Genomic DNA, 56028 nt, shown 5'->3' on the forward strand with positions numbered 1-56028 from the left:
TTCCTGCGGATCCGTGGCGGCGAGGACCCGCTGGACTCCTCCAGCGTGCACCCCGAGGCGTACCCGGTGGTGCGGCGCATGGTGAAGACCGCCGGGCAGGAGGTCGGTTCCCTCATCGGCAACACGGGTGTGCTGCGCTCGCTGCGGCCGCAGGACTACGTGGACGAGACGTTCGGTCTGCCGACCGTGACCGACATCCTCAAGGAGCTGGAGAAGCCGGGGCGTGACCCTCGGCCCGCCTTCAAGACGGCGACCTTCAAGGACGGCGTCGAGAAGATCTCCGACCTCGTCTCCGGGATGGTGCTGGAGGGTGTCGTGACGAATGTGGCGGCGTTCGGGGCGTTCATCGACGTCGGTGTCCACCAGGACGGTCTGGCGCATGTTTCCGCGCTGTCGAAGACGTTCGTCAAGGATCCCCGGGATGTGGTGAAGCCCGGTGACATCGTCAAGGTGAAGGTGCTCGAGGTCGACATTCCGCGGAAGCGGATCTCCCTGACACTGCGGCTGGACGACGAGGCGCAGGCGAAGCCGTCCGGTGGGGAACGGCGTCAGCCGCAGCGGGGTGGACGGCCGCCTCAGCAGCGGCAGCAGCAGCGGCAGGCCGCGCCCGCTCCGGCCAACAGTGCGATGGCTGACGCCTTGCGCAAGGCGGGGCTGCTCGAATCCAAGAAAAAGGGGCGGTAGCGGTTGTGGGGAACTGCCGGCCGGTTGTGGCTGGTCGCGCAGTTCCCCCCGCGCCCCTTCAGGGCGCTTCAGTCACCTTGCCCGATGAGACCTCCAGGCGACGGTTCACCCTCACCGCGTCCAGCATTCTGCGGTCGTGTGTGACCAATAGCAGCGTGCCTTCGTAGACGTCGAGGGCGGACTCCAGCTGTTCGATCGCCGGTAGGTCGAGGTGGTTGGTGGGCTCGTCCAGGACCAGCAGGTTCACTCCTCGACCTTGCAGCAACGCCAGCGCCGCTCTGGTCCGCTCACCCGGCGACAGCGTCGCCGCCGAGCGCAGGACGTGGTCGGCCTTCAGGCCGAACTTGGCCAGGAGGGTGCGGACCTCCGCCGGTTCCGTGTCGGGGACCGCCGCGCAGAAGGCGTCCAGCAGGGCCTCCTCGCCGTGGAAGAGCTTGCGGGCCTGGTCGACCTCGCCGATCAGGACGCCGGAGCCCAGGGAGGACTGTCCGTCGGTCAGCGGCACCCGGCCGAGCAGGGCGCCGAGCAACGTGGACTTGCCGGCGCCGTTCGCGCCGGTGACCGCCACTCGGTCCGCCCAGTCGATCTGGAGGGACACCGGGCCGAGGACGAAGTCGCCGTGGCGGACCTCGGCGTCCCGCAGCGTCGCGACGACCGCGCCCGAGCGGGGGGCCGACGCGATCTCCATCCGCAGGTCCCATTCCTTGCGCGGCTCGTCGACGACGTCCAGGCGTTCGATCATCCGCTGGGTCTGGCGGGCCTTCGCGGCCTGCTTCTCGCTGGCCTCGCTGCGGAACTTACGGCCGATCTTGTCGTTGTCGTTGTTCGCCTTGCGGCGCGCGTTCTTCACGCCCTTGTCCATCCAGGAGCGCTGCATCTGCGCCCGGTCCTGGAGAGCGGCCCGCTTGTCGGCGTACTCCTCGTAGTCGTCGCGGGCGTGCCGACGGGCCACGTCCCGTTCCTCCAGGTAGGCCTCGTAGCCGCCGCCGTAGAGGGTGATCTGCTGCTGGGCCAGGTCGAGTTCGAGGACCTTGGTGACGGTGCGGGTGAGGAACTCGCGGTCGTGGCTGACCACCACCGTGCCGGCGCGCAGGCCCTTCACGAACCGCTCGAGGCGCTCCAGGCCGTCCAGGTCGAGGTCGTTGGTCGGCTCGTCGAGGAGGAAGACGTCGTAGCGGGAGAGCAGGAGGGAGGCGAGGCCTGCTCGCGCCGCCTGGCCGCCCGACAGGGACGTCATCGGCAGGTCCAGGTCGACCGCGAGGCCCAGGGAACCGGCGACCTCCTCGGCGCGTTCGTCGAGGTCGGCGCCGCCGAGGTCCAGCCAGCGCTCCAGGCCGGTGGCGTACGCGTCGTCCGCTCCCGGCTCCCCGTCGACCAGGGCCTGGGTCGCCTCGTCCATCACCCGCTGGGCCTCGGCGACTCCGGTACGGCGGGCGAGGAACTCCCGCACGGTCTCGCCCGGGCGCCGCTCGGGCTCCTGCGGGAGGTGCCCCACGGACGCCGTCGGCGGGGAGAGCCTGAGCTCCCCCTCCTCCGGCGCGAGCAGGCCCGCGAGCATCCTGAGCAGCGTGGACTTGCCCGCGCCGTTGGCCCCGACCAGGCCGATGACATCTCCGGGCGCGACGACGAGGTCGAGCCCGCTGAACAGGGAACGGTCGCCGTGGCCGGCGGCGAGGTTCTTGGCGACGAGGGTGGCAGTCATCAGACCGTCGATCCTAATGGCCGCGGCGGCCGCCCGACGCTTCGCTTCTCAGCGGGCCATCGCCTCCACCAGGACACTTCCCGAGGTCCGCGCCACCACGAACGATTCCCCCTTCACCGCCTTGGCGTCCAGCGCGATACGGTGCCGGCCCGCTTCCAGGACGCCGTCGAAGACCTCGTGGGCCTGGGTGCGGTACAGCCGGTCGAGGCGGTACGCCGTCAGGCGCACGCGGCACGGTGAGGTGACCTCGACGGCCGCCTCGCCGTCGGCGGCGACCAGCCGGGTCAGCCGGCGCCGTTCGACGGGGCTGCGGTCCAGGGCGTGCTCTATCTGGGCCACGAGCAGCGGGACGATCGGGGCGAGGCCGTCGACGTAGGTCACGTCGACGGCCGCACGTTCGAAGGAGGCGCGCACGGCGGTACGTTCCTCCTCGGTGACCGCGCGGCCGAAGGCGACCGCGCCGTAACCGCGCAGTTCGTCGGCGTGGACGGCGCCCACCTCACGGGTGATGTCGGCGCCGATGCCGATGGTGCGCAGGGCGGCGGCCAGTTTGGCGAGGACGGCGACGCGGGCGCCGATGAGCAGGACGCGGCGGCGGGCACCCTCCGGCTCGGCGCCGCCTCGGAGCAGGGAGTCGAGCGCCGCGCGGTACTCGGCGCCCTGGAAGCGGAACGGCCCGATGCCGTGGTAGCCGTTGAGCTGGAGGTCCACGGCTTCCTCGGTCTGCCAGGCGAAGTCCCGCCAGATGAAGTCGTCGCCGTCCCGCTCGATGACCGCGGTGACGGCTCCGCAGGCGAGGTCCTCGCACTCGGGGCAGCCGTAGATGACGTGACGACCGCTCGGAAGCGGGGCGTCCGTCTCGCCCAGGAAGCTGCGGACCTGGGCGGTGAAGATCGCGGGTGGGACGTCGGAGGCGAGTGGGGAGACGGCGTCGAGGTCGGAGAGCTGGAAGAGGAGCGGGCGGCCGTCGACGAGGAAGTCCACGAAGTCCCGGTGTATCTGGAAGTCACCGTTGGCGAGGACTCCACCGGCACGCATCGCCGGTGCCAGACCGAAGGTCGCGTAGGCGGCAGACATGGTGTGAGTATTCCCGGCTTTGGGCCGGTCTGAGCACGGCATGCGTCATTCCGCTCACGCCGGGCGGCGCGGCCCGGCGTGAACGGCGTACGCATGGGCGAAGGAGGACCGGTCGGAGCGAGGGCGACCTCCTCCCGCACATGTGCCGTACTCAGCTGTGGTCGTGGCCCAGCGGGTCGCCCTCCGTCTCCGTGCCGGGGCCCGGACCGATCTGGATCCCGAAGTCGCCGTCGTACTTCCTGTGGCCCTCGATCACGGCGAGCTCGACGGCCTCGGAGCCCATCTCACCGCGCACGATCAACGGGTCCCGGCGCAGGTCGCGCATGAGGGCGACACACATGCCGATCATCACGAGCACGAAGGGCGCGGCGGCGAGGATCGTGAGGTTCTGCAGGCCGGTGAGCGCGTCGCCCTGGCCGCTGCCGACGAGCAGCATGATGGCGGCGACCGCTCCGGTGACCACACCCCAGAACACCACCACGAATCGGCCGGGTTCGAGGGCGCCCCGCTGGGAGAGCGTGCCCATCACGATGGACGCGGCGTCCGCTCCCGAGACGAAGAAGATGCCGACCAGGATCATCACCAGCAGACTGGTGGCGGTGGCGATGGGGAACTCCTGGAGCACGCCGAAGAGTTGGCCCTCCGGAGTCGACTCGCCGCCGAGCGCGCCGCCCTCCTTCAGCTTCATGGCCGTACCGCCGAAGATCGCGAACCAGACCAGGCTGACCGTGCTGGGCACGAGGATGACACCGCCGACGAACTGCCGGATGGTGCGGCCGCGGCTGATACGGGCGATGAACATGCCGACGAAGGGCGTCCAGGAGATCCACCAGGCCCAGTAGAAGACGGTCCAGCTGCCGAGCCAGTCCGCGACGCCCTTGCCACCGCTGGCCTCGGTGCGTCCGGCGAGCTGGGGCAGGTCGCCGAGGTAGGAGAAGACCGAGGTGGGCAGCAGGTCGAGCACGATGATCGTGGGTCCGGCGATGAACACGAAGACCGCGAGGATCAGGGCGAGCACCATGTTGGTGTTGGACAGCCACTGGATGCCCCGCTCGATGCCGGAGACGGCCGAGAGCACGAAGGCCAGGGTCAGCACGGCGATGATCGTGACGAGCAGACCGGTGCTGACGTCGTCCATCCAGTCCAGTTCCTGGAAGCCGGAGCCGATCTGGAGGGCGCCGAGACCGAGAGAGGCCGCGGAGCCGAAGACGGTGGCGATGATCGCGAGGATGTCGATCACCCGGCCCACACCGCCGTTCGCGTGCCTCTCCCCGATGAGCGGGGTGAAGACGGCGCTGATGGTCTGGCGCCTGCGCTTGCGGAAGGTGCTGTAGGCGATGCCGAGTCCGACCACCGCGTAGATCGCCCAGGGGTGCAGGGTCCAGTGGAAGAGGGTGGTGGCCATCGCCGTCTCCATGCGTTCACCGGAGTTGGCGGGGTTCGTGCCCGGCGGCGGGGTCGTGTAGTGCGAGAGCGGCTCGCTGACGCCGTAGAACATCAGGCCGATGCCCATGCCGGCGCTGAACATCATCGCGACCCAGGACACGGTCTTGAACTCGGGTTCCTCGCCCTCGGCGCCCAGGTGGATACGGCCGTAGCGGCTCATCGCGAGCCACAGGGCGAACACCACGAAACACGAGGCGGCCAGCATGAAGGCCCAGCCGCCGTTGTGGATCAGCCCGTTGAGCATGGAGGTGGAGACGTCCTCCAGCGAGTCCGTCGCCGCCCAGCCCCAGATCACGAAGGCCAGGGTGATGGCGGCGGTGACTCCGAACACCACCCGGTCGGTCTGGTGGCCGAGAGTCCCCGCGGGGTCTTCCCGGCCACCTCTCTTCTTCAGCTCTTCCGTCATCTGCGGCACCTTCCCCTGGGGCGGCGGATACGCCGGTTTTCACACAGTTCCCCAGGACCTACCACAGGTGCCACAGATCAGACTCCTCGACGAACGCGCCCCCTACCACCTCACAGTCGGCGTCCTAGGGCGAGTTCGTCCTTCACCTCCAGGTACTGGGCGTCGGTGAGCCGACGCGGATCGTCATCCTCCCTCCGGGACGCGGTGGGCGGTGTGCGGGGCCCGGACTCCGTCAAGGGCCCCCGCCGCCTCGGGTACGGCGGTCTCGGCGCCCTTCGTGGCATGGGCGAAGGCGGCGGCGCCGCCGACCAGCGGGACGCGGGCCGACGTGCGGGACAGGTCGATCGTGAGGGTGGGCTTGGTGGACGGCGGGTCGATGAGGTCCTTGTCGGTGCCCGCGACGATCAGGGCGAGGCGGTGGCCCGCCGGGACGACGTGGTCCGTGGCGCCGAGGTCCAGGGTGATGGTGTACGCCGTGCCCGGGGTGAGCGGGACGCCCTTTCCGGGGTCGGCGTAATGGCCGAGGTCGGCCCAGCCGCGGCTGACGACCGTGTAGTCGACGGCGCTGGTCTTCGCCTGCGTCTCCTTGAAGCAGGCGCTGTCACCCGACGTGCCGACACCCCAGCAGGTGCGGTGGGTGAGGGTGGCGATGCCTTCGCCCGCGGCCGCGTAGTCGCGGATGGTGTCGGGGCCGAGGTCCACGAGTACGGCGGAGAGGTGGGCCGTGGTGGTGGTCGGGCTCGCTGTCACGGTGACCTTGGAGGAGCCGGACAGGCGGAGGTCCTTGGTGAGGGTTCCGGTGGTGAAGCCCGCCTTGTCGGGGGTGGACGTGTCGATCCGGGCGGCCCAGTCGGTCTCGCTCAGCGCGGGGTCGTCGGTGAAGGTCTCGGTGCCCTTGGCCTTGCTCAGACCGAGGGTGCCGACGCCGGGCCGGTACCCCTTCGCGGGGCGCAGGGTCGTGGTGGCCGTGCCGCGCGGGGGCCAGGTCTTCGAGGTGACCCACTGATCGGGGTGGCGCTCGATGTCGGCCATGGGTTCACGGTCGATGCCGTTGGCGTAGCCGAGGAGTTCGTGGTCGAACCAGCGGTGCAGGGTGTCGACCCATTGCGCGCGGCGGAAGTCGAAGGGGTCGACGTGGCCGGTCTGGGAGAGCCAGATCTTGCGCTCGACGCCGTTCTTCGCGAGGGCGTCCCACCACGGACCGAGGTGCTGGAGGCGGACGTTGAGGTCCTGCATGCCATGGATCGCGAAGACGCTGGCCTTGACCTTGCGGGCGTCCTTCACGTAGTCGCGCTCGGTCCAGAGCGGGGTCCGGTCTCCGGTGCGGGGCGCCTGGTCGACGAGCTTCTGCTGGACGGCGGCGCACTTGGCGCGGGCGTCGGGGCTGTCGACGTAGTCGGAGAGCCAGTCGGGGCCGGAGTCGTAGAGCGGGGCGCCCTGGGAGAAGAAGTAGTCGTACCAGGTGGAGATGGCGCTGATCGGGACGATGGTCTTCAGGCCCTTGACCCCGGTGGCGGCGACGCCGTTGGCGATGGTGCCGTCCCAGCTCTTGCCGATCATGCCGGTCTTGCCGTTGGTCCAGGTGGCCTTGGCCTTCGCTGTGCCCGTGCGGCTGGTGTAGGCGGTGGCTCGGCCGTTCAGCCAGTCGACCACCGCCTTGGCGGACTGGATGTCGGAGCGGCCACCGACGTCCACACAGCCGTCGGAGCGGTTGGTACCGGCGAGGTCGACCCCGACGAAGGCGTAGCCGCGGGGCACGAAGTAGTTGTCGTAGAACAGCGGCATCTGGACGACGTTGCCCTGGGCATCGTACGTCTTCAGCTGACTCTCGTTGCCGCGTCCGCAGCAGGAGTAGTAGGGGCTGGCGTCCATGATGACCGGGACCTTGCGGCCCTGCTGGGCGGGTTCGCGGGGCCGGACGATGTCGACGGCGACGCGGTCGGTCTTTCCGTCACCGTCGCCGTCGAGCCGGGTGTCCACCCAGACGGCCTCGCGGACGGCGTTGCCGTACGAGTAGACCGGTTGGCTCTCTCGCGGGGCCGTCCGCTCCTGTGCCTGTGCGGTCGCGGGCGCGAGGAAGGTCGCCAGCAGGGCGGCGGTGGCCGCGGCGGCTGTCGCGAGCGGTCTCCAGATCATGAAGCGCGTGCGTTTCGACATGCGCGGACGGTACAGCGGTCAACTCCCGTGCAAAAGAGGGCCCCTTGAGACCATGACGGCCGAATGGCGATCGTGTGACAGGAGTGCCCATGGACACATCCAGCTCACAGGTGGTGAATAGGCTGCGAACAGACTTCGTGCCCCTACGACTTGGAGCTTTCGTGCACCGCAGACTCATCGCACCGGGCGCACTCGCGACGGCCTCCCTGATGCTGGCGATCCCGGCGTCGGCAGCGGGCTTCTCCCCCGGCGCACCGGGTATCGGCGACCCCTACTACCCGGCCTACGGCAACGGCGGATACGACGTCTCCCACTACGACCTGCGGCTGAAGTACCAGCCGGCGACGGACGAGTTGGAGGGAACGGCGACTCTTCTCGCGCGCACCACGCAGGATCTGTCCCGCTTCGATCTGGACTTTCTGCTCGACGCGAGCGAGGTGCGGGTCAACGGCGCCAAGGCGTCGTTCACGACCTCCGGTGAGCACGAGTTGGAGATCACGCCGAAGTCGCCCCTGGCCAAGGGCACGTCCGTGACCGTGGTGGTCCGCTACAGCGGGGTGCCGTCGTCGAAGCAGGCGTACGGCTTCACCAGCTGGCACCGCACTCCTGACGGCGGGGTCGGGGCGAACGAGCCCGAGGCGGCCTGGTGGTGGTTCCCGAGCAACGACCACCCGCTCGACAAGGCCACCTACGACGTGTCGGTCCTGGTGCCGGACGGCAGCCAGGCCATCTCCAACGGAACGCTCCAGTCGACGAGTTCACGCCTCGGCTGGACGCGCTACACCTGGCGCTCCGACAAACCGCAGGCCACCTATCTCGCGACCCTGGCCGTCGGGAAGTTCGACGTCACGACCGGGACGACCGACGGCGGGATCCCGGTCGTCAACGCCTACAGCAAGGACCTCGGGGCCAACTACGGCGCGGCCCGTGCCAGTGTCGAGCGGACCGGGGAGATCGCCGACTGGCTGAGCGGATACTTCGGGCCGTATCCCTTCAACGCGCTCGGCGGATATGTGCCGAACACCACCACCGGGTACGCGCTGGAGACGCAGACCCGCCCGTTCTACAGCCCGCGGCAGTTCGCGAACGGGTCCAACACCTCCGTGGTCGTGCACGAGTTGGCCCACCAGTGGTACGGCGACCTCGTGTCCGTGCGCGGCTGGAAGGACATCTGGGTCAACGAGGGCTTCGCACGGTACGCGCAGTGGCTGTGGTCCGAGCACGAGGGCGAGGGGACGGCGCAGGAACTCGCCGACTACGTGTACGCCTCGCATCCGGCCGACGACGCGTTCTGGACGGTGAAGCCGGGTGATCCCGGGCCGGAGAACCAGTTCGACCTCGCCGTCTACGACCGGGGTGCGCTGGCCCTGCAGGCGCTGCGGAACGAGATCGGCGACGAGGCCTTCTTCGCCGTGCTGAAGGGCTGGCCGCAGAAGTACGCGTACGGCAACGCGTCCGTCGCCGACTTCCAGAGGTACGCCGAGGAGGTGTCCGGGCAGCCGCTGGCGGCGCTGTTCGACACGTGGCTGTTCCAGCCGTCGAAGCCGGGGGCGCCGGCGGCGCGGGGCGCGTCGATCGCGAAGGCCGGGGAGGCCGCGGACGCCTCCGTGCAGCCGAAGTCGTGGAAGAAGATCGCGGCGACGAACGACGTGCACGAGCAGGAGCACGGCGAGTAGGGCCTGGGGTTCTGGCGAAGGGTACGACTCCAGAACTCCGTGGGCGTCCGACCGGCGTTCTGCGACGCTTCCGCAGCCCGCGAGGGCCGGTCCGAACAGGATCAGGAGTTTCAGCGTGCCGATCCCACGCGGGCGAGGAGTGCGTCCCTGGTGATCGCGTCCGTCTCCGTCGACGGCACGGTGCAGGCGTGGGCGCCGGCCACCGCGCCGTACAGCGCGCACCGGTGCGGGGGTTCGCCGGTCAGGCGGCCGAGGAGGAAGGCGGCGGCGAAGGCGTCCCCGGCGCCGTTGGAGTCGATCACGGGGGCGGGGGGTGCGACCGGCGGGATGTGGGTCAGCTCGTCGTCGGTGAGGAGGTACGCACCCTCGGCGCCCGCGGTGGCGACGACCACTTCGGCACGGCCGCGCGCGGCGATGTCGCGCAGGGTGTGCTCGGGGTCGGTGAGGGCGGCCGCGGACAGGAAAACCACGTCGGCGGCGAGGGCGAACGGCTCGTGGTACGGGTTCTCGCCGTCCCAGTCGTGGAGGTCGGTGGAGAGGGTGGCCCCGGTGTCCCGGAGGAGGGGAAGGGCGTGGGCGCAGGGGTGGGTGATCGAGACGTGGACATGGCGGCTCGCCTCGGCGAGGGGCCTCAGGGTGTCCGGCGGGATGCGGTCGTCGGGGCGGGCGCGGCTGGTGTCGTACAGGGACAGGCGCCTGCCGTCGGGGCCGACGAGGTTGACCGCCCGCTTGGTCCCGGCGGGCTGGGGTACGGCGGTGAGGGCGATGCCGCGATCGCGGTGAAGGGCGCGGACGAGGTCGCCCTCGGGGTCGTCGCCGAGGAAGTCGAGGTGGTGGGTCTTCAGTCCGAGGGCACCGAGGCCCACGGCGACGAAGTCCCCGGTCTGTCCGGCGCGGGTGCGGATGCCGGAGTCGATCATGTAACTGTCGGCGTAGGGCAAGGGCAGCGCGGGGACGTACACGATGGTGTCCACCCCGGCCCCGCCGAGCACGAGCACGTCGATGTCCCGGCTCACGTCAATTCTCCCCGTGGTCGTAGACGGTGACGGCGACACCCCGCCTCACCAGCCGCTCGTTGATCAGCGGCTCCACGCGGGACCACTTCCCGCCGGCCAGTCCGCACCCTATCCGTGGCATGTGCACGGACGCTGTGAGTTCCAGGGCCTTCTCGGCCAGGCGGCCCAGAGCCGCGTCGATCGCCTCGTACCGGACCGGGACGCCCTTGCTGCCGGTCCGTATCCCCCGCTGTCCGACCATGTTGGCCACCCAGACGTACGGCTCGACCTGCACGAACTGTGCGGCGCCCAACCCGAAGTCGTTCGACGCGCGCCCCCGGTGCCAGGCGCGGTACGCGGTCTCCGGCTCGGGCCACCTGCGCGACACCGCGACGACGAAGCCCTTGCCCCAGCCCCCGAGGTCGTTGCAGACGTGCGCGATCAGCTTGATGCCCTTCGCCGACGGAGCGGTGGCGTCGCCTCGGATGTACGTGATCTCCCCCATGACGCCACCGTAGAGGGCGCCACTGACAAAGGGGGTTCGTCAGTCCGTGAGGTCGGTCAGTTCGCGGTCTGCCGTGCGTTCGACCCTGCGGCGGATGCCGAACCAGCCGCCCACCAGGAGTACCGCGATCACCGGGATCAGCAGGAGCGTCCTGCGGCCGACCTCCGGGTCGTTCCACATCATGCCCAGGCAGGCGAGGAGGAAGACGATCGTGGTGATCTCCGTGGCCGGGCTGAAGGGCAGACGGAAGGAGGGGCGGGTGACCAGGCCCGCCCGTGCCCGGCGGACGAAGACCAGGTGGCAGATCATGATGATCACCCAGGTACTGATGACGCCGAGGGAGGCGACGTTCAGCACGATCTCGAAGGCCTGGCTCGGCATGAGGTAGTTCAGGCCGACGCCGAGGACGCAGACCGCGCAGGTGAGCAGGATGCCGCCGTAGGGGACCTGGCTGCGGTTCATGCGGGCCGTGAACTTCGGGGCCGAGCCCGCCGTCGCCATGGAGCGCAGGATGCGGCCGGTGGAGTACAGGCCCGAGTTCAGCGAGGACATCGCCGCGGTCAGGACCACCAGGTTCATCACGTCACCGGCCGCCGGGATCCCGATCTTCGACAGGACCGTGACGAAGGGGCTCTCGTCGGCCGAGTAGACCGAACCCGGCAGGAGCAGGGCCAGGAGGACGACCGAGCCGACGTAGAACAGGCCCACTCGCCACATGATCGAGTTCACCGCGCGCGGGACGACCTTCTCCGGTTCCGCCGTCTCCCCCGCCGCGACCCCGACCAGCTCCAGCGCGGCGTAGGCGAAGATCACGCCCTGCATGACGAGGACGACCGGCATCACGCCGTGCGGGAGGACACCGCCGTTGTCGGTGATCACACTCGGACCGGGTGTGCCACCGCCCACCTCGTGCTGAGTGGCCAGCAGGAAGATGCCGATCAGCATGAAGCCGACGAGCGTGGCGACCTTGATGATCGCGAACCAGAACTCCATCTCGCCGAAGATCTTCACCGAGATCAGGTTCACGGCGAGGACCACGGCCAGCGCGATCAGGGCCAGCGTCCACTGGGGGATGTCGGTGAACAGGCTCCAGTAGTGGGTGTAGAGCGCGATCGCGGTGATGTCGGCGATGCCGGTCGTCGACCAGTTCAGGAAGTACATCCAGCCGGCGACGTAGGCCCCTTTCTCGCCGAGGAACTCCCGCGCGTACGACACGAAGGAGCCCGAGGAGGGCCGGTAGAGGACCAGCTCGCCCAGGGCACGGACGACGAAGAAGGCGAAGACGCCGCAGACCAGGTAGGCCAGCGCCAGCGCCGGGCCCGCGGTGTGGAGGCGTCCTCCGGCGCCCAGGAAGAGGCCGGTGCCGATCGCGCCGCCGATGGCGATCATGTTGACGTGGCGGGCCTTGAGGTCCTTGCTGTAGCCGGCGTCGCCCGCGTCGGCGGGCACCCGGGCCACGTCGGTGCGGGCGGCGGCCTGTGCCGATTGCACGGCGTCCTTGCTCACAGGTGGTTCCACTCTCTGGTGCGCCCCGGCAGGTCTCGCTCGGGTTTCCGGACGTGCGTCGGCCCGTGCCCCCTTCGGTGATGGGCACAGGCCGAGGGCTCGCCTTCCCGGGAAGCCGCCCCGCACACGGTGGCGGACGTCACAGAGGCAGACGTCTCGAAGGTGGTCGGAACAGGTGTCACAGCACCAGGTGTCACAGCAATGGTGAGACAGCGATACTGCTCCACATGACGACCGACACCTCAACCGACGCCGAGGAGCCGACCTTCACCGTCGACGAGCTGGCCGCGCAGGCGGGGGTCACGGTCCGCACGGTGCGCTTCTACGGCACGCGAGGGCTGCTGCCGCCGCCGGTGATCGGTCCGCGCCGGGTCGGTCACTACGGCCGCGAGCACCTCGCCCGCCTCGCGCTGATCGAGGAGCTCCAGCACCGGGGCATGACCCTCGCGGCAATCGAACGCTACGTGCAGCAGCTGCCGGCCGACCTGAGCCCCCATGACCTCGCGATCCACCGGGCGGTGGTGGCCTCCTGGGCCCCGGACACCGTGGAGCTGGTGGCGCGCGAGGAGCTCCGGCGGCGGGCGGGACGGGCGCTGAGCGACGACGACCTGGAACGGCTCGCCGCGATGGACGTCGTACGACCGGACGGCGACGGCTACCGCGTCGACCTGGGCCTGCTCCGGCTCGGTGTCGGACTGCTCGACGTCCCGCTGTCGCTGGAGGCGATCCTGGCCTCGCGCAAGGTGCTCATCGAGCACTCCCGGGCCGCCGCGCACGAGTTGTCCCAGCTGTTCCGGGGCGAGGTGGCCCAACGTGACGCGCAGGACGTGAAATCACTGTCCGCGCACATGGAACCCCTGGTCGTGCAGGCCCTGTTGACGACCTTTCAGCGGTCGCTCAAGGAGGAGCTGCGGGAGTGGACGTCGGAGGTCGGCGGAGGCTCCTGACCGGTTACGGGTTCGGTTCCGGTGCGGGCGCGCAGAGGCAGTTCGGTGGTAGGGCGGTGACCCATGGGCGCTCCTCGTGGCGGGAGTTGAGGTGCGACCGGCTCGCAAGCCGGCGTCGGGGAGCCCTGGGTTGTGGGCCCGAAGAGACGCGATTGGACGGGCTGAGTCGGCCGGCCCCGAACGCCGGGCGAGCCGCACTCGCCCGCCCGGCGTTCATCGCATGCGCGTCACTGGTCCCCGAAGCGCTCTCCGTTCTCCGCCTTCTCCACCAGCAACGCCGGCGGCGTGAACCGCTCTCCGTACCGCTCCGCCAGTTCACGTGCGCGGGCCACGAAGCCCGGGAGGCCGCCCTGGTAGCCGTTGATGTACTGCAGGACTCCGCCCGTCCAGCCGGGGAATCCGATGCCGAAGATGGAGCCGATGTTGGCGTCGGCGACCGAGGTCAGCACTCCCTCCTCCAGGAGTTTGACCGTGTCCAGGGCCTCGGAGAAGAGCATGCGTTCCTGCATGTCTTTGAAAGGCACCGTCTCGAGGGGGATCTCCGAACCCGCGCGCGTGAAGTGTTCCCGCAGGCCCGGCCACAGGGAGGTGCGCCCGCCGTCGTCGCCGTAGTCGTAGAAGCCGCCTCCCCCGCTGCGGCCCGTGCGGCCGAACTCGTCGACCATGCGGTCGATGACCGCCTCCGCGGGGTGGGGTGTCCAGGTTCCGCCCGCCTCCTCCACCGCCTGCTTCGTCTCCTTGCGGATCTTGCGCGGGAGCGTGAGGGTCAGCTCGTCCATCAGCGACAGGACCTTCGCCGGGTAGCCCGCCTGTGCTGCCGCCTGCTCGATCGACGCGGGCTCGATGCCCTCGCCGACCATGGCCACACCCTCGTTGAGGAAGTGCCCGATGACGCGGGAGGTGAAGAAGCCGCGGGAGTCGTTCACGACGATCGGCGTCTTCTTGATCTGCCGGACCAGGTCGAAGGCACGAGCCAGCGCCTCCTCGCCCGTCCTCTCCCCCTTGATGATCTCGACCAGCGGCATCTTGTCGACCGGGGAGAAGAAGTGCAGGCCGACGAAGTCCGTCTGGCGCTCCACGCCCTCGGCCAGCGCGGTGATCGGCAGGGTCGAGGTGTTGGAGCAGAGCAGCGCGTCCGGCTCGACGATGTGCTGGATCTCCTGGAAGACCTTGTGCTTCAGCGCCGAGTCCTCGAAGACGGCCTCGATGACCGCATCGCAGCCGGCCAGGTCCTGTGGGTCTGCCGTGGGAGTGATGCGGGCCAGGAGCGCGTCCGCCTTCTCCTGGGTCGTCCGGCCGCGGGAGACCGCCTTCGCGCAGAGCTTCTCCGAGTAGGCCTTGCCCTTGGCCGCGGCCTGCGGGTCCACGTCCTTCAGGACCACGTCGATGCCCGCGCGGGCGCACGAGTACGCGATGCCCGCGCCCATCATCCCGGCGCCGAGTACGGCCACCTTGCGGACCTGACGGGGGGCCACGCCCTTGGGGCGGTTCGCGCCGGAGTTCACCGCCTGGAGGTCGAAGAAGAACGCCTGGATCATGTTCTTGGACGTCTGACCGGCGGCCAGCTCGACGAAGTAGCGCGCCTCGATGACCTGGGCCGTCTCGAAGTCGACCTGGGCGCCTTCCACCGCCGCCGCGAGGATGTTGCGCGGGGCCGGGTAGGGCGCGCCGTTCGTCTGCTTGCGGAGCGTCGCCGGGAAGGCGGGGAGGTTCGCCGCGAACTTCGGGTGGGCGGGTGTGCCGCCGGGGATGCGGTAGCCCGGCTTGTCCCAGGGCTGCTGGGACTCGGGGTTGGCGTCGATGAAGGCCCGGGCCTTGGCCAGGAGTTCGTCCTGTGTGGTGGCCACGTCGTCGACCAGGCCGTTCTGCAGGGCGCGCTGCGGGGCGTACTGGGTGCCCTGGAGCAGGACCTTCAGGAGGGCGTCGGCGATGCCCAGGAGGCGGACCGTACGGACGACTCCGCCGCCTCCGGGGAGCAGGCCGAGGGTGACCTCGGGGCAGCCGATCTTGGAGCCGGGTGCGTCGAGGGCGATGCGGTGGTGGCAGGCGAGGGCGATCTCGTAACCGCCGCCCAGGGCCGCGCCGTTGATCGCGGCGACGACCGGCTTGCCCAGGGTCTCGATGCGGCGCAGGTTGCGCTTGATCGCGAGGCCGCCGTCGAAGAGTTCCTGTGCGGTTTCGGGCGTGACCCGGATGAGGTCGCGCAGGTCGCCGCCCGCGAAGAAGGTCTTCTTGGCGGAGGTGATGATGACACCGCGGACGGTGTCCTTCTCGGCCTCCAGGCGGTCGGTGATCACCGCGAGGGAGTCGCGGAACGCCTTGTTCATGGTGTTCGCGGACTGGTCGGGGTCGTCGAGGACGAGGGTGACGACGCCGGTGCGGTCCTGTTCCCAGCGGATGGTCGTGGACTGAGTGCTCATGTGGAAGTGCTCCATGTGATCCGTCGTATCCGTGGGAGGGGGTCAGATGCGCTCGACGATGGTGGCGATGCCCATGCCGCCGCCCACACAGAGCGTCGCGAGGCCGTACCGCTTGTCCTGGCGCTCCAGTTCGTCGATCAGGCTGCCCAGGATCATGGCGCCGGTGGCACCGAGCGGGTGGCCGAGCGCGATCGCGCCGCCGTTGACGTTGACCTTGTCCAGTGACAGGCCCATGTCCCGCACGAAGCGCAGGACGACCGCCGCGAAGGCCTCGTTGATCTCGACGAGGTCGATGTCGTCGATGGTCAGTCCGGCCTTGGCGAGTGCCTTGCGGGTGGCGGGCGCGGGGCCGGTGAGCATGATGGTGGGTTCGGAACCGGAGACCGCCGCGGACACGATCCGCGCGCGCGGGGTGAGGCCGTAGCGCTCGCCGACCTCCCGGGAGCCGATCGCGACCAGCGAGGCACCGTCCACGATGCCGGAGGAGTTGCCCGCGTGGTGGACGTGGTCGATCTTCTCGACCCAGTGGTACTTCTGCAAGGCCACGGCGTCGAAGCCGCCGAGGTCGCCGATGTCCGCGAAGGACGGCTTGAGCTTGCCGAGGGAGTCGGCGGTCGTACCCGGTCGCAGGTGCTCGTCGTGGTCGAGGACCGTCAGGCCGGCGCGGTCCTTGACCGGGACGACGGACCGGTCGAAGCGACCCTCTTTCCAGGCCGTGGCCGCGCGCTCCTGAGAGAGGGCCGCGTACTCGTCGACGTCACGGCGGGAGAATCCCTCGATCGTGGCGATCAGGTCGGCGCCGATGCCCTGCGGCACGAAGTTGACGGCCAGGTTGGTCATCGGGTCGTTGAACCAGGCGCCGCCGTCGGAGGCCATCGGCACCCGGGACATCGACTCGACACCGCCCGCGAGGACCAGGTCCTCCCAGCCCGAACGCACCTTGGCGGCCGCCATGTTGACGGCCTCCAGGCCCGAGGCACAGAAGCGGTTCTCCTGTACGCCCGCGACCGTGTCCGGCAGCCCGGCGGCGACGGCGGCGATCCGGGCGATGTCGGAGCCCTGGTCCCCGACCGGGCCGACGACGCCGAGCACGATGTCGTCGACCGCGGCCGGGTCCAGGTCCGGGAAGCGGGCGCGGATCTCATGGATGAGTCCGACGACCAGGTCGATGGGCTTGGTGCCGTGCAGGGCGCCGTTCGCCTTGCCCCGGCCGCGCGGGGTGCGGATCGCGTCGTACACGTACGCTTCGGTGCTCACGGGAAGCCTTTCGGGAGAGTCAGCTCAGGAGGGAACGGCCGATGATCTCTTTCATGATCTCGGTCGTGCCGCCGTAGATGGTCTGGATACGGCCGTCGGTGAAGGCCTTGGCGACGGGGTACTCGCTCATGTAGCCGTACCCGCCGTGCAGTTGGAGACAGCGATCGGCGACCCGCTTCTGGAGCTCGGTCGCCCACCACTTGGCCATGGAGGCGTGGACGGCGTCCAGTCCCCCCTCGGAGTGGTCCTCGACGCAACGGTCGACGAACGTCCGCGTGACCGCGCACTCCGTGGCCATCTCGGCTATCTCGAACCGGATGTGCTGCTTGGTGGCGAGCGGCCGACCGAAGGCCTCGCGCTCCTTGACGTACTCGGTGGTGATCTCCAGGAGGTGTTCGGCGGCGGCGATCGCGGAGACGGCGATGCTCAGGCGCTCCTGCGCGAGGTTGGCCATCAGGTGCCCGAAGGCGCCGTTGTGTTCGCCGAGGAGGTTCTCCTTCGGCACGCGCACGTCGTGAAAGAACAACTCGGCCGTGTCCTGGGCCTTCTGGCCGATCTTGTCGAGGTTGCGGCCGCGCTCGAAACCCTCCGTGCCGCGCTCGACGACCAGCAACGACAGTCCGCGTGCCCCGCCCTCGGGTGTCGTCCTGGCGACCACGATCACCAGGTCGGCGATGATCCCGTTGGAGATGAACGTCTTGGAGCCGTTCAGCAGCCAGTGCTCGCCGCGGTCCTCCGCGTGCGTGCGGATGCCCTGGAGGTCGGAGCCCGCGCCGGGCTCGGTCATGGCGATGGCGGTGACGAGCGAACCGTCACAGAAGCCGGGCAGCCAGCGGCGCTTCTGTTCCTCGGTGGCGAGGCCGGTGAGATACGGGCCGATGACGTCGTTGTGCAGGCCCAGGGCGAGGCCGGGAGCACCCGCGCGCGTGAACTCCTCGGCCAGGACGGTGGCGTAGCGGAAGTCGGTCGTGCCGCCGCCCCCGAACTCCTCGGGCACGGCGAGCCCGAGCAGGCCCTGCTTGCCGGCCGCCCGCCAGGCCTCGCGCGCGACGATGCCGTCCTTCTCCCACTGCTCGTAGTGCGGCAGCACCTCCCTGGCCAGGAAGGCGCGCACGGTCTCGCGGAACGCGTCGTGCTCGGGCGCGAAGAGCTGCCGCTTCATTCGGGGCCTTTCATGCGGGGCCTTCATTCGGGCCTTTCAGGAGATCCGGTACGTCCCAGTCGCGTGCCACGTCCGCGGTGTCGGCGCCGGCCGTGGCGGGCCCCGTGCGGACGGACGTCGGGGTCGCCGAGAAGCGGGGCGCGGGCGCGGGCTGGGTGATGCCGCCGTGGTCGGTGAAGGTGCCGCGGGCGGCGAGGTGTGGGTGGTGCGGGGCCTCGCGCAGGGACAGGACGGGCGCCACGCACGCGTCGGTGCCCTCGAAGACGGTCGTCCACTCGTCTCTCGTACGGGACTTGAAGCGGGCGGTGACCGCCTCGCGCAGTTCGCCCCAGCGGGTCCAGTCCTTGCGGGCGTCCTCGAAGTCCGGCAGGCCGAGCAGGTCCAGGAACAGGTCGTAGAACTGCGGCTCCAGCGCGCCCACCGCCATGTACGTGCCGTCCGCGGTCTCGTAGGTGCCGTAGTACGGGCAGCCGCCGTCCAGGAGGTTGGCGCCGCGCCGGTCCTGCCAGCCGCCGGCGGCGGTCATGGCGTGGATCATCGCGGCGAGGTGGGAGGCGCCGTCGACGATGGCGGCGTCGACGACCTGGCCGGTGCCGGTCGCGCGCGCGTGGTGCAGGGCGGCGAGGACGCCGACGACGAGGTACAGGGAGCCGCCCGCGTAGTCGCCGAGGAGGTTGGCGGGGACGGCGGGGGGCCGGCCCGGTTCGCCGATCATGCCGAGGGTGCCGGTGAGCGCGATGTACGCGATGTCGTGCCCGGCGCGCTGGGCGAGCGGCCCTTGCTGGCCCCAGCCGGTCATCCGGCCGTAGACGAGGGCGGGGTTGCGCGCGTGGCAGTCCTCGGGGCCGACCCCGAGGCGCTCGGCGACTCCCGGGCGGTTGCCCTCGATCAGGATGTCGGCGCGGGCGGCGAGGTCGAGCACGCGCGCGGCGCCGTCGGGAGCCTTGAGGTCGACGACCACCGAGCGTTTGTTGCGGTTGGTGATGTCGTAGGCGGGGTTGATCGACAGGCTGACGCCGCCCGGCCGGGACACGTGGACGACGTCGGCCCCCAGGTCGGCGAGGAGCATGGCGGCGAACGGGCCGGGCCCGATACCGGCCAGCTCGACCACGCGTACGCCGGCGAGCGGCCCGGGCGTCGTTGCCGTTGTCATCCAGCCCCCATTGGCGTGACACAACTGATGTAACACCAGTGATGCTATGAACGCGTTCCAGTGGACACAAGACCTGAGCGAGCAAGCGCTTAGCCAATTATGGGCCCGGTCACCGGGCGTCGAGCTCCGCTATCAGCCGTTTCGGCGCGATCGCGCGATAGCTCTCCTCGACCCAGTCGCACAGCAGGTCCGCCGCCGGGGAGCCCTTCTCCGCGAGCGGGACGCGCACCCACCCGGCCTTGCCCAGGCCGTACCCTGCGGGCTCGGCGCCCGGGGAGGTCAGCGCGTGGGCGTGGGCCTCGGCGTCCTTGAGCTTCACCGTGGCGCCCATAGGGTGGCTGCCGTCACTCACGCCCAGGAAGACGAAGACCTTCTTGTTGACCTTGGCGACGGTCTCGCCCCAGGGGAACTCCTCCGCGGCACCCGGCAGCCCCAGCGCGAACTCGCGCACTTTCTCCCACTTCTTCAGGGCATTCCTGGGCACGGCCACCGTCCCACCTCCGGCCTCCTCGTCGGGCTCCACACTCCTCACGCTAGCCTCGGCCACCGACAACGGCGCGTGCGGCGGGACCAGGAGTGTCATGAGCAGGCTGAAAAGGGCGGACCGCCCCTACGACATCGTGCTCTTCGGAGCGACCAGCTTCGCGGGAGTGCTCACCGCGGAGTACCTCGCCGCACACGGCCCGGACGATCTGCGCTGGGCGATCGCCGGCCGCAGCGAGGGCAAGCTCCGGGCACTGCGAGAGAAGCTTCCCGAGGGCACGGATGTCGGGGTGCTCACGGCCGACGTCTCGGACCCGGAGTCGCTGCGTGCCCTCGCCGGGCACGCGCGCGTGGTAGCCACCACGGTCGGCCCCTATCTGACGTACGGCGAGGAGCTCGTCGCCGCCTGCGCGGACGCCGGCACGGACTACCTCGACCTCTCGGGCGAGCCGGAGTTCGTGGACCTGATGTACGTCCGGCACGACGCACGCGCGCGTGAGACGGGCTCACGGCTGGTGCACGCGTGCGGGTTCGACTCGGTCCCGCACGACCTGGGGGCGTACTTCACGGTCCGGCAACTGCCGGAGGGCGTGCCGCTGACCGTCGACGGGTTCGTGACCGCCGACGCCACCTTCTCCGGCGGAACATTCGCCTCGGCGCTGAACCAGTTCGCGCGGGGCCGGCAGATGATCGCCGCCGCCCGGGACCGCGGACGGCACGAGCCGCGCCTGGTGGGCCGACGGGCCACCGCGCCGACCGGAACCCCGCGGTACGCCCAGGAGATCGGCGCCTGGGCCCTGCCCCTGCCGACCATCGACGCGCAGATCGTGCGCCGCTCCGCGAAGGCACTCGAGCGCTACGGCCCCGACTTCCGCTACCGCCACTACGCGGCGGTACGGCGACTGCCCATGGCGGTGGGCGGGGTCGCCGCCGTGAGCGCGTTGTTCGCGGCGGCGCAGGTGCCGCCCGCCCGGCGCTGGTTGTCCGGCCGGGTCAAGCCGGGTGACGGGCCGAGCGCCGATAAACGGGCCAAGAGCTGGTTCACCGTGCGCTTCGTCGGCGAGGGCGGCGGGCGCCGGGTGTTCACCGAGGTCGCGGGCGGCGATCCCGGATACGACGAGACGGCGAAGATGTTCGCCGAGTCGGCGCTGTCCCTGGCCTTCGACGACCTGCCGGAGACCGCGGGTCAGGTCACGACGGCGGTGGCGATGGGGGACGCGCTGATCGAACGGCTGCAACGGGCCGGAATCACCTTCCGGGTGGCGTCGAACCGGTGATCCCGGGTCAGAAGGACCAGCCCGCCACCGTGTAGATCATCCCCGCGATCCAGCCGAGTCCCGCGAGCACACCGAGGACCAGTGCGGCGGTCACCGCGCGCTCGACGGGCCGGTTCGGGTCGGCGAGGGGCTTGGGAGAACGGTGGGTCATGCGGTGCGTCGTCATGCGGGACAGCCTGCCGATCGCACCGGGGCGCGCACATCCGTACAGATACTCAGACGACGTACTCAGTCCCCCTGGCTCCGTCCCCTCCTGGAGCGCGGTCAGGCGGTCGCCGCCCGCAGCGCCTTCCGGCACAGCGCGTCCGCCCTGCGGGTCGTCTCCGGGAGCCGGTACGCCGGCGTGAGGGCGAGTGTGTGGGCGCAGGCGTTGTCGAGGCTCACGCGGTGGCCGACCGAGACGAAGACCGGCTTCACGGCCTCGCGGGTCCGCAGGGCCCGGCCCACCTCCTCCGTGTCCGCCATCAGCGGCGCCCAGGTGCCACGCCGGGCGCCGGGATCGTCGTAGGTGAAGGCGAACGGGTTCTTGGCGACACCGATCGTCGGCAGACCGGTGAGCACGCCCAAGTGGCTCGCGAGGCCGAAGCGGCGGGGATGGGCGAGGCCGTAGCCGTCGCAGACGACCAGGCCGGGCGGCGACGGCAGGGCGCCGAGGGCGGCGAGGACCGTGGGGATCTCGCGGAAGGCGAGCAGGCCGGGGACGTACGGGAAGGAGATCCGCCCGATCGCCGTGGCCTCGGCGACGACGTCCAGGGTCACCGCGTCCAGCACCACGGCCGCCGCCGCGACGACATCCCGTTCGTCGTCGTAGGCCACGTCGACCCCGGTGACATGGCCGGTGCCGGGCGGTGGGCCGGACTCGTCGAGGACCGTCCTCGCCCTCAACTCGTCCTGGACCGCGCGGGCCTGCTCCTCGGTCGCGGGCCAGCCCGCGGGAATGTCTACGGTCGTCATGGTGGGGACGAGGGTACGGCGAGGCGGCGTACCCTCGCGATCATGTTCGTACTGGAGCTGACCTACACCGCCCCGCTCGATGCCGTGGACGCCGTGCTGCCGGCACATGTCGCCTGGTTGGACGAGCAGTACGAGCGAGGTGTCTTCCTGGCGTCCGGGCGCAAGAACCCCCGCGACGGCGGGGTGATCATCGCCGTCGCGGAGGACCGCGCGCGGATCCAGGAGACCGTCGCGGGTGACCCGTTCGTCAAGGCCGGGGTGTGTGCCTACCGCGTCACCGAGTTCGCCGCGACGAAGACGGCCCCCGCGCTGGAGGAGTACCGCGAGACCCTGGACTGAGGGTCAGCTCTTGCCGCCCAGAGCACGCTGGAGCTCGCTCTTGTTCATGTCCGAACGGCCCTTGACGCCCTTGCGTTTGGCTTCCTCGTAGAGCTGGTCGTAGGTCGGGCCCTGGGAGCCCTTGCCTGACCGCTCGCCGCCCCGCTTGCCCGAGGACATGTCCTGGGTCGAGGTACGGCTGGCGGTCTTGGACTCGCCGGACCGGGCGCGTTCCTTGTTGACCGTCCGCGCCGCGATCTCCTTGGCCCGTCCGGTGCTCTCGCCCCGGTCCTGGGCGCTCTCCTTGATGTGCTCGTACTGACGCTCGCGCTTGGAGCTCGAACCGGCCGGCATGAGGGATCACTCCTTTCGCCGTCGGCGACCGGGTACCCACATTCCGCCACTCAGCCCTCCAGACGTGCCACCCGCCCCTTCTCCCCGGCCGCCCAGCAGCCGCCGTCGACCGTGCAGTCCACGGTGTCGTACGAGCCGGTGTCGACGATCCGCCAGGTCCGGCCGCCGTCCCTGGTGAGGTCGGTGCCGGCGGGGCCGACCGCGAGGGCGGAGGTGCGGCTGTGCGGGAGCCAGGCCACTCCGGAGCGGTAGCCGTTCACCGGGACTGCGGCGGGCCGCCAGGAGTCGCCCCCGTCGCCGGTTCGGGCGGCGGCCTGCGGAGAGCTCTGGTCGGGGCGGTAGTCGCCGCCGACCGCGAGTCCGTGCGCGCGGTCGCGGAAGGCGAGCGCGAAGACACCCTTGGCCGGGTCGCCCGCCGGGATCGGCGTGTCGGAGGCCGTCCAGGTCAGCCCCCGGTCGGCGGAGTGCAGTACACGCGCGCGTGCCGCCCCGCCGGTGGCCAGCCAGACGTCCCGTGGCCCGGAACTGACCAGGCACTGCCCGCTCGCCGCGAAGCCGGCCTCGCCGTCGAGCGCGGCCGGCATCCCGGTGTTCGGCAGCACCTTCCAGGAGCGGCCGCCGTCGGCGGTCGACAGGATGCGGAACTTCCCGTCCACCGGGTCGCTCATGGCGAGGCCGTGGCGGTGGTCGAAGAAGGTGAGGCAGTCGTAGAAGGCCTTGGCGTCGGTGTTGCGGAAGGACTCGGTCCAGGTCGCGCCGCCGTCGTCGGTGCGGTACACACGGGACGCCTCGCCCTCTCCGATGGCCAGGACCACGGCCCGGCGCGCGTCGAAGGACTCGATGTCGCGGAACTGGAGTTCGGCGGTGCCGGGCGGCGAGACGTTTCGCCAGCTCGCGCCGCCGTCCGTGGTGCGCAGCACGGTGCCCTGGGTACCGGCCAGCCAGGCGGTGTCCCGGCTGACGGCCGACAACCCACGGAACCGCACCTCAGGGGTACCGCTGTCCTTGAGCTCCCAGTGCGGAGTGCGGCCGTCGGGATCGTGCGCCTCGGCCGGTACGGCGGCCAGGGCGGCCAGCGCCGCCGCACAGGCCACCCCCACGGCGATGGTCCGGCTCGTCAGGCCCGTACATCTCTTGCCTCGCGTGTTTCCCAAGCGCCTCATGGCGGGCGAAGCTAGCCCACGCTCCCGGCGCCGTCCAGATGCCCTCGGTCGTCCGCCCGGGGGTGCGGGGGTCGCCCCAAGTGCCCCTAGGGGCACGGGAAGACGACTGAATCACACTGGTGCATGAAGACGGTGACAGAGGTCACTCGACTTTCGTGTACACGGATTGGCTCATTCCGTCGTCTCTTCCAGTGCCCGTCCTCACCCCTAAGCCCCACCAGCCGTCATAAGGGAGCAAGGCGTTGTCCACCGTCATCGAGCAGCCCGTCGAGGCCCGTCTCGTCGCCGCGGCACCGCGGATGCCGAGCATTCCCGCCACACTGCACTACGACCGCTGTGATCCGTTCGCGGTCCGTATGACCTTCCCCGCCCCGGCCACCCTGGAGGGGGTCGAGGTCTGCTGGACCTTCAGCCGCGATCTGCTCAGCACCGGCCTGCACGAGCCCGAGGGCCACGGCGACGTCCGGGTGCGGCCGTACGGCTACGACCGCACCGTTCTCGAGTTCCACGCCCCCGAGGGCACCGCCGTCGTGCATGTGCGCACGGGTGAGCTGCGCCGGTTCCTGGAGGCGACGAACGATCTGGTGCCGACCGGCCTGGAGCACCTCCAGCTCGACCTCGACCACGACCTGGCGGAGCTGATGCGGGACGCCTACTGAGGCGGGCCACCGAAGAGGACGTTGAGCTCGCCGTGGTCGAGCCCGTCGGCCGGCTCGGCGACGGGCGGGTGCCGGATCCGGCCATGACGTTCATCTGTCCGTCCACGCCGTCGACCAGGAGTTCGACGGTCCCCGGGTCGACGGCCCCGGGGACGAAGCTCCCGTCGGCAGCCACGGCGAGGTAGGCGGCGGCCCGCTCCCCTACCGGTCCGGTGCGGTGCGGTGCGGTGCGGTGCGGTGCAGGAACGATCCGGGCGTTCACGAACACCGGCACGCCCTCGGCGTCGGCGGCCTCGCTGGCCGCGGCGACACGCTCGGCCGGCTCATCGATCGCCCGCTCTCGATGTCCGCGCTGACCAGCACGCCGACCTCGGCGGCGATCCGTCTCACGGCCCCCAGAGCCTGCTCCCGGTCCAAGCGGTCACGTTCCGCAGCGCCCAGGGTTCAGCAGAGCCCGGCTCTCGTGCCGGCCACGGCGGCGCCGCGCCGGTGTTCAGGCTCCGGCCGAGGCCGCCGCCACCGCCCCGCGCAGCTCATGGACGACCTTCCGCAGTGCCGGGGCCGCCTGTCCGCTGCGCTCGATCAGCTCCTCGACCCGGGTGTCGCGCGACTCCTTGCGGGACAGCAGGGTCCGCAGCCCGGCGGCGGCCGCGAGCGCGACCACGGCCGCGTCCCGGTCGGAGATGTCCACGGCCGGGACCGGCCCCCGCAGGATCCCTAGTGCCTCCTCCTGGAGCGCCTCCACCGCGGCCGGGCGCGCCAGGTCGTACTCGACCGTGGGGAACAGCCCGAGGGCCCGCCTCTTCCGCGCCCGCAGAGATCCCCCGGCGGCAAGCTGTTCCCGTACGGCGTCCAGGGTGATCCGGGCGTGGAGCGTCACCCAGGACTGCCACCGGTGCGGCCGGGATTCGCGGACCAGTTCGAGAAGTCCGTCCAGGACGGCGTCGCCGGTGGACGCGTCCATGTCGACCGGCGTGGCGATGCCGTCGTCGTCGACGAGCAGCCCGCGCTGGGCCAGCTCGGTGAGCGCACCGGCCCGGACCAGCTGGGGAATCTGTGCGACACCGGTGATCTCGGACTTCGAGGTGTCCCAGGCCAGCAGGTAGAGGTGAGCCGGCAGGGAGAGCGGGCCGACGGGCACGGGGCCTCCTAAGGAGCATTAACTCGTTGACAGCCCTGCGGCCGCCTCGTACGTTGTACAACGGTTCTGTTGTCGTCGATCGGAGAAGGACGTTGCTCGTCTGAGGTCCTGAGACACCGTGTCACACACCTGAGGTGTGTGCGCTGCGTGCGACCTCGGCACACGAGCCGTTCCGACGAGCCGGGCCCTGTCCCCGCCCTCCGGTTTCCTCTCGTCTCCCGTCGCCGCGGGTGTCTCGATACGCGTTTGCCCCTTCTCGCTTCGAGCAACCGCGGAGACTCGTATGTCTACTTCCATCACCTGCACCTCGCTCGCCTTCTCCTGGCCCGACGGCACCCCCGTCCTCGAGGGCCTCGACATCGCCTTCGGCCCCGGCCGGACCGGTCTCGTCGGCATCAACGGGTCGGGGAAATCAACCCTGTTGAAACTCATCGCCGGTGAACTCACTCCGGCCGACGGTGCCGTACGGGTGGCGGGCGAGGTCGCTCACCTCCCGCAGAACGTCACGCTCGACACCGGCCTGAAGGTCGACGAGGCGCTCGGCATCGCCGCGCAGCGCGCCGCCCTGCACGCCATCGAGGCGGGCGACGTGGCCGAGGAGCACTTCGAGACGGTCGGCGACGACTGGGACGTGGAGGAGCGGGCCCTGGCCACTCTCGGCGAACTCGGGCTCGGCCACATCGAGTTGGACCGCCGGATCGGCGAGGTCTCGGGCGGCGAGTCGGTGCTGCTGCGGCTGGCGGCGCTGCTGCTGCGCCGCCCGGACGTCCTGCTTCTCGACGAGCCCACCAACAACCTCGACCTGTACGCCCGCAGGCGCCTGTACACGGCCGTCGCCTCCTGGCCCGGGGTCATGGTCGTGGTCAGCCACGACCGCGAACTCCTCGACCTGGTCGACCAGATCGCCGATCTGCGCTCCGGGGAGGTCACCTGGTACGGCGGCAACTTCTCCGCCTACGAGGAGGCCCTGGCCGTCGAACAGGACGCGGCGGAGCGGATGGTGCGGGTCGCCGAATCCGACTTCCGCAAGCAGAAACGCGAACTGGTCGACGCCCAGGTCAAGTTGGCACGGCGCAAGCGGTACGGCCAGAAGATGTTCGAGCAGAAGCGTGAGCCGAAGATCGTCATGGGGGCGCGCAAGCGGTCGGCACAGGAGTCCGCGGGCAAGCACCGCATCATGCACGAGGAGAAACTCGCCGAGGCCAAGGACCGGCTCGACGAGGCGGTGGAGGCCGTGCGGGACGACGACGAGATCCGCGTCGACCTGCCGCACACGGCCGTGCCGCCGGGCCGTACGGTGCTGACCCTCATGAACCTGGAACTCGCCTACGGCGCACAGGTGAAGGGCGGGCTCGATCTGCGGGGCCCCGAGCGGGTCGCGCTGATCGGGCGCAACGGCGCGGGCAAGACGACGCTGCTGCGCACGATCGCCGGGGAACTGGAGCCGGTGTCGGGCGAGGCGACGGCGCATGTCCCGCTCCGCTTCCTGCCCCAGCGCCTGGACGTCCTCGACGGCGAGCTGTCGGTCGCCGAGAACGTGGCCCGGTTCGCGCCGGGTGCCACCAACAACCGGGTGCGGGCCCGTCTCGCCCGCTTCCTGTTCCGGGGCGCCAGGGCCGACCAGCAGGCGTCGACGCTGTCCGGTGGCGAACGCTTCCGGGCGGCCCTGGCCGCGCTGATGCTGGCGGAGCCCGCACCTCAGCTGCTCATGCTCGACGAGCCGACGAACAACCTCGACATGGCGAGCGTGCGGCAACTGACATCAGCCCTGGAGTCGTACGAGGGCGCGCTGGTCGTGGCCAGTCACGACCTGCCGTTCCTGGAGTCGCTCGCCATCACGCGCTGGCTGATGCTGGACGGTGAGCTGCGGGAGGTCACTCCGGAGGCCCTGGAGTTCCCTGCGTAGCGTCCACGGCGGTGACGACGGCCGCCAGATCCGCGCCCGCCCGGAGCAGCGCCACGCTCCGGGCGGCGAGCTGGTCGAGCCGTCCCCGCAGGATGCGCCGGGCGTCCTCCAGTCCGTCGCGGCCGTCCAGGGAGCCCATGACCTCACGCACGGCCGGAATGCCGTAACCGCCCGCGCGCAGGGCGGCGACGACCCGTGCCGCCCCGACGGCCGCCGGCCCGTAGCGACGCGCGCGCAGGGTGGTCACCCGCTCGGGGAGCACAAGCCCTTCCTGCTCCCAGAACCTGAGGGTGGAGGACCGCACTCCGAGCGCCTCCGCGAGCTGCGTGATGGTCATGGACTCGTCGTCCCGGCCGTCCTCTTCGGCCTGGATGCCCTGGAGCGCCCGCTGGGCGCGCAGAGCCTCCTCGCGTTCCCGCGCGAGCCGGGCGTGGACCGCGTCGATCTCCGCGGCCGCCTTTTCGATCGTCGCCGTCCGCAGCTCGGCGAGCAGGCGCCGGGACTCGACGGGGCCGACGGCACCGGCGAGTCCCCGATAGGCGCGCAGAGCGTGCACGTGGAGCGGCGTGTAGGAGCGGTAGCCGTTGTCCGACCGTACGGCCGGCGGAATCACCCCCAGCCGCTCCAGGTCGCGCACCTGCTGCACCGAGTACCCGGACTCCCTGGCGACGTCGACGGTGCGCATCGTTCGGCCAACCCCACATGAGCACTTGAAGGTCACGCTTGAACCATGAGTATGGAGCAGATCATCGAGACCGTGCGCGGCTTCGAGGGGGCGCTCGTGGTCGTCCCGGAGCCGGGTGGGGACTTTCCCGAGATCGCGTGGGGCGACGCGTTCTTCTATTACGCCCCCGACGGCCGGATACCCCCGGCCACACAGCCCTACGGCACGATCGTCACCAAGAACTACCCCGACGACAGCGCGTCCGACCTCGACCCCCCGGGCCGCTGGCGGGTCAACGTCCATGTCGGCCGGACGGCGCTTCCGGAACTTGTCGGGGCGCGGTACGACCTCGCGGCGGCCGACGTGGTGCTGCCGCACCCGGTCTACGGCCCCCTCGGCTGGATCTGCGTCGTGAATCCGGGCGAGCGGACGACCGGGACCGTCGTACGACTGCTGCGTGAGGCCCACGAGGCGGCACGCGCGCGTGCGGCGCGGCGGCGCTCGTGAGCCGTGGAGCGTCTCAGGAGGGCCACAGCCTGACTCCGGGGGTTTTGTCGACACGGACCGGCGCTGCATGATGGCTGACCGGCGCCCGTCACGGATGCCGCCCCTGTCCCGCCGATACGGAGTTCCCCTCGTGCCCAGCAAGAAGGCCCTCGTCCGCCGCCCCAGCCCGCGCCTCGCCGAAGGTCTGGTGACGCACGTCGAGCGGGAGAAGGTCGACGTCGACCTCGCGCTCGAACAGTGGGAGACGTATGTCGAGGCCCTGCGCACGCATGGCTGGGAGACCGTCGAGGTGGACCCGGAGGACGACTGCCCGGACTCGGTGTTCGTCGAGGACACGGTGGTCATGTACAAGAACGTCGCGCTGATCGCCCGCTCCGGCGCGGAGTCCCGGCGCGAGGAGACCATCGGCGTCGAGGAGGCCGTGGCGCGCCTGGGCTGCTCGGTGAACTGGATCTGGGAGCCGGGCACCCTGGACGGCGGTGACGTGCTGAAGATCGGTGACACGATCTACGTCGGCCGGGGCGGGCGTACCAACGCGGCCGGCGTCCAACAGCTGCGGGCCGCCTTCGAACCGCTCGGGGCCCAGGTCGTCGCCGTACCGGTGAACAAGGTGCTGCACCTGAAGTCGGCGGTCACCGCGCTGCCCGACGGAACCGTCATCGGGCACATCCCCAAGGTGGACCGGCCCGCGCTCTTCCCGCGCTTCCTGTCCGTGCCCGAGGAGGCCGGCGCCCACGTCGTCCTGCTCGGCGGCCCCAAGCTGCTCATGGCGGCGAGCGCGCCGAAGACGGCGGAGCTGCTCACCGACCTCGGTTTCGAACCGGTTGTGGTGGACATCAGCGAGTTCGAGAAGCTCGAAGGCTGTGTGACGTGTCTCTCAGTTCGATTGCGGGACCTGTACGCCTGATCGGGTGTGCGCATCATCCCCAACGGCCCCGGACCTGCGGCTCCCGGGGCCGCTTGTCATGCCCGGGGAACACCGCTGGTCAGGGGTCTTTACGGCACACTTAACCTACGGTCTCGTAACCTACGGTTTCGTAGCCTACGATTCCGTAGGTTACCCGGCACCGCTCGCCGATCCCCCTCAACTGTTCACCCCGTCCCCCTGGAGCACCTGTGACGATCACTTCCCCTCACCTCGGCAGCCCGTCCTCCGCCTGGACCGACGCGCGACTGCTGTACGCGCTGGAGGAAGTGGTCGAGACGGAACTCAACCGGCATCTCAAGGTCACCAAGGACTGGATGCCGCACGAGTACGTCCCGTGGAGCGACGCCCGCAACTTCCCCGGTTTCTTCGAGGACGGTGAGGCCTGGGAGAAGGGCCAGTCCAAGGTCACCGAGATCGGGCGGATCGCCCTGGTCGTGAACCTCCTCACGGAGGACAACCTCCCCAGCTACCACCACGAGATCGCCTCGCTCTTCGGCCGCGACGGCGCCTGGGGCACCTGGGTGCACCGCTGGACCGCCGAGGAGGGCCGGCACGGCATCGTGATGCGCGACTATCTGCTCGCCTCGCGCGCGGTGGACCCGGACCAGCTGGAGCAGTTCCGGATGGCCCACATGAGCGAGGGCTTCGAGTCGGACAACCGCCACTCGATGCTGCACTCGGTGGCCTATGTCTCCTTCCAGGAGCTCGCGACCCGCGTCTCGCACCGCAACACCGGCCACCAGTCCGGGGACCCGGTCTGCGACCGCATGCTGGCGCGCATCGCCACCGACGAGAACCTGCACATGGTCTTCTACCGGAACCTGCTGAAGGCGGCCTTCGAGCTGGCGCCCGACCTGACGATGATGGCGGTGCGCGACGTCATCGTGAACTTCCGGATGCCCGGCCACGGCATGCCCGGCTTCGAGCGGGCCGCCGCGCAGATGGCGATCGGCGAGATCTACAACATGCGCATCCACCACGACGACGTCATCCAGCCCGTCCTGCGCTACCTGAAGGTCCTGGAGATCGACGGTCTCGGCCCCGAGGGCCTCAAGGCCCAGGAGGAACTCGGTCTGTACATGAGCGGCCTGGACGCGGAGGCGTCGAAGTTCGACGAGAAGCTGGCGGCGCGCAAGGCGCGGATGGCGGCTCGCGCGGCAGGGGCCTGACGCCGACCTGACCGGCCCGCCGAATATCCGGTGCGGGCCGCCCGTCGCCTGGGTCATCATGCGGCCACGCATGACAGCAGCAAGGATCAGCGGGCCGTCGGCTTCCTGGCGCAGCTCTTCGGCACGTTCCACGGAACGGCGCCTGAGCTGATCATGACGGCGTGCGCGATCGTCTGATCCTGCCGGGAGGGGGCGGGGCGGATCGATGCGCACCAGCGTGCTCCGGTTCTGGCGACCGGTGCGCCTGCCTCTGGGTGCGTTGCTTGAGCATGGCGTGCAGCACGTCGATGCGGCGGCAAGCCGAGAAAGGGCGCGCACCTTGCCTGCGTCGTGTGCTCGGCGCACGCTGGTCGTATGGGTGCTCACGACGGTGGCCCTACGCTCATCACATCCGTGCAGCGTGCCCTCCGCCTGCTGGAGGCGGTGAGCGCGCACGAGAACGGTGCGCCGGCGAAGAAACTGGCACGTGAGACGGGACTGCCCCTGGCCACCGCCTATCACCTGCTGCGGACGCTGGTCCACGACGGATACATACGGAAGCTGGACGACGGCGGGTTCGTCCTGGGCGACAAGGTGCAGACGCTGCACACCACGAGCCGGGGCCAGGCGCTCCTCAGCCGCATCCGTCCCACACTCGCCGCTCTGCGGGACGAGCTCGCGACCGCCGCCTACCTCACCTTCTACGAGGAGGGCGAGATTCGAGTCGCCGAGATCGTCGACGGCCCCCAGGCGCCCCGTGTCGACCTCTGGGTGGGATTCGAGGACGCGGGGCACGCCACCGCGTTGGGCAAGTCCGTGCTGCGAGAACTGGATGACGCCTCACGCAAGGACTACCTCTCCCGGCACTCCCTCGCCGACCTCACACCACGGACCATCACCAGCCCTCCGGAACTGCTCCGGCGACTCGACTCCTCACCCGTGGCCCCGGCCGTCACGGACATGGAGGAGTATTCCCTCGGTACGATCTGTGTCGCCGTGCCCGTCTACAACGGGGACACACTCGGTTCGCTCGGCGTCTCACTGCGGGCGGACCGGCTCTCACGACTCGAGGAGATCCTGGCGCGGCTGATCCCGGCCGCGAGTCGCGTGACCAGGGGTCTCTCGCTCACTATCTGAAAACCACCTCCTTGTGGCTCCCGGGCTATACCTCTTTCCTGGATGAAAGAGACATTTCAGCACCCCCCACAAGGTGAGGACTACGGACGAAGCATGAGTCAGGTTCGAAACCACGACGGCGACCCATGGCTGATTCGCCCGTTCAGGAACCGAGCGGCCGGTCCCGGGTCGGCGGCCCGGAAGCGTGTCGTCGCACAGTTGGCCGCCGGTACACCCGCACTGCCCGTGCTGATCGTCTCCCTCATCGTGCTCGTCGCAGTCATGTGCGGAGCAGGGACGATCTGGCTGCCACTCCTCGCGGCCGGGCCGGCACTGGCCGCCACCACCGGCGGGCCGCGCGGAGTCCTCTGCGTCGGCATCCTCGCCGCGGTCCTGGGCGCGACGCTCGGAACCCGGGACGGCGTTCCGGGATATGAGCTGACGGCCGTACTGTCCGCCCTGGCGGCCGTCACGTTGGCAAGTGGCCTCGCCAGCGCGTTGCGCGGACGTCGTGAACGGGTCCTCGCGGCCGTCCGCTCGGTCGCGGAGGCCGCCCAGCATGCGCTCCTCAAGCCCGTACCGGCGACTGTCGGCCCGTTCCAGGTGGCCGTCCGCTACAGCGCCGCGGCGGCGGAGGCCCGTATCGGCGGGGATCTCTACGCGCTGGTGCCCACCCCGTACGGGGTCAGACTGATCGTCGGCGATGTGCGCGGCAAGGGGCTGCCGGCCGTGGGGACCGCCGCACTCGTACTCGGTGTCTTCCGTGAGGCCGCCTACGACGAGCCCGATCTCCTCGCCGTCGTCGACAGAATCGAGCGGAGTCTGGCGCGCAACCTTGGTGTTGACGACTTCGTCACCGCCGTGGTCGCCGGGTACCCGCAGGCAGGCCATCTGGAGATGGTCAACTGTGGCCACGCGCCTCCGCTGCTGGTGCGCGAATCCGGCACCGTGGTGGCGGTGGAGCCCTCCCATCCGGCCCCGCCCCTCGGGCTGCGCGCCCTCACGGACGAGACCCCCGGCCTCCAGGTGCTGGCTTTCGCCGAGGGGGATCAACTGCTGCTCTACACCGATGGGGTCACCGAGGCCCGCAACCACGGCCGTGAGTTCTACCCGCTCGCCGAAGGGCTGGCCCGCCACTTGTCCGACGAGCCGGCCGGCACCCTCACCGCGCTCCATGACGAACTGCTGGCCCATGTGGGCGGCCGACTGCACGACGACGCGGCGCTGCTCCTGCTCCGCAAACCGCCCGCTTCCGCAAGCGAAGCCGCCGTTCCCGGAGCGGTGTCGGACGCCGGTCGTTGCAGCGGCTCACGCGCTCCGTCCCCTCGCGATCCCGGGCCTCTGCCACGGGCGCGGTCGACGTGGCGACCAGAACGCCTCCCTGAGGAGGTAAACCCCTGGTCAACGGCGTAACGCGTGTCTCGCCTCGGCAAGGCGGTGCGCCTGCCTCTGCGCTACGCCCGGGTGCGCTCCGGGATCCTCACCGCTCTCCCGGCCCGTCGGCTCATCGGTTTTCCACCCGCCTGATCGCCAGCCGTTCCTTCTCGGAGAGGCCGCCCCAGACGCCGAAGCGTTCGTCGTTGGCCAGGGCGTACTCGAGACAGGCCGAGCGCATCTCGCACATGCCGCAGATGCGCTTCGCCTCTCGTACCGAGCTGCCCGGCTCGGGAAAGAAGAAGTCCGCCCCGGTCTGCGCGCACAACGCCTGCGCCTGCCAGGCGGGGTCGGTCGGGGTGATGGTGTCGATGTGCATGGCCGAGATCGTGCCGGGCAGCGAAAAACGTTCGATCAACGCGCGATCAACGGCCCTGTTCATGGCCTCCGGACGCCTCGATGGTCCTCCGGCCGGTGCGGGGGTGCACGGCGGCGCGCGGAAGCGGTTCATTCGACGGGCCGCTGCGTCGTCCCGGCGGCGATTGTCAGTGGACGGTGCCAGACTCGGCACTGCAGGCAACGGGACCCCTCAGAGGAGTGCAGAGATGCTCACGACCCGTTATGTCACCGGCGCTCCGAACTGGCTCGACCTCGGTACCCCCGACATCGACGGCGCCACCACCTTCTACGGCGGCCTGTTCGGCTGGGAGTTCCAGCCGGGCCCGCCGGAAGCCGGCGGTTACGGCTTCTTCCAGCTCGCCGGCAGAACCGCCGCAGGCGGCATGCAGACCACACCGGAGCAGGGCCCGCCCTCCTGGACCGTGTACTTCCAGACCCCGGTCGCGGACGCCACCGCGAAGGCGGCCGAGCAGGCGCACGGCTCGGTGCTGATGCAGCCCATGGACGTGATGGGCCAGGGCAGCATGGCGATCCTCGCCGACAAGGCGGGTGTGCCCTTCGGCATCTGGCAGCCCAAGCAGAACAAGGGGCTCCAGGTCACCCAGGAGCCGGGCTCGCTGTGCTGGGTCGAGCTGTACACGGCCGACCTGCCGATGGCCGCCTACTTCTACCGTGCGACTCTCGGCCTGGAGACCTACGGGGTCGACTTCCCGGGCGGCACGTACACGACCGTGCTGCCGGACGGGCAGGGCGAGGACGCCATGTTCGGCGGCATCGTCCCGTTCGCCGACGATCCACTGGAGGCGCGGGCCGGGGCGTGCTGGATGCCGTACTTCGAGGTCACGGACACGGACGATACGGTGGCGAAGGCACAGCAGTTGGGCGGCAGCATCCGGCTGCCCGCCACGGACGTGCCGGGCGTCGGCCGGGTCGCCAAGCTGGCCGACCCGTACGGCGCCCGCTTCGCGATCATCAAGAGCGCCCCGCAGCAGACGTGACCGGGGCGGGGGATCACGCCGAGGCGCGGCGGACCAGCGTGGTCGGCAGGACGACACCGGCCGGTGTGGCTCCCCCGCTCCTTCGGTCGAGGTCTCGCAGCAGCAGGCGGGCCATCAACCGGCCCATCTCCTCGATGTCCTGACGGACCGTCGTCAGCGGCGGATCGGTCTGTTCGGCGACCGGCAGCATGTCGTCGAAGCCGATCACCGCCACGTCCTCGGGCACCCGGCGCCCCCGCTCGCGCAGCACGCGCAGGGCGCCGGACGCGGTGAGGTCGTTGGCGGCGAACACCGCGTCCACGTCCGGGCACCGGTCGAGGAGTTCGCGCATCGCCCGCTCCCCGCCGGCCGGGGTGAAGTCGCCCCGCACGACAAGCTCCGGGTCGGCGTCGCCCATGACGTCCTTGTAGCCGTCGAGCCGGTCGGCGGCGGAGGTCTGGTCGAGGGGGCCGGTGATGTGGGCGACACGGGTGCGCCCGAGTCCGACGAGATGCCGCACGGCCTCGCGGGCACCGCCCCGGTTGTCGCTGTCGACGTACACGACATCCGTCGTCCCGTCGCTCCACCCGGGCCTGCCGCCGAACACCGTGGGGACACCGGCCCGTTGGATCAGTTCCGGCAGCGGGTCGTCGAGGTGCAGCGAGAAGACGAGCGCCCCGTCGACGTGGCCTCCGGCGAGGTAGCGTCCGACGCGGGCGTGGTCGTCGCGGCCCTCGGTGAGCAACAGCACCAGTTGATTGTCGTGGGCGGTCAACTCCTTGCTGATGCCCCGGAGTTGCAGCGCGAAGAAAGGGTCTGCGAAGACCCTGGTCTCCGGTTCGGCCACGACCACGGCGACGGCGTCATGGCGCCGGGTGACAAGACTGCGGGCGGCCTGGTTGGGGACGTAACCGAGCTCTTCGACGGCCCGGCGCACCCGCTCGACGAGCGGCTCCCTGACCCCGTCCCCGCCGTTCACCACCCGGGACACGGTGGCCCGCGACACCCCGGCCCGGGCCGCCACGGCCTCCAGTGTGGGGCGCGGCACTGTGTCGGTCACTTGGGGGCTCCTCGTCAGCGGGTGCGGATCAGGATAGCCCCGGATGGACGAGCGGTGAGAGCGCTCTCGGGGTGGGCGAAAGAGGCTTGCGCACCGGGATCACTGACGCGGGCACCCTGCACCGGTCAGTGCTGGACCACTCGTGAAGGGCTTCAGGCCAGCAGATCCACCCGCCGCCCGATCCCCTCCCGCTCGGCTCGCCCGTACGCCGTCCAGGCCAGCGCGAGGTCCTGCCAGGGCATGCCCACGGGGGCGTAGACCGTGCGGTCCGTTTCGGTCGTCCGGCCGGGGTGCTCGGACCGTGTCACCTCGCCGAGGGTCGCGTCGGCCGTCCTCAGCACTCCCACGCCCGCCGTGAGTTCACGATCGTCTACCACCAGGAGCGCGGCGCCCAGCAGATCGGGGGCCAGTTCCGCCTTGCCGGGCTCGTCCACGCCCAGGCTCGTGAAGTGCTGGCCCGGCCTGGTGTCCCGCAGGTGCAGCAGTGGTTCCCTCGACCAGGTCCCCGACAGGACGATGTCGGCGGCCTGGGCGACCTCCACGGCGGAGGACACCACACGTCCACCGTGCCGCGCGGCGAACTCCGCGGCGCGGTCGGCGGACGTGTCCTGGACGACGAGGGCGCTGCGGGGCCGTAGCGTCCCAAGGCCCCGCACCATCAACTCGGCCTGTGCGCCCGCCCCGATCACTCCGACGACGTCTCCCCGGCCGGCGAGCAGATGGGTGCCCAGGGCGGCCGCGAGGCCTGTGCGCCAGGCCGTGACCGTCGCCGAGTCCAGCAGTGCCAGCAACTCGCCGTCGGCGCCGCTGTGCAGGCAGATCACCCCGCGCAGGGCCGGCCGGGCGGCGGGGAACTTGGCGTTGACCTTCACCGTGTAGGCCGGGATACCGGGGAGCAGGCCCGGGATCAGTGCGGTGGCCGTACCGGGGAACGGGAGGTCCGTGCGCACCCGTTGTCCCCTGATCGGCACCGCCTCCGTGTGCCGGAAGCCCTCCCGCAGGGCGTCGATGCAGGCTCCCGGCTCCAGCACCGCTTCCAGATCACCACGAGTGAGAAGAAGAGTCACCCGTCCATGATCCGTCAGTGCGCGTGCCCGGCCTGGTGCTCCGTGTGCTCGTGCGGCTCGTACCCGGGGATCGTGCCGTCCGTCTTCTTCACCAGGAACAGGCCCACCATGCCCATGTCGGAGTGGCTCTGCACGTGGCAGTGGTACATCCAGGCGCCCGCCCCCACCCCCTCCCCCGCGATCACCTGGAAGCCGAAGGAGTCCGCCGGGCCCACGATCTTGTTGTCGATGACCTGGCTCGGGTCGTCGGGGCCGGTGAGCATGCCCGTGCGGTTGTCCGCCCAGCGGTGACCGTGCATGTGGAAGGTGTGGTAATACTCGCCGTGGGTGATCATCACGAACTCGACCCGATCGCCCACCGTGGCCTCGAAGTCGGGCCCCGAGTGTGCGGGCTTGTTGTTGATGAGCATGTCGTTGAAGACGATTGTGTGGGTCGCGTCCGGGAGGACATCGCCCTTGCGGCGGACGATTACCGGTCCGTAGAGGCCCTTGCGGATACCGCCGGTTCCGTGTTCCGTGCCGACCACGTGGTCGTGGTAGTGCCAGTAGCCCGCGCTGCCCGCCCGCCAGGTGCCGTCGCTCCGGCGGCCCGGCACATGGGTGCGCCAGGTGTAGGTGCGGGTGCCGCCCGGCTCGACGTCGCTCTTGTTCAACTTGGTGCCGTCGCTGGAGATTTCGTAGTCCAGGCCGTGGACGTGCAGGCTCGCCCTGACGTCCATGGTGTTCTCGAAGTCGATGTGCAGCGTGTCACCCTCGTTGAGCTCGATGAGCGGGCCGGGGACGGTCGCCTTGCCCTTCTCGAGGCCGTACCCCATCTGCCCGTCGGCGAGCTTCTCGGCGTACAGCTTGATGCGCTTGACCTCGCCGCCGCCCGGGGCCGCCTGCGCCGGACCTGTGTCGCTCCGGGCCTCCGGCGCCAGGGACAACGATGTCGCGACAGCCGCACCGCCGAGCAGCACCCGCCGGTTGAACCCACGTCTGTCCAGTGCGCCCATGCGGAACTCCCCACCGTGATACGGATTTTGCGGAGACGTGCCTGTGATGAACCTGTGAGACGGTACCGGCCTCCGAGTCGTTTATCCACACTCAGGACAAAGTTCGACCGATCCCGGTCATAGGTATTGGCGAGTGACGCAAAGGGGTCTAGCTTCCATGGCGCTGTTGCTGTGACCGAGGAGGTGCCCATGCACTTACGAGGGTTGAGCGCGAGAAGCGGAGGAAGCACGAGAAGACGGGTCTGGACGGCCACCGTGACCGCGGGGGTCGTCGCCGCCGGGCTGATGTCCGGACCGGCGGCGGGCGCGCTGCCGGCTCCCGATCCGTCCGCGACAACGATGTCCGTCAAGTCGCCCCCGGGCGGCGCCGATGTACGGGTGCTGGTCTTCTACGGGTCCGCGGCCGCCGGGGACGAGTCACCGGTCGTCAACGCCGGGATCGCCGCCGTCGAGAAGATCGGGCTGTCCGGTCCCGTGAACCAGCGGTTCGAGACCGAGGCCACGGACGACGCCAGAGTCTTCACCGACGAGAAGGCGCTGGGGAGTTACAACGCGATCGTCTTCCTGACCGGCGGCGGCGATGTCCTCGACCCCGACCAGGAGGCCGGCCTGGAGGCCTACATGGAGGCGGGCGGCGGCTTCGTCGGCATCCATGACGCGGCCCGCGCCGAGCCGTACTCCGACTGGTTCACGGGCCTCGTCGGCGCCCGTCCGGCCGCCTCCAGCCCGACGGCCGTCCAGCGGGCCACCGTTGAGGTGGGCGACCGGCAGCATCCGGCGACCAAGGATCTGCCGGTGCAGTGGAAGCGTCCCGACCAGTGGTTCAACTGGACGAAGAACCCGTCCGGCGACGTGCACACCGTGGCCCGGGTGCGCGAGTCGACCTACCAGCCCGGCGCGAGCGCCAACGGCTGGGACCACCCGGTGAGCTGGTGCCGCGACTACGACGGCGGCCGGTCCTTCTACACCGGCATGGGCGGCACGGTGGCCTCGTACGACGAGACCGACTTCCGGACCCATCTGCGCGGTGCGCTGCTGTGGACCTCACGGCTCGTGCAGGCCGACTGCAAGGCGACCATCAACGCCAACTACAAGGCCGAACGCCTCACCCAGCCCAACCAGGCGGGGCAGAGCGACCAGATCGGCGAGCCGCACGGCCTGGTCACCGCCCCCGACGGGCGCGTCCTGTACATCGGCCGGGGTGGCGCCGACTCCTCCCAGCCGGTGATCACCGACTGGAACAACCCGGACGTCGGCAAGGGCAAGGGCCAGATCCACGTCTACGACCCGGCGACCAAGAAGGTCACCCTGGCGGGCGAGTTGACCGTCTTCGGCAACAAGGGCGGCGGCGACGAGCTGGTGAAGGTCGAGGAAGGCCTGCTCGGGATCGAGCTCGACCCGCGCTTCGAGCAGAACGGCTGGGTGTATCTGCACTACACCCCGCACGACCGGCTCAACCGTGACACCCGGATCGCCGAGCGTCGGGTCTCCCGCTTCACGCTCGACCCGGCGACGAACAAGCTGGACCTGAACAGCGAGAAGGTCCTGCTCAAGTGGCCGGTCCAGGTGCACAGTTGCTGCCACGCCGGCGGCGGGATGTCCTGGGACTCCAAGGGCAACCTGTACATCGCGACCGGCGACAACAACTCCAGTGGCTTCAGCGGCGGTTACTCCGGCAACAACCCGCAGCCGAACTTCAAGGGCGTCTCCTTCGCGGACGCGCGCCGCACCGCCGGCAACACCAACAACCTCAACGGCAAGATCCTGCGCATCCACCCGGAGCCCGACGGGACGTACACGCTGCCCGAGGGGAACCTCTTCACGGGCAAGGAGACCGCCGAGGGCGGCGGCAAGACCCGCGGCGAGATCTATGTCATGGGCGTCAGGAACCCGGCCCGCATCTTCGTCGACAAGAAGACCGACATCCTGTACGCGGGGTGGGTCGGCCCGGACGCGAGCGCGCCCTCGACGACCTGGGGACCGGCCAAGTACGACACCTTCGCCGTCATCACCAAGGCGAGCAACCGGGGCTGGCCGTACTGCATGGGCAACAAGCAGCCCTACCGGGACCGCAACCTGCCGGATCCCAACCAGCCGCTGGGCTGGTACGACTGCGACCACCCGAAGAACGAGTCGCCCAACAACGACGGTCTGGTGAATCTCCCGCCCGTCACCGGCAACAACATCTGGTACTCGCCCCAGGGCGGCGCCCCGGACTACCCGCGCGACGCGAACGGCATCCCCTCCTACAAGCAGGAGGACGCCACGTACCTGCTGCCGTGGCTCAAGGGCGGCGGCCAGGCCGCGATGAACGGGCCGGTCTACCGCTACGCCACCGCCTCGGCCACCAGCACGGTCAAGTGGCCCTCCTACTGGGACGGCAAGTGGTTCGTCGGTGACTTCTACGACGCCGACCAGCCGCGCAACGCCGTCATCACCGATCCGAAGAACCACGGGGACGGTGGACTGCCCGTCCACTCGGAGTCGCTCAAGAAGATCGTGCCGATCGGCAACGACGGCATCAAGAACCTCATGGACTGGAAGTTCGGTCCGGACGGCGCGCTGTACGTCCTCGACTACGGGCGCGGCTTCTTCACCTCGGACGCCAAGTCGGCGCTGTGGCGGGTTACTTACCAGGGCGGCGGGCCCACCCCGGCCGCCGGACAGCTGGTTCGGGGAGGACAGTGATGCGCCGACAACGACCTCTGACCGTTCTGCTGGCCGCCCTGCTGATGATGCTCGGTCTGCAGTCGACATCCACGGCACAACCCGAGCGGACGGACGCGGCGGAACAGGTCCTCACCTGGACCGCCGGCGACGACATCACCAAGTACAACTCCGTCCCGACGACGGCTGTCGCGGGCTCGGCCACGATCGTCTTCGAGAACAGCACGGCCACCGGCAACACCACCGGTATGCCGCACACGTTGACCTTCGTGACCAGCGACCCCGAGTTCAACAACGACGTCGAACTCAACATCCTCGCCAACCCGAACGACGACATGGGCGGCCGCCACAGCGCCGAGGTCACGCTCACCCCGGGCCGCTACTTCTACCACTGCACGATCCCGGGCCACGGGCAGATGCAGGGCATCCTCGTGGTGACCGAGGGCAGCGGCGAGGACACCACCGCGCCCTCGGCGGCGACCCAGGTGACCGGCACGCAGAACGCGCAGGGCCAGTACGTCGGTTCGGCGAGCGTGGCGGTCACCGCGACCGACGAGGCCGGCGGCTCCGGCGTCGACCGGATCGAGTACGCGACCGGGGACACGGGCGCCTGGCAGCCGTACACCGCCCCGGTCGTCTTCGACCAGGTCGGCAGCCACACGGTGCGTTACCGAGCCGTCGACAAGGCGGGCAACGTCTCCGCGGAGAAGAGTGTCGACTTCACGGTCGTCGCCCGCCCCTCCGACGACACCGCTCCGCCGAACACCTCGGCGACGGTCAGCGGCGAGCAGAACCCCGACGGCACGTACCTCGACATGGCGACGGTGACCGTGTCGGCCTCCGACACCGGATCCGGGGTCAACACCATCGAGTACACGGTGAACGACGGGAGTTGGCAGCCGTACACCATGCCTGTGATGGTGCATCAGGTCGGTTCCCACACCGTGCGCTACCGGGCGACCGACAAGGCGGGCAACGTGGCCGCCGAGAAGAGCGTCCGGTTCACGGTGGTCGCCACGGCCCCGCAGGACACCACCCCACCGGTGACCGGTGTGACCGTGGACGGCACGCGGAACTCCGACGGGGCGTACGTGGGCAACGCCAAGGTGACCGTGAGCGCCACGGACGAGGGCGGTTCGGGTGTCGCGGGGGCGGAGTACTCGATCGACGCCGGACCGTATCTGGCGTACACCGCTCCCGTGGTCGTCGACCGGGCGGGCACCCACACCCTGGCGTACCGGGCGACGGACAAGGCGGGCAACACCTCGGCCGCGCGCACGGTGACCTTCACGGTGGTCTCCAGTCAGGTCCCGGCGCCCAACTGCGCGGAGTTGGACGAGCGGTTGACGGTGATCGTCGGCACGGTCGACTCCGGGGTGCCGAACCGGATCACCAACAGCCGGTGCCGTATCAACGAGTTGATCGAGGACGAGAAGGAGTGGACGTCTCACGCGCTGTTCCTCAAGCACGTGAAGTCCGTCCTGGACAAGCTCTTCAGGGACGGGGTCGTCGACGAGCGTGAGTACGACGCCATCGACGCGGCGGCCCGTGAGTCCGGCATCGGCAAGCCGGGGCAGACCGAGGGCTACCGCACGATCCTCGACGGCAGCGCGGCGTCCTTCGCCAAGTGGCAGCAGGTGGGCGGTGGTTCGTTCGCGCCCAACGGCGATGGGTCGATCACCTCCGGCACCACGAAGGACGGCCTCGGCATGCTCTGGTTCCCGGAGCGCAAGTACGGCGACTTCTCGCTCAAGCTCCAGTGGCGGGACGACGCCCCGGGCACCGGGAACGCCAACTCCGGTGTGTTCGTGCGGTTCCCGTGGGTCCACGACAACCCGGAGGAGCCCCGGCCGGAATGGGCCGCCATCAAGTACGGCCACGAGGTGCAGGTGCTCGACCGGCCCGACGGCGACATGTACAAGACCGGGTCGATCTACGGCTTCGACCGGGTGGGTCTCGCCGGTGCCGGCGTCACCCAGAAGGGCACCTGGAACGACTACGAGATCCGTGTGGTCGACCAGCACTACTCGGTCTACCGCAACGGCGTGCTGATCAACGAGTTCGACAACTTCGGCGGTCAGGACTTCTACCCGGCCCGCTCGGACGACCCGGGCACGGACGGGCGGCGGTTCGCCTCCGGCTACATCGGGCTCCAGGTGCACAGCACGACGGACGTGGTCTCGTACCGGGACGTCAGGATCAAGGAGCTGTAGGAGGCGTCTTCTTCGAAGCGGCCCGGCTCGGCTGTACCCGCTTGGGTTCCCCCGGCATCTTCGGATACTCGGGCGGGTACGGCAGATCGCCGAGCCCGTGGTCGTGCTCGTCACGGCGGGCCAGGTCCAGCAGGGCCTCCAGCGAGAACGCGTGATCGTCCATGTCCGCGTGCACATCGCCCAGTTCGGCGAAGCGCGCGGGCATGGTCGCGATGTCGAAGTCCTGCGGGTGCGCCTCGCCGACCTCCTCCCAGCGCAGGGGTGCGGAGACGGGGGCGTGCGGGCGGGGCCGTACCGAATAGGCGGAGGCGATCGTGCGGTCGCGGGCCGTCTGGTTGTAGTCGATGAAGATGCGCTTCCCCCTCTCCTCCTTCCACCATTTGATGGTCACGTGGTCCGGCATCCGGCGCTCCATCTCACGCCCGACCGCGATCGCGGCCCGCCGCACCTGGGTGAAGGTCCAGCGCGGTTCGATCGGCACGAAGACATGCAGGCCGCGTCCGCCGGAGGTCTTGGGCCAGCCGCGCAGACCGCCGAACTCCTCGAGCACCGACCGCAGTTCATGAGCCGCGCGCACGGCGTCGTCGTAGTCCGTGCCGGGCTGTGGGTCGAGGTCGATGCGGAGTTCGTCGGGACGGTCGACGTCGTCACGGCGGACCGGCCAGGGATGGAAGGTGAGGGTGCCGTACTGGGCGGCCCACAGGACGGCGGCCTCCTCGGTCGGGCACATCTCGTCGGCGCTGCGGCCGCTGGGGAAGGTGATGTGGGCGGTCGGGATCCAGTCGGGCATGTTCTTGGGCGCCCGTTTCTGGAAGAAGTTCTCGCCGGTCACACCGTCCGGGTAGCGCTCCAGGGTGGTGGGGCGGTCGCGCAGGGCGCGCAGGATGCCGGGGGCGACGGCCTGGTAGTAGCGGGCGAGGTCCAGCTTGGTGAAGCCGCGCTCCGGGAAGAAGATCTTGTCCGGGCTGGACAGCCGTACGGTCCGGCCGCCCGCCTCCAGTTCCACCGCGTCACCCATTCCGCCACGGTAGGCCCGTGGAGCACACCTCGCACATCAGGCGAAAAGCATCGGCTCCCAGCAGAATCAGGACCATGGATCTGCCGGTGATGCCCCCCGTGAAGCCCATGCTCGCCAAGTCGGTGGCGACGATCCCGCCGGACATGCACTACGAGGCGAAGTGGGACGGGTTCCGCGCCATCGTCTTCCGGGACAGGGCGGAGGTCGAGCTGGGCAGCCGTACCGGCAAGACGTTGACCAGGTACTTTCCCGAGCTGGTGGAGGCACTCGCGGCGCGTCTGCCCGAGCGGTGCGTGATGGACGGCGAGATCGTGATCGCGCGGGAGGGCCGCCTGGACTTCGACGCACTGACCGAGCGCATCCATCCGGCGGCCTCGCGGGTGCGGACGCTCGCCGAGCGGACGCCGGCCTCCTTCGTCGCCTTCGACCTGCTGGCCCTCCAGGACGAATCCCTGCTGAACGTCCCGCTGACCGACCGCAGGAAGCTGCTCACGACGGCTCTGTCCGGTGTCACGGCCCCGGTGCACGTCGCACCGGCGACCACGGACATCGACGTGGCCCGCCAATGGTTCGAGCAGTACGAGGGCGCGGGCCTGGACGGTGTCATCGCCAAGCCGCTCACCCTGCGCTATCTGCCGGACGAGCGCGCCATGTTCAAGATCAAGCACGAGCGCACGGCGGACGTGGTGGTGGCGGGCTACCGGCTCCACAAGAGCGGCCCTGTCGTCGGCTCCCTGCTGCTGGGGCTCCACGACGACCGGGGCACCCTCCAGCACGTCGGCGTGTCCGCGGCCTTCCCCATGAAGCGGCGCGCCGAGCTGATCGACGAGCTGGAGCCGCTGCGGATGGAGGACGCCTCCGGGCACCCCTGGGCGGCCTGGGCGGAGGAGGCCGCGCACGAGAGCGCCCGGCTGCCCGGGGCGCCGAGCCGCTGGTCGGGGAAGAAGGACCTGTCCTGGGTGCCGCTCAGGCCGGAGCGGGTGGCGGAGGTGGCGTACGACCACATGGAGAACGGCGTACGGTTCCGCCACACCGCCCGCTTCCGCCGCTGGCGGCCCGACCGGACGGCCGAGAGCTGCACGTACGCACAGCTGGAGGAGCCGGTGCGCTACGACCTGGACGAGATCCTGGGCTGACGCGCCGGGTCAGGGCCGCATCAGCACCTTGACCGCGCCCTCCTGCTTCTTCTGGAACATCTCGTACGCGTGCGGGGCGTCCGACAGCGGCACGTGATGGGTCGCGAAGTCGTCGACGCCGAGCGGGTCCTCGTCCGTCAGGTACGGGACGATCTCGTCGCTCCAGCGCCGCACGTTGGCCTGGCCCATCCGGATCTGGATCTGCTTGTCGAACATGGTGAGCATGGGCAGCGGGTCGGCCGTGCCGCCGTAGACGCCGGTGAGGGAGAGCGTGCCACCGCGGCGCACCAGTTCGATGGCGGTGTGCAGGGCGGCGAGCCGGTCGATGCTGAAGCGCTCGGCGAACGGCCCGCTGAGCTTCCTGGGCAGCAGGGCCGAGGCGTTCTGGGCGAGCCGGGCGGCCGCGCTGCCGTGGGCCTCGGTGCCGACGGCGTCGATGACGGCGTCCGGGCCGCGTCCGTCGGTCTCGTCGCGGATCGCCTGGACGAGCTCCTTCTCGCTGTCGAAGCTCCTGAGGTCGTACGTCTCCACGCCCCGCGTGCGTGCCCGCCGCAGCCGTTCGGTCACCAGGTCCACGCCGAAGACCCGCCCGGCGCCGCGCACCTGCGCGACCCGGCAGGCCATGTCGCCGATGGGGCCGAGACCGAGCACGGCGACGCTGCCGCCCTCGGGGATGTCCGCGTAGGCGACGGCCTGCCAGGCGGTGGGCAGCACGTCGGAGAGGTAGACGAAGCGGTCGTCCGGCGGGCCCTCGGGAACCTTGATCGGCCCGTACTGGGCCTGCGGGACCCGCAGGTACTCGGCCTGGGCGCCCGGCACGGCGCCGTAGAGCCGGGTGTAGCCGAACAGGGCGGCACCCATGCCCTCGCTGGTGACCTGGGTGGTCTCGCACTGGGTCGGCAGCCCCGTCATGCACATCCAGCAGTTGCCGCAGGCGATCTGGAAGGGCACGACGACCCGGTCGCCCACCGAGAGGTCCGGCACCGCGGCGCCGACCTCCTCGACGATGCCCATGGGTTCATGGCCGAGGATGTCACCCGGCGTCATGAACGGGGTCAGCACCTCGTAGAGATGCAGGTCGGAGCCGCACAATCCGGTCGAGGTGATCCGGATGACCGCGTCCGTCGGTTCCTTGATCCTCGGATCGGGCACCTCCTCCACCCGTACGTCCCGCTTGCCCTGCCAGGTCACAGCCTTCATCGCCGGGCACTCCCTCCGTCACCTCGCGTGTCGGTCCTGGGTAGGCGCCCCGGGTACCCGAGGCGACTCCGCCGAACCGCGATCCAGGGCCGATCGGCGTACTCGACGCGACTAATCAGAAACAGACGGGTATGGCCACCAATGAACTTATAAGCGCACAATCAAAGACATGAGACGGGTGGGTACGGTGGGCATGGCGGGCATGGTGGACACGGAACACAGGGGGCGCGCACGACGCGCCCGTACGGCGGCGGCACTGCTGACCGCCACGGGACTCTTCGCCGCGGGCTGCACGGGACACGGCACACCCCATGCCCCGGCCGACGACGGACGCGGACAGTTCCGGACGGATGGACCGAATACTTCACCACCGAACACGTCGGAACCGAGCGAGAAGGCCGACCATCCCGCCGTGCTCGCCGTGAAGATCGACAACGTGCGGACGGCCCGCCCGCAGACCGGGATCGACTCCGCCGACGTCGTCTATGCCGAGCAGGTCGAGGGCGGGCTCAGCCGCCTCATGGCGGTGTACGCGACCAAGCTGCCCACAGCCGTCGGCCCGGTCCGCAGCGCCCGCGAGTCGGACCTGGAGCTGCTGCGGCAGTTCGACCATCCGACGCTGGCCTTCTCCGGTGCCCAGGGCAAGCTGATGCCCCTGATCAACGGGGCGCCACTGGTCGCCCAGACCCCCGAGAAGGCGTCCCGCGCCTACTTCCGCGGTGCCGGCAAGGTCTCCCCGCACAACCTCTTCCTGCACCCGAAGCGCCTGGTGCCCGCCACGCCGGGCGCCGCCGCGCTGACGACCGGCTTCCAGTACGGCCCCGCGCCCGCCGGCGGCACCAAGGACGCCTCGGAGACGGTCCGCTTCCCGGCCGCCCGCTTCACCTTCACCTGGTCGCAGAGCCGGGAACGCTGGCTGGTCTCGATGGACGGCACCCCGGACGTGACGTCCGACGGAAAGCGGCTGGCCCCGGCCACGGTCGTCGTGCAGTACGTGAAGGTACGCAAGTCCGCCTTCCACGACTTCCTCGGCAACAACACGCCGTACACGGTGACGGTCGGCTCGGGCAGGGCGAAGGTGCTGCGCGACGGCCGCGCGTACGACGTGAACTGGAAGCGGCCGAAGGCCACGGACGGTACGGAGTTCGCCACCAAGGACGGCTCCCGGGTGAACTTCGCCAAGGGCCAGGTGTGGATCGTCTTCGCGAAAGCGTGATCAGGGCTGGGTGACGAGGGGATCCGCGGGATTGCGGAGCCCCTCCGCCGCGTCCGCGACCCGGCGGATCAGCTCGAAGAACTGGCCCTGTTCCGCGGCGGAGAGCGGGGCCAGGAAGACCTGGTTCATCCGGGCGGTGCGCACGGTCAGCTTGCGGTGGGTGCGCACCCCGTCGTCGGTCAGGCGCAGCAGGAAGCGGCGGCCGTCCTGGGGGTCGCGGACCTTGTCGAGCAGTCCGCGCCTGCCGAGCCGGCTGATGACCTCGGCGATGGTGGACCGGTCGAGACCCACCCGCTCCCCCACCGTGCGCTGGTCGAGCCCCGGTTCGGCGACCAATGCGTTCAGGACCGCGAACTGCGGCGAGGTGATCTCCTCGGAGACCATCGTGTTCCACAGCAGGTAGTGCGCCTGCTGGAGCCGCCGGGCGAGGTGCCCGGGATGGGTGGTGAGGTCCACCGCTGCCATGTGCGCTCCCGAGTCGTTTTGGTTGGTGCACTGAAGAGTAGTGAGCCTTGACGCCAGGCTGCCACAGTGGCAGCTTAAGAGAAACCCGGCTGAAACAGTCAGTGCACTGAGCGATTGACGTCCGAACGCCAACGAACCGCAGGAATCCCCATGACTCTCACCCAGCACGACATCGACCGGGAAATCGCCGCCGAGCACGCCGCCTACGAGAAGCGGCTCGCCGACGGCGCTCCCTTCGAGCACCAGCCGCGCCGCGACTACGCGCCGTACCGCTCCTCGGTGCTGCGGCACCCCAAACAGCCCCCGATCGGCATCGACGTGTCCCAGGACCCGGAGCTGGTGGAGCTGCGGTCGCCCGCCTTCGGCGAGCGGGACATCACCGAGATCGACAACGACCTGACCCGGCAGCACACCGGGGAGCCGATCGGTGAGCGGATCACCGTCGAGGGACGGCTCCTGGACCGGAACGGCCGTCCGCTGCGCGGGCAGCTGGTCGAGATCTGGCAGGCCAACTCGGCCGGCCGCTACGCCCACCAGCGCGAGCAGCACGACGCCCCGCTGGACCCGAACTTCACGGGCGTCGGCCGCACGCTGACCGACGACAGCGGCTCCTACCGCTTCACCACCGTCCAGCCGGGCCCGTACCCGTGGCGCCAGCACGTCAACGCCTGGCGGCCGGCCCACATCCACTTCTCGATCTTCGGCACGGCGTTCACCCAGCGGCTCGTGACACAGATGTACTTCCCGAGCGACCCGCTGTTCCCCTACGACCCGATCATCCAGTCCGTGACGGACGACGCGGCCCGCCAGCGGCTCGTCGCCACGTACGACCACAGCCTGTCCGTGCCGGAGTTCTCGATGGGCTACCACTGGGACATCGTGCTCGACGGGCCGCAGGCCACCTGGATCGAAGAAGGACGCTGACCAGCCATGACGAAGATCGACACAAGCCGCCCTGAGTCCGTGCTGCCGACCCCGTCGCACACGGTCGGCCCCTTCTACGGCCACGCCCTGCCCTTCCCCGGCGGCGGCGACATCGCGCCCGTCGGCCACCCGGACACGATCGTCCTCCAGGGCTACATCACCGACGGCGAGGGCACCCCGCTGCCGGACGCCTTCGTGGAGCTGTGGAGCGCCGACCCGGACGGCAACGTCCCGCAGGCCGACGGTTCGATCCGGCGCGACCCCGCGAGCGGTGGCTATCTGGGCCGCAACGGCGTGGAGTTCACCGGCTGGGGCCGCATCCAGACCGACGCCAACGGCCACTGGACCGCACGGACACTGCGGCCGGGCGCGCGCGGGCGGAGCGCGCCGTACATCAGCGTCTGCGTCTTCGCGCGTGGGCTGCTGGTGCACCTGTACACCCGGATCTACCTGCCGGGCGACGAGGCGGCCCTGACCGCCGACCCGCTGCTGGCCCGGGTACCGGCGGAGCGGCGCGACACGCTGATCGCGCGTTCGCAGGGCGATGGCACCTACCGTTTCGACATCCGCCTTCAGGGCGAAGGCGAAACGGTCTTCCTGGAGTTCCAGTGACTTCTCCCGATCCGGACACCGGCCTGCTCGCTCCCGGCTGGGCAGGCTCCCCCGCCGCCTCCGCGACCACCGACGGCGCCTACCTCCAGGCGCTGCTGGACGCCGAGGCGGCACTGACCCGGGTCCAGGCCCGTCTGGGTCTCGCCCCGGAGAGGGCGGCCGAGGCGGTGACCGAGGCGGCCCACGTGGACCGCTTCGACGTACGGTCCCTCGCCGAGCGTGCGCGCGGCGGCGGCAACCCCGTCATCCCCCTGGTCGCCGACCTGACCGAGACGGTCGGCGAGGCGTACGGCCCGTACGTCCACCGGGGCGCCACCAGCCAGGACATCCTGGACACGGCGACGATGCTGGTGGCGGCACGCACCCTCGACCTCTTGCTGGCGGACCTCCACCGCGTCCAGCGGGCTTTGACCCGGCTCGCCGCCGAGCACCGGGACACCGCGATGCCGGGACGGACGCTCACCCAGCACGCCGTTCCGACGACATTCGGTCTGAAGGCGGCCGGGTGGCGGGCGCTGGTGCTGGACGCGCGGGACCGGGTCGCCGCCGTACGGGACTCCCTCCCCGCCCAACTCGGCGGCGCCGCCGGGACATTGGCGGCCTTCACGGTGTACGGCAGCGAGGACACGCAGGCGCTCACGGAGGCCTTCGCCGCGGAGCTCGGCCTCCGGGCGCCGCTGCTCCCCTGGCACACCCTGCGCACCCCGATCGCCGACCTCGCCGGATGTCTCGCCTTCACCGCCGGAGCGCTGGGCAAGATCGCCGCGGATGTCCTCGTGCTCGGCCGTACCGAGATCGCCGAGGTCGCGGAGGGCGGCGGGGGCGGCTCCTCGGCCATGCCGCACAAGGCGAACCCCGTACGGTCCACGCTGATCGCCGCCGCCGGCCGGCGCGCGCCGCAGCTCGCGGCCACGCTGTACGGCTCGCTCGCCGCCGAGGACGAGCGGCCGGCCGGGGCCTGGCACGCCGAGTGGGAACCGCTCAGGGATGTGCTGCGACTGGTGGGCGGAGCCGCGCGGGACGCCGCCGAACTGACCGAGGGGCTGCGGGTCCACGCGGACACCATGCGGGAACACCTCGCTCTCACCCACGGGTTGATCGTCTCCGAGCGGCTGTCCGCCGAGCTGACACCCGTGCTGGGCCGGGCGCGCGCCAAGGCATTGCTGACGGACCTCGCCAAGCGGACGTACACCGAGGGGGTTTCGCTCGGTGAACTCCTGGCCCAGGAGCCGGAGTTGAAGGACGTCGACCTAGACGAGCCGACCGATCCGGCCCGTTACACCGGCTCCGCCGGAGCCCTCACCGACCGTGCTCTGGAGCGACCTTGACCGAGAAACTCCTCAACCACCGTGCCGAGGGTCCCACTTCCGCTCCCCCGCTGCTGCTCGGGCCGTCGCTCGGGACGTCGTACGCCCTGTGGGACAAGGTGGCGCCCGAGCTGTCCGCCAGCCATCGGGTGGTCCGCTGGGACCTGCCCGGGCACGGCGGTTCGGCGGCCGATCTCATCGGTCCCGGCGCCACGGTGGGCGACCTCGCCGACCTGGTGCTGGCGCTCGCCGACTCGCTCGGCATCGAGCGGTTCGGGTACGCGGGGGTGTCGCTGGGTGGTGCGGTCGGTCTGCACCTGGCCGTACATCACCCGGAGCGCGTCGAATCGCTGGCGGTGATCTGCTCCTCGGCCCACTTCAACGGCAGCAAGCCGTGGGAGGAGCGGGCCGAGCGGGTCCGTCGGGAGGGCGTGCAGTGGCTGCTGGAGAGCGCGAACTCCCGTTGGTTCGCGGGTGACTTCAGCGTTCCGGAACTGATCCGCGACCACGCAGAGGCCGATCCGCCGGCGTACGCCGCCTGCTGTGACGCCCTGGCCTCCTTCGACCTGCGCGACCGGCTGGCCGAGATCTCCGCGCCGACCCTGCTGATCGCCGGCCGTCAGGACCCGGCGACCCCGCCGCCCCATCTGCGGGAGATCGCCGACGCGGTGTCGCGCGCCACGCTCGTCGAACTGCCCGGGGCCTCGCACCTGGCACCGGCCCAGTGCCCGCAAGCCGTCCTCACCAGCCTGCGCGCACACCTCGACGGGGGTGCCAAGCGAGGCATGGAGGTGCGGCGCGAGGTGCTCGGGGACACGCACGTGGACCGGGCACAGGCCCGGCAGACCCCCTTCACCGCCCGCTTCCAGGACTTCATCTCACGCTACGCGTGGGGCGAGATCTGGACCGACCCGACGCTCAGCCGCCGCGAGCGCAGCATGATCACGCTGACGGCGCTGGTCGCCCACGGCCACTACGACGAACTGGCCATGCATGTGCGCGCGGCGCGGCGCAACGGGCTCACGCCGGAGGAGATCGGGGCCGTACTGCTCCAGACGGCCGTCTACTGCGGGGTGCCGGCGGCGAACTCCGCGTTCGCCACGGCGCAGCGGGTGCTCGCCGAAGAAGAAGGGTGACCCCAGCGGTAGCAGCTTCAGGAGCGGCGCATGCTCCCCTCGTGTGCCTACGGTGGGAGCATGTCCACGATTCTGATCACTGGTGCCACCTCCGGTCTCGGCCGCCACGTCGCCTTCGAACTGGTCCGCTCCGGCCACACCGTCCTCGCCCACGGCCGTGACCCGGGCCGCACCGGGAGCCTGGTGGAGGAACTGCGGTCCGAGGGGCGGGCCGAGGGCTTCGTGGCCGACCTGGCGTCCCTGGCCCAGGTGCGCGATCTGGGCGCGAGGGTCGCCGCGGCCCACCCCGGACTCGATGTCCTGATCAACAACGCGGGCGTGGGCGCCGGTTCGCCCGGCTCGGGGCGGGAGGTGAGCGCCGACGGCCACGAACTGCGCCTGGCGGTCAACTACTTGGCGCCTGTCGCCCTGACGCGTGCACTCCTGCCGACGCTGAAGGCGAGCGCCCCGTCCCGGATCGTCAACGTCGGCTCGGTGGGGCAGGAGCCGGTCGCCTTCGACGACCCGGAGTTCACCCAGGGCTACGCCGGTTTCGCCGCGTACTGCCGCGCCAAGTTCGCCCTGGCGGCCCACACCTTCAGCCTGGCCGAGGAGTTGGCGGACACGGGGGTCGCGGTGAACGTCCTCCACCCGGCGACGTTCATGGACACGGCGATGGTCCGGGAGGGCGGGGTGGCCCCGTGGTCCACGGTGGCCGACGGTGCCCCGGGCGTCCTGGCCCTGGCCACCCAGGACCTGGGCACGGGCCGCTATTTCGACGGGACGAATCCGGCGCGGGCGCACGAGGAGACGTACGACAGGGACGTGCGGAAGCGCCTGGGTGCGCTGACGGACCAACTGCTCGCGCTGTAGCTCCCGCACGGACGACTCACCTGGTCACCGCAACCCACGCCCCGTCTCCAGCACCTCCCTGGCCTGTGTCACCAGCCCGTCCGCCCCGCACGAACGCGCCAGCGTCAGGCCTCGATTGAGCTCCGCCACGGACCGCGCCGCGATCCCGTACTCGACCCGGGCCGCCGCGTGCTCGTACTGGCAGGGAGAGGCCTCCAGATAGGCCACCGCCTGCGCGGCGAGCCGCACCGCCCGCTGCCCGGTCTCCAGCGCGGCGGCACACCGCAACGCCTCACCGATGGCCGTGTCCGTGCCGAGTCGCTCGGCATGCCGCCGGACATCCGTGGCCAGCCGAGCGGCCCGCACCGGGTCCTCACCGGCGAGCGCCCGGGCGAGATCGACGGCCCACGGCACCAGCACCGGGTTGTGATGCCCCCGCACGGCCGCCGCCTTCTCCGCCTCGTCCAGTTCGTTGATGCCGTCCTGGGTCCGGCCGACGGCCAGCAGCAGCCGTCCCCGCACGGACCGGGGATCGGGCAGCACGATCGTGGACGGATACGGCGGCGTGAATCCGTACTGCTCGGCGATCGCCCATGCCTCCTCGACATGCCCGCGCGCGAGCAGCGTGTCGACGAGGTTGCAGGTCGCCGACCAGTACAGCGGCAGCCCTCGTCCCACCCGCTCGGCGAGCCGGAGCGACTCGCGCAGGGAGGTCTCCGCCTCCCGGAGCCGTCCTCGCCGGCGGTGGCCGAGGCCGACGTAGGCGTGGGCGAGGGCGAGGTGCCCGCCGCTCCAGCCGGTCGACTCGTAGGTGCGCAGGGCGTCGGTGTACAGGGCCTCGGCGCGATCGAGGCGGTCCGTGAAGGCGTACGCGCTGGCCAGCATCAGCGGCAGTTCGAGGCCCCACTCGGTGTCGGTCCAGCCGAGTCCGGGTGCCAGGCGGCCGTTGACGAGGGCGCGGTCGCACACTTCGGAGATCTCCTCGGCGCTCTCGCCGTGGGCCATCGCGTCGAATCCCCGCAGGATGAGCAGAGCCCGCTCGGAGTTGTCACGGCCGATACAGGTGGCGGCCAGGGCGGCGAGGCGCTCGGAGCGCGCCGGGGAGGTGGCCTCGCCCGGGTAGAGCCCCTCCCATGTGTACTGCACGGCCTGGAGGCGGAGTCTGGCAGGACCTTCCTCGTGCCGGGCGGCCTCCGCCTCGACCGTGCGGACCGCCTCCTCCAGCTGGTTGTTGTGCATGAGTGCCTGGGAGAGGCGGACGACGGCGTCCACCCGGGCGGAGCCCTCCAGGCCGGGCATGGCGAGCGCGGTCTGGAGGTGGCCGATGGTCTTGGCGGGGGCGGTCAGGAGGGTGGCGCAGCCGAGTTCGAAGAGCACACGCGCGTGGACCTCGGGTGGCGGGGGCTCCACCAGGGCGCGCTCCAGACAGCGGCGGGCCGCGTCGGGGGCGCCGACCAGGAGGTGCTCGCGGGCCGCCTCGCGCAGTTGCTCGACGAGTTCCTCGTCGTCGTCCGGATGGACCTTGAGCAGGTGCCGGGATGCTGCTGCGGCGCCGAGCCCGGAGTCGGTGACGAGTTGTGCGGCGATGCCGTGCATGGCGGTGCGCAGGGCGTCGGGGATGGAGTCGTAGACGGCGGTGGCGATCAGCGGGTGGACGAACTCCAGCTCGCCGTCCTCCGTCCCGGAGTCGGTGAGGATACGGGCATCGCGCAGCAGTCCGGCGCAGAGCGTGGCCTTCTCCGGCTTGAGGGTGGCGAGCCGGGCCACCAGGCCGACGGAGATGTCGGTGCCGAGGATCGCGGCCGCCCAGGCGAACCGGGTGGCGTCGATGCCGAGTTCCTCGAGGCGGGCGACGAGGCCGCCGCCGCGGGCCGAGCGGTTCAGCTCCCGCAGTTCGTTCGCCGAGCCCTCGGTGGGCTCCATCTGGCTGTCCCGGACCTTGGCGAGGAGTTCGACCGTCTCGTACGGGTTGCCGCCGGTGACGGCCCACACCTCGCGGCAGAACGGGGCGTCGGCGTGCTCACCCAGGGTGGCGCGGGTGAGCCCCGCGGCGGCGTCCGGGGTGAGGGCGCTGAGGTGGGTGACGGGGCGGCCCGCGGCGGAGGCCACCGTCTCCAGGAGGCGGGCGCTCTCGGCGCCGGCCTCGCCGGGCCGGCGCGCCACCACGACCAGGACGGACAGGTCGTCCAGGCGCTCGACGAAGGCGGCGAGCCAGCGCAGGGTCTCCTGGTCGGCCCAGTGGGCGTCGTCGACCATCAGCACGAGCGGCCAGTCCCGGCGGGCCAGTCGGCGCACCGCGGCGACCAGTCCGTCGCACACGCCCTGCGGGTCGGCCTGCCGCTCCCCCGGGTCAGCTATGCCGAGAGCGGGGCCGGCGATGTCGTACCAGTCGCCGAGGTACTCACGGGCCTCCTCGGGCATCAGCGACAGGAGGGCGGGCTGGAGCAGTTGGCGTACCACGTTGAAGGGGACGGACCTGAGGGTCTCGCCGCCGCGGGCCGACCAGACCGTGCAGCCGCGTGCCTCGGCGATACGGCGGGTCTCGGCCAGCAGGGCGGTCTTGCCGAAGCCCGCCTCGCCGCGGATCACCAGCACGCTGCCCGAGGCGGTGCGGCCCGCGCACAGGGAGTCGAGCACGCATTCGACGGCGGCGAGTTCCTCGTCGCGCTCCCACAGCGAGGCCGGGGCGGCCGCCATCGGCCGTACCTCCGTCATCCCGCTCCCTCCCCAAGTCGCCCGAACGACGTACAGATCTCGAGCGTAGCCGCCCGGGTGCGCAAGCGGAGGGCGGTCGGGGCAGCTCTTGCCTTCACGGGTGATCTCGGGTAGAGGCAGGCGACGCGCCCTGCCCCTGACCTGCCGTCAATCGAGCTGACCATCAGTCAGTCATTCCCGTTCGGGCGAAGTGCGCGGAATCGGCCGACGCCCCTCTCATCCCTCTTTCACCGAGGGCTCATACGGTGGGGGCATGACGCAGGAGACTCCCCCCGGGTGGTACCCCGATCCCGGGCAGACAAGTGACGGTCCCGCCACCGAGCGCTGGTGGGACGGCAAGGCGTGGACGGAGCGGACCCGGCCCGCCGGATCGGCCGCCGCATGGGGTCCCCCGGAACAGGTCGCGAGCCCCGGGGATCCCGGAGCGTACCCGGCCTATCCGCCGTATCCCGCGCAGCCGCCCGCCGGGGCGCGGCGCGGCCGCATGGGCATAGCCGTGGCGGTGGCCGTCGTGGTCCTGGCGAGCATTGGCGTGGGTGTGTACGCGCTGGCCGACAACGGCGACGGCAACGGCGGCACCGCCGACTCCCAGACGCCGGGGGGTCAGGGCGGGCCCGGCGGCGCCGGGGGCCAGGGTGGACCGTTCGGTGGCAACGGAGGGTCCGGCGGCTCCGGTGGCAGCGGGGGTTCCGGGGGCGCGTCGCCCTCCCCGCAGGGGTCCGAGGCGCCGAGGATCGAGAGCGGTTCGGTGACCGACTCGATCGACGGGATCAGCCTGCCCATCCCGGACGACTGGTACGGCCAGGAGATCTCGGCCGGCGCGTCCGTCACCTCGAACGACTCCTACGCCTGCCCCGGCGACACCTCCGAGAAGTGCACGAAGGGCGGTGCCTACTCGGCGCCCGCCCTGGCGCTGCGCACCAAGGGCAGCACGGCCGAGCAGATCGCCAAGGCCGACATCGAGGCGAACGCCGAGCAGTCCTACGGCGGCAAGACCTACGGCTC

At 70.6% G+C, this 56028-nt stretch carries 49 protein-coding genes and 1 pseudogene (2 of these 50 only partly in view); 23 read left to right on the forward strand and 27 right to left on the reverse strand.

Annotation, left to right across the window (positions count from 1 at the left end):
* On the forward strand, nt 1-684 hold the 3' portion of the coding sequence (locus OG841_RS07715; protein WP_328642129.1) for a Tex family protein. It extends 1686 nt beyond the left edge of the window; only the last 684 of its 2370 coding nucleotides appear in the window; its start codon lies off the left edge, out of view; its stop codon occupies nt 682-684.
* A gap of 58 nt (nt 685-742) precedes the next feature.
* On the opposite strand, the gene OG841_RS07720 is transcribed toward OG841_RS07715, so the two are convergent.
* The 4 genes from OG841_RS07720 to OG841_RS07735 all read right to left on the reverse strand — a co-directional run bounded on the left by OG841_RS07720 (nt 743) and on the right by OG841_RS07735 (nt 7472).
* Nucleotides 743-2386, reverse strand: a complete 1644-nt coding sequence (locus OG841_RS07720) for an ABC-F family ATP-binding cassette domain-containing protein (RefSeq protein ID WP_328642128.1) — start codon at nt 2384-2386, stop codon at nt 743-745.
* 48 nt (nt 2387-2434) lie between these two features.
* Nucleotides 2435-3463, reverse strand: coding sequence for an oxidoreductase (locus tag OG841_RS07725; RefSeq protein ID WP_328642127.1), 1029 nt, complete (start codon nt 3461-3463; stop codon nt 2435-2437).
* Nucleotides 3464-3614: 151 nt separating this feature from the next.
* Nucleotides 3615-5315, reverse strand: a complete 1701-nt coding sequence (locus tag OG841_RS07730; RefSeq protein WP_371564160.1) for a BCCT family transporter — start codon at nt 5313-5315, stop codon at nt 3615-3617.
* 183 nt (nt 5316-5498) lie between these two features.
* Nucleotides 5499-7472 (reverse strand): Xaa-Pro dipeptidyl-peptidase, encoded by a 1974-nt coding sequence (locus tag OG841_RS07735; protein ID WP_371564163.1) that lies wholly within the window; start codon nt 7470-7472, stop codon nt 5499-5501.
* A 161-nt stretch (nt 7473-7633) separates the two neighbouring features.
* Between OG841_RS07735 and OG841_RS07740 the strand changes: the two genes are divergently transcribed.
* Nucleotides 7634-9148: a M1 family metallopeptidase gene (locus OG841_RS07740; RefSeq protein ID WP_371564165.1), complete on the forward strand. Its 1515-nt coding sequence runs from the start codon at nt 7634-7636 to the stop codon at nt 9146-9148.
* Between the two features lie 110 nt (nt 9149-9258).
* On the opposite strand, the gene OG841_RS07745 is transcribed toward OG841_RS07740, so the two are convergent.
* Genes OG841_RS07745 through OG841_RS07755 form a run of 3 tightly spaced genes read right to left on the reverse strand, consistent with a single transcriptional unit; the run spans nt 9259 to nt 12154 of the window.
* Nucleotides 9259-10164, reverse strand: coding sequence for a PfkB family carbohydrate kinase (locus OG841_RS07745; RefSeq protein ID WP_371564167.1), 906 nt, complete (start codon nt 10162-10164; stop codon nt 9259-9261).
* 1 nt (nt 10165) lies between these two features.
* Complete coding sequence (locus OG841_RS07750; protein ID WP_328642122.1) at nt 10166-10648, reverse strand: macro domain-containing protein; 483 nt, start codon at nt 10646-10648, stop codon at nt 10166-10168.
* A gap of 39 nt (nt 10649-10687) precedes the next feature.
* Complete coding sequence (locus tag OG841_RS07755) at nt 10688-12154, reverse strand: amino acid permease (protein ID WP_371564170.1); 1467 nt, start codon at nt 12152-12154, stop codon at nt 10688-10690.
* Nucleotides 12155-12381: 227 nt separating this feature from the next.
* Between OG841_RS07755 and OG841_RS07760 the strand changes: the two genes are divergently transcribed.
* A complete protein-coding gene (locus tag OG841_RS07760; protein ID WP_371564172.1) occupies nt 12382-13101 on the forward strand; it encodes a MerR family transcriptional regulator in 720 nt (239 codons plus the stop codon).
* Between the two features lie 227 nt (nt 13102-13328).
* On the opposite strand, the gene OG841_RS07765 is transcribed toward OG841_RS07760, so the two are convergent.
* From OG841_RS07765 to OG841_RS07785, 5 genes are all read right to left on the reverse strand, one after another.
* The gene (locus OG841_RS07765; protein ID WP_365119088.1) at nt 13329-15521 is read right to left on the reverse strand and encodes a 3-hydroxyacyl-CoA dehydrogenase NAD-binding domain-containing protein; all 2193 of its coding nucleotides are present in this window, start codon (nt 15519-15521) and stop codon (nt 13329-13331) included.
* A gap of 42 nt (nt 15522-15563) precedes the next feature.
* The gene (locus OG841_RS07770) at nt 15564-16778 is read right to left on the reverse strand and encodes an acetyl-CoA C-acetyltransferase (protein ID WP_328642118.1); all 1215 of its coding nucleotides are present in this window, start codon (nt 16776-16778) and stop codon (nt 15564-15566) included.
* A gap of 19 nt (nt 16779-16797) precedes the next feature.
* The gene (locus tag OG841_RS07775) at nt 16798-17940 is read right to left on the reverse strand and encodes an acyl-CoA dehydrogenase family protein (protein WP_328642117.1); all 1143 of its coding nucleotides are present in this window, start codon (nt 17938-17940) and stop codon (nt 16798-16800) included.
* 10 nt (nt 17941-17950) lie between these two features.
* Nucleotides 17951-19093, reverse strand: a complete 1143-nt coding sequence (locus tag OG841_RS07780; protein ID WP_328642116.1) for a CaiB/BaiF CoA transferase family protein — start codon at nt 19091-19093, stop codon at nt 17951-17953.
* A 109-nt stretch (nt 19094-19202) separates the two neighbouring features.
* Nucleotides 19203-19583 carry an MmcQ/YjbR family DNA-binding protein gene (locus tag OG841_RS07785; RefSeq protein ID WP_365119153.1) on the reverse strand — a complete coding sequence of 127 codons (381 nt, stop codon included), beginning with the start codon at nt 19581-19583 and terminating at the stop codon, nt 19203-19205.
* Nucleotides 19584-19674: 91 nt separating this feature from the next.
* Here OG841_RS07785 and OG841_RS07790 point away from each other — a divergent pair, with 91 nt between their 5' ends.
* Nucleotides 19675-20853 carry a saccharopine dehydrogenase family protein gene (locus OG841_RS07790; protein WP_365119085.1) on the forward strand — a complete coding sequence of 393 codons (1179 nt, stop codon included), beginning with the start codon at nt 19675-19677 and terminating at the stop codon, nt 20851-20853.
* 7 nt (nt 20854-20860) lie between these two features.
* Here the strand turns inward: OG841_RS07790 and mmpA are convergent, their stop codons facing one another.
* Together mmpA and OG841_RS07800 are read right to left on the reverse strand one after the other, a co-directional pair.
* Nucleotides 20861-21019, reverse strand: coding sequence for a morphogenic membrane protein MmpA (gene mmpA / locus OG841_RS07795; RefSeq protein WP_086723806.1), 159 nt, complete (start codon nt 21017-21019; stop codon nt 20861-20863).
* A gap of 98 nt (nt 21020-21117) precedes the next feature.
* Entirely contained in the window at nt 21118-21807 is a 690-nt protein-coding gene (locus tag OG841_RS07800) for an endonuclease V (RefSeq protein WP_371564176.1), read from the reverse strand.
* Between the two features lie 42 nt (nt 21808-21849).
* On the opposite strand from OG841_RS07800, the gene OG841_RS07805 reads away from it, so the two are divergent.
* Nucleotides 21850-22146 (forward strand): YciI family protein, encoded by a 297-nt coding sequence (locus OG841_RS07805; RefSeq protein ID WP_328642113.1) that lies wholly within the window; start codon nt 21850-21852, stop codon nt 22144-22146.
* A gap of 3 nt (nt 22147-22149) precedes the next feature.
* Here OG841_RS07805 and OG841_RS07810 read toward each other — a convergent pair whose 3' ends face one another.
* A complete protein-coding gene (locus tag OG841_RS07810) occupies nt 22150-22479 on the reverse strand; it encodes a plasmid stabilization protein (protein ID WP_328642112.1) in 330 nt (109 codons plus the stop codon).
* 50 nt (nt 22480-22529) lie between these two features.
* The gene (locus OG841_RS07815) at nt 22530-23642 is read right to left on the reverse strand and encodes a WD40/YVTN/BNR-like repeat-containing protein (protein WP_371564179.1); all 1113 of its coding nucleotides are present in this window, start codon (nt 23640-23642) and stop codon (nt 22530-22532) included.
* A 242-nt stretch (nt 23643-23884) separates the two neighbouring features.
* Between OG841_RS07815 and OG841_RS07820 the strand changes: the two genes are divergently transcribed.
* Nucleotides 23885-24301, forward strand: coding sequence for an SsgA family sporulation/cell division regulator (locus tag OG841_RS07820; protein ID WP_328642111.1), 417 nt, complete (start codon nt 23885-23887; stop codon nt 24299-24301).
* A gap of 127 nt (nt 24302-24428) precedes the next feature.
* On the opposite strand, the pseudogene OG841_RS07825 reads toward OG841_RS07820, so the two are convergent.
* Both OG841_RS07825 and OG841_RS07830 read right to left on the reverse strand, forming a co-directional pair.
* Nucleotides 24429-24632 (reverse strand): annotated as a pseudogene (locus OG841_RS07825) (isocitrate lyase/phosphoenolpyruvate mutase family protein); the annotation flags it as partial.
* Nucleotides 24633-24794: 162 nt separating this feature from the next.
* Complete coding sequence (locus OG841_RS07830) at nt 24795-25442, reverse strand: GOLPH3/VPS74 family protein (protein WP_328642110.1); 648 nt, start codon at nt 25440-25442, stop codon at nt 24795-24797.
* A gap of 283 nt (nt 25443-25725) precedes the next feature.
* Here OG841_RS07830 and OG841_RS07835 point away from each other — a divergent pair, with 283 nt between their 5' ends.
* Nucleotides 25726-27348, forward strand: a complete 1623-nt coding sequence (locus tag OG841_RS07835; protein ID WP_371564181.1) for an ABC-F family ATP-binding cassette domain-containing protein — start codon at nt 25726-25728, stop codon at nt 27346-27348.
* On the opposite strand, the gene OG841_RS07840 is transcribed toward OG841_RS07835, so the two are convergent.
* A complete protein-coding gene (locus OG841_RS07840; protein ID WP_371564183.1) occupies nt 27317-28033 on the reverse strand; it encodes a MerR family transcriptional regulator in 717 nt (238 codons plus the stop codon). The genes OG841_RS07835 and OG841_RS07840 overlap by 32 nt on opposite strands.
* Before the next feature lie 51 nt (nt 28034-28084).
* Between OG841_RS07840 and OG841_RS07845 the strand changes: the two genes are divergently transcribed.
* From OG841_RS07845 to OG841_RS07865, 5 genes are all read left to right on the forward strand, one after another.
* Nucleotides 28085-28519, forward strand: a complete 435-nt coding sequence (locus OG841_RS07845) for a DUF6194 family protein (RefSeq protein ID WP_371570608.1) — start codon at nt 28085-28087, stop codon at nt 28517-28519.
* A 130-nt stretch (nt 28520-28649) separates the two neighbouring features.
* Nucleotides 28650-29426, forward strand: a complete 777-nt coding sequence (gene ddaH / locus OG841_RS07850; protein ID WP_328642107.1) for a dimethylargininase — start codon at nt 28650-28652, stop codon at nt 29424-29426.
* A gap of 209 nt (nt 29427-29635) precedes the next feature.
* The gene (locus tag OG841_RS07855) at nt 29636-30616 is read left to right on the forward strand and encodes an acyl-ACP desaturase (RefSeq protein WP_328642106.1); all 981 of its coding nucleotides are present in this window, start codon (nt 29636-29638) and stop codon (nt 30614-30616) included.
* A gap of 354 nt (nt 30617-30970) precedes the next feature.
* Nucleotides 30971-31732: an IclR family transcriptional regulator gene (locus OG841_RS07860; RefSeq protein WP_328642105.1), complete on the forward strand. Its 762-nt coding sequence runs from the start codon at nt 30971-30973 to the stop codon at nt 31730-31732.
* Nucleotides 31733-31825: 93 nt separating this feature from the next.
* Nucleotides 31826-33124, forward strand: a complete 1299-nt coding sequence (locus OG841_RS07865; RefSeq protein ID WP_328642104.1) for a PP2C family protein-serine/threonine phosphatase — start codon at nt 31826-31828, stop codon at nt 33122-33124.
* Nucleotides 33125-33215: 91 nt separating this feature from the next.
* Here the strand turns inward: OG841_RS07865 and OG841_RS07870 are convergent, their stop codons facing one another.
* Nucleotides 33216-33464: a WhiB family transcriptional regulator gene (locus tag OG841_RS07870; protein WP_266514717.1), complete on the reverse strand. Its 249-nt coding sequence runs from the start codon at nt 33462-33464 to the stop codon at nt 33216-33218.
* Between the two features lie 226 nt (nt 33465-33690).
* Between OG841_RS07870 and OG841_RS07875 the strand changes: the two genes are divergently transcribed.
* A complete protein-coding gene (locus OG841_RS07875; protein ID WP_371564187.1) occupies nt 33691-34482 on the forward strand; it encodes a VOC family protein in 792 nt (263 codons plus the stop codon).
* Between the two features lie 13 nt (nt 34483-34495).
* Here OG841_RS07875 and OG841_RS07880 read toward each other — a convergent pair whose 3' ends face one another.
* The 3 genes from OG841_RS07880 to OG841_RS07890 all read right to left on the reverse strand — a co-directional run bounded on the left by OG841_RS07880 (nt 34496) and on the right by OG841_RS07890 (nt 37583).
* Nucleotides 34496-35521 (reverse strand): LacI family DNA-binding transcriptional regulator, encoded by a 1026-nt coding sequence (locus OG841_RS07880; protein WP_371564189.1) that lies wholly within the window; start codon nt 35519-35521, stop codon nt 34496-34498.
* A gap of 152 nt (nt 35522-35673) precedes the next feature.
* Nucleotides 35674-36588 carry an ornithine cyclodeaminase family protein gene (locus OG841_RS07885; protein ID WP_365119078.1) on the reverse strand — a complete coding sequence of 305 codons (915 nt, stop codon included), beginning with the start codon at nt 36586-36588 and terminating at the stop codon, nt 35674-35676.
* Between the two features lie 14 nt (nt 36589-36602).
* A complete protein-coding gene (locus OG841_RS07890) occupies nt 36603-37583 on the reverse strand; it encodes a multicopper oxidase domain-containing protein (RefSeq protein ID WP_328642100.1) in 981 nt (326 codons plus the stop codon).
* A 189-nt stretch (nt 37584-37772) separates the two neighbouring features.
* Here OG841_RS07890 and OG841_RS07895 point away from each other — a divergent pair, with 189 nt between their 5' ends.
* Both OG841_RS07895 and OG841_RS07900 read left to right on the forward strand, forming a co-directional pair.
* Nucleotides 37773-40271 (forward strand): ThuA domain-containing protein, encoded by a 2499-nt coding sequence (locus tag OG841_RS07895; RefSeq protein WP_328642099.1) that lies wholly within the window; start codon nt 37773-37775, stop codon nt 40269-40271.
* Nucleotides 40271-42463, forward strand: coding sequence for an OmpL47-type beta-barrel domain-containing protein (locus tag OG841_RS07900; protein WP_328642098.1), 2193 nt, complete (start codon nt 40271-40273; stop codon nt 42461-42463). Before OG841_RS07895 ends, OG841_RS07900 begins: the two co-directional genes overlap by 1 nt.
* Here OG841_RS07900 and ligD read toward each other — a convergent pair.
* A complete protein-coding gene (gene ligD / locus OG841_RS07905; protein WP_328642097.1) occupies nt 42450-43481 on the reverse strand; it encodes a non-homologous end-joining DNA ligase in 1032 nt (343 codons plus the stop codon). The genes OG841_RS07900 and ligD overlap by 14 nt on opposite strands.
* 74 nt (nt 43482-43555) lie before the next feature.
* Between ligD and OG841_RS07910 the strand changes: the two genes are divergently transcribed.
* Complete coding sequence (locus tag OG841_RS07910) at nt 43556-44617, forward strand: ATP-dependent DNA ligase (RefSeq protein ID WP_328642096.1); 1062 nt, start codon at nt 43556-43558, stop codon at nt 44615-44617.
* Nucleotides 44618-44626: 9 nt separating this feature from the next.
* On the opposite strand, the gene OG841_RS07915 is transcribed toward OG841_RS07910, so the two are convergent.
* Nucleotides 44627-45817, reverse strand: coding sequence for a zinc-dependent alcohol dehydrogenase (locus OG841_RS07915; RefSeq protein WP_365119073.1), 1191 nt, complete (start codon nt 45815-45817; stop codon nt 44627-44629).
* A gap of 169 nt (nt 45818-45986) precedes the next feature.
* Between OG841_RS07915 and OG841_RS07920 the strand changes: the two genes are divergently transcribed.
* The gene (locus tag OG841_RS07920; protein WP_371564194.1) at nt 45987-47033 is read left to right on the forward strand and encodes a DUF3048 domain-containing protein; all 1047 of its coding nucleotides are present in this window, start codon (nt 45987-45989) and stop codon (nt 47031-47033) included.
* Here the strand turns inward: OG841_RS07920 and OG841_RS07925 are convergent, their stop codons facing one another.
* Complete coding sequence (locus OG841_RS07925) at nt 47034-47498, reverse strand: MarR family winged helix-turn-helix transcriptional regulator (protein WP_371564196.1); 465 nt, start codon at nt 47496-47498, stop codon at nt 47034-47036.
* A gap of 150 nt (nt 47499-47648) precedes the next feature.
* Between OG841_RS07925 and pcaH the strand changes: the two genes are divergently transcribed.
* From pcaH to OG841_RS07950, 5 genes are read left to right on the forward strand one after another with little or no spacing between them, the layout of a single operon-like run.
* Nucleotides 47649-48422 carry a protocatechuate 3,4-dioxygenase subunit beta gene (gene pcaH / locus OG841_RS07930; RefSeq protein WP_371564198.1) on the forward strand — a complete coding sequence of 258 codons (774 nt, stop codon included), beginning with the start codon at nt 47649-47651 and terminating at the stop codon, nt 48420-48422.
* A 6-nt stretch (nt 48423-48428) separates the two neighbouring features.
* Nucleotides 48429-49034, forward strand: coding sequence for a protocatechuate 3,4-dioxygenase subunit alpha (gene pcaG, locus OG841_RS07935; RefSeq protein ID WP_371564200.1), 606 nt, complete (start codon nt 48429-48431; stop codon nt 49032-49034).
* Complete coding sequence (gene pcaB / locus OG841_RS07940; protein WP_371564202.1) at nt 49031-50362, forward strand: 3-carboxy-cis,cis-muconate cycloisomerase; 1332 nt, start codon at nt 49031-49033, stop codon at nt 50360-50362. Before pcaG ends, pcaB begins: the two co-directional genes overlap by 4 nt.
* A complete protein-coding gene (gene pcaDC, locus OG841_RS07945; RefSeq protein WP_328642090.1) occupies nt 50359-51477 on the forward strand; it encodes a bifunctional 3-oxoadipate enol-lactonase/4-carboxymuconolactone decarboxylase PcaDC in 1119 nt (372 codons plus the stop codon). Before pcaB ends, pcaDC begins: the two co-directional genes overlap by 4 nt.
* 60 nt (nt 51478-51537) lie before the next feature.
* Nucleotides 51538-52329, forward strand: coding sequence for an SDR family NAD(P)-dependent oxidoreductase (locus tag OG841_RS07950; RefSeq protein WP_371564203.1), 792 nt, complete (start codon nt 51538-51540; stop codon nt 52327-52329).
* Nucleotides 52330-52353: 24 nt separating this feature from the next.
* On the opposite strand, the gene OG841_RS07955 is transcribed toward OG841_RS07950, so the two are convergent.
* Nucleotides 52354-55023 carry an ATP-binding protein gene (locus OG841_RS07955; RefSeq protein ID WP_371564204.1) on the reverse strand — a complete coding sequence of 890 codons (2670 nt, stop codon included), beginning with the start codon at nt 55021-55023 and terminating at the stop codon, nt 52354-52356.
* Nucleotides 55024-55276: 253 nt separating this feature from the next.
* Between OG841_RS07955 and OG841_RS07960 the strand changes: the two genes are divergently transcribed.
* On the forward strand, nt 55277-56028 hold the 5' portion of the coding sequence (locus OG841_RS07960) for a DUF2510 domain-containing protein (RefSeq protein ID WP_328642087.1). 259 nt of this gene lie beyond the right edge of the window; 752 of the gene's 1011 nt are visible here — the first part of the coding sequence; the start codon lies at nt 55277-55279; its stop codon lies beyond the right edge, outside the window.

The sequence above is a fragment of the Streptomyces canus genome (assembly GCF_041435015.1).
Taxonomy (GTDB): domain Bacteria; phylum Actinomycetota; class Actinomycetes; order Streptomycetales; family Streptomycetaceae; genus Streptomyces; species Streptomyces canus_G.

What these genes read in the sequence shown, in the direction of transcription:
- OG841_RS07720 (WP_328642128.1), bottom strand. Translation starts at nt 2,386, where the DNA reads ATGACTGCCACCCTCGTCGCCAAGAACCTCGCCGCCGGCCACGGCGAC.
- OG841_RS07725 (WP_328642127.1), bottom strand. Translation starts at nt 3,463, where the DNA reads ATGTCTGCCGCCTACGCGACCTTCGGTCTGGCACCGGCGATGCGTGCC.
- OG841_RS07730 (WP_371564160.1), bottom strand. Translation starts at nt 5,315, where the DNA reads ATGACGGAAGAGCTGAAGAAGAGAGGTGGCCGGGAAGACCCCGCGGGG.
- OG841_RS07735 (WP_371564163.1), bottom strand. Translation starts at nt 7,472, where the DNA reads ATGTCGAAACGCACGCGCTTCATGATCTGGAGACCGCTCGCGACAGCC.
- OG841_RS07750 (WP_328642122.1), bottom strand. Translation starts at nt 10,648, where the DNA reads ATGGGGGAGATCACGTACATCCGAGGCGACGCCACCGCTCCGTCGGCG.
- OG841_RS07760 (WP_371564172.1), top strand. Translation starts at nt 12,382, where the DNA reads ATGACGACCGACACCTCAACCGACGCCGAGGAGCCGACCTTCACCGTC.
- OG841_RS07765 (WP_365119088.1), bottom strand. Translation starts at nt 15,521, where the DNA reads ATGAGCACTCAGTCCACGACCATCCGCTGGGAACAGGACCGCACCGGC.
- OG841_RS07775 (WP_328642117.1), bottom strand. Translation starts at nt 17,940, where the DNA reads ATGAAGCGGCAGCTCTTCGCGCCCGAGCACGACGCGTTCCGCGAGACC.
- OG841_RS07780 (WP_328642116.1), bottom strand. Translation starts at nt 19,093, where the DNA reads ATGACAACGGCAACGACGCCCGGGCCGCTCGCCGGCGTACGCGTGGTC.
- OG841_RS07790 (WP_365119085.1), top strand. Translation starts at nt 19,675, where the DNA reads ATGAGCAGGCTGAAAAGGGCGGACCGCCCCTACGACATCGTGCTCTTC.
- mmpA (WP_086723806.1), bottom strand. Translation starts at nt 21,019, where the DNA reads ATGACGACGCACCGCATGACCCACCGTTCTCCCAAGCCCCTCGCCGAC.
- OG841_RS07800 (WP_371564176.1), bottom strand. Translation starts at nt 21,807, where the DNA reads ATGACGACCGTAGACATTCCCGCGGGCTGGCCCGCGACCGAGGAGCAG.
- OG841_RS07805 (WP_328642113.1), top strand. Translation starts at nt 21,850, where the DNA reads ATGTTCGTACTGGAGCTGACCTACACCGCCCCGCTCGATGCCGTGGAC.
- OG841_RS07810 (WP_328642112.1), bottom strand. Translation starts at nt 22,479, where the DNA reads ATGCCGGCCGGTTCGAGCTCCAAGCGCGAGCGTCAGTACGAGCACATC.
- OG841_RS07815 (WP_371564179.1), bottom strand. Translation starts at nt 23,642, where the DNA reads ATGAGGCGCTTGGGAAACACGCGAGGCAAGAGATGTACGGGCCTGACG.
- OG841_RS07835 (WP_371564181.1), top strand. Translation starts at nt 25,726, where the DNA reads ATGTCTACTTCCATCACCTGCACCTCGCTCGCCTTCTCCTGGCCCGAC.
- OG841_RS07840 (WP_371564183.1), bottom strand. Translation starts at nt 28,033, where the DNA reads ATGCGCACCGTCGACGTCGCCAGGGAGTCCGGGTACTCGGTGCAGCAG.
- OG841_RS07845 (WP_371570608.1), top strand. Translation starts at nt 28,085, where the DNA reads ATGGAGCAGATCATCGAGACCGTGCGCGGCTTCGAGGGGGCGCTCGTG.
- OG841_RS07860 (WP_328642105.1), top strand. Translation starts at nt 30,971, where the DNA reads ATGGGTGCTCACGACGGTGGCCCTACGCTCATCACATCCGTGCAGCGT.
- OG841_RS07865 (WP_328642104.1), top strand. Translation starts at nt 31,826, where the DNA reads ATGAGTCAGGTTCGAAACCACGACGGCGACCCATGGCTGATTCGCCCG.
- OG841_RS07870 (WP_266514717.1), bottom strand. Translation starts at nt 33,464, where the DNA reads ATGCACATCGACACCATCACCCCGACCGACCCCGCCTGGCAGGCGCAG.
- OG841_RS07875 (WP_371564187.1), top strand. Translation starts at nt 33,691, where the DNA reads ATGCTCACGACCCGTTATGTCACCGGCGCTCCGAACTGGCTCGACCTC.
- OG841_RS07890 (WP_328642100.1), bottom strand. Translation starts at nt 37,583, where the DNA reads ATGGGCGCACTGGACAGACGTGGGTTCAACCGGCGGGTGCTGCTCGGC.
- OG841_RS07895 (WP_328642099.1), top strand. Translation starts at nt 37,773, where the DNA reads ATGCACTTACGAGGGTTGAGCGCGAGAAGCGGAGGAAGCACGAGAAGA.
- OG841_RS07900 (WP_328642098.1), top strand. Translation starts at nt 40,271, where the DNA reads ATGCGCCGACAACGACCTCTGACCGTTCTGCTGGCCGCCCTGCTGATG.
- ligD (WP_328642097.1), bottom strand. Translation starts at nt 43,481, where the DNA reads ATGGGTGACGCGGTGGAACTGGAGGCGGGCGGCCGGACCGTACGGCTG.
- OG841_RS07910 (WP_328642096.1), top strand. Translation starts at nt 43,556, where the DNA reads ATGGATCTGCCGGTGATGCCCCCCGTGAAGCCCATGCTCGCCAAGTCG.
- OG841_RS07915 (WP_365119073.1), bottom strand. Translation starts at nt 45,817, where the DNA reads ATGAAGGCTGTGACCTGGCAGGGCAAGCGGGACGTACGGGTGGAGGAG.
- OG841_RS07920 (WP_371564194.1), top strand. Translation starts at nt 45,987, where the DNA reads ATGAGACGGGTGGGTACGGTGGGCATGGCGGGCATGGTGGACACGGAA.
- OG841_RS07925 (WP_371564196.1), bottom strand. Translation starts at nt 47,498, where the DNA reads ATGGCAGCGGTGGACCTCACCACCCATCCCGGGCACCTCGCCCGGCGG.
- pcaH (WP_371564198.1), top strand. Translation starts at nt 47,649, where the DNA reads ATGACTCTCACCCAGCACGACATCGACCGGGAAATCGCCGCCGAGCAC.
- pcaG (WP_371564200.1), top strand. Translation starts at nt 48,429, where the DNA reads ATGACGAAGATCGACACAAGCCGCCCTGAGTCCGTGCTGCCGACCCCG.
- OG841_RS07950 (WP_371564203.1), top strand. Translation starts at nt 51,538, where the DNA reads ATGTCCACGATTCTGATCACTGGTGCCACCTCCGGTCTCGGCCGCCAC.
- OG841_RS07955 (WP_371564204.1), bottom strand. Translation starts at nt 55,023, where the DNA reads ATGACGGAGGTACGGCCGATGGCGGCCGCCCCGGCCTCGCTGTGGGAG.